46 protein-coding genes, 4 tRNA genes and 4 pseudogenes (2 of these 54 running past the window's edge) are annotated in these 57,671 nt (G+C 68.7%); 26 read left to right on the plus strand and 28 right to left on the minus strand.

The features are described 5' to 3' along the window. Positions 1 to 936, minus strand: the 5' portion of a protein-coding gene (locus ACIRRA_RS01395; RefSeq protein ID WP_402761547.1) for a cellulase family glycosylhydrolase. It extends 690 nt beyond the left edge of the window; the window shows 936 of its 1,626 coding nt (coding positions 1-936); its start codon is at positions 934 to 936; the stop codon falls past the left edge of the window. Positions 937 to 1,161: 225 nt separating this feature from the next. Between ACIRRA_RS01395 and ACIRRA_RS01400 the strand changes: the two genes are divergently transcribed. The 4 genes from ACIRRA_RS01400 (at position 1,162) to ACIRRA_RS01415 (ending at position 5,694) form a co-directional block, all read left to right on the plus strand. Continuing rightward, positions 1,162 to 2,820, plus strand: coding sequence for a DNA repair helicase XPB (locus tag ACIRRA_RS01400; protein WP_402761550.1), 1,659 nt, complete (start codon positions 1,162 to 1,164; stop codon positions 2,818 to 2,820). Positions 2,821 to 2,857: 37 nt separating this feature from the next. After that, a complete protein-coding gene (locus tag ACIRRA_RS01405) occupies positions 2,858 to 3,526 on the plus strand; it encodes a DUF3239 domain-containing protein (protein WP_402761553.1) in 669 nt (222 codons plus the stop codon). Between the two features lie 63 nt (positions 3,527 to 3,589). Next, the gene (locus ACIRRA_RS01410) at positions 3,590 to 4,228 is read left to right on the plus strand and encodes a LysE family translocator (protein WP_402761556.1); all 639 of its coding nucleotides are present in this window, start codon (positions 3,590 to 3,592) and stop codon (positions 4,226 to 4,228) included. 62 nt (positions 4,229 to 4,290) lie between these two features. Beyond that, the gene (locus ACIRRA_RS01415; RefSeq protein WP_402761558.1) at positions 4,291 to 5,694 is read left to right on the plus strand and encodes a M1 family metallopeptidase; all 1,404 of its coding nucleotides are present in this window, start codon (positions 4,291 to 4,293) and stop codon (positions 5,692 to 5,694) included. Between the two features lie 55 nt (positions 5,695 to 5,749). On the opposite strand, the gene ACIRRA_RS01420 is transcribed toward ACIRRA_RS01415, so the two are convergent. The 3 genes from ACIRRA_RS01420 to sigJ form a co-directional block, all read right to left on the minus strand. Next, a complete protein-coding gene (locus ACIRRA_RS01420; protein WP_379382962.1) occupies positions 5,750 to 6,394 on the minus strand; it encodes a LysE family translocator in 645 nt (214 codons plus the stop codon). A 91-nt stretch (positions 6,395 to 6,485) separates the two neighbouring features. Further along, the gene (locus ACIRRA_RS01425) at positions 6,486 to 7,688 is read right to left on the minus strand and encodes a pyridoxal phosphate-dependent aminotransferase (RefSeq protein WP_402761561.1); all 1,203 of its coding nucleotides are present in this window, start codon (positions 7,686 to 7,688) and stop codon (positions 6,486 to 6,488) included. Positions 7,689 to 7,756: 68 nt separating this feature from the next. Continuing rightward, positions 7,757 to 8,686, minus strand: coding sequence for an RNA polymerase sigma factor SigJ (sigJ, locus tag ACIRRA_RS01430; RefSeq protein WP_402761564.1), 930 nt, complete (start codon positions 8,684 to 8,686; stop codon positions 7,757 to 7,759). 96 nt (positions 8,687 to 8,782) lie between these two features. Between sigJ and ACIRRA_RS01435 the strand changes: the two genes are divergently transcribed. Further along, positions 8,783 to 9,364: a GNAT family N-acetyltransferase gene (locus tag ACIRRA_RS01435; RefSeq protein WP_356998975.1), complete on the plus strand. Its 582-nt coding sequence runs from the start codon at positions 8,783 to 8,785 to the stop codon at positions 9,362 to 9,364. 128 nt (positions 9,365 to 9,492) lie between these two features. On the opposite strand, the gene ACIRRA_RS01440 is transcribed toward ACIRRA_RS01435, so the two are convergent. The 3 genes from ACIRRA_RS01440 to ACIRRA_RS01450 form a co-directional block, all read right to left on the minus strand. Further along, complete coding sequence (locus tag ACIRRA_RS01440) at positions 9,493 to 10,587, minus strand: 3-deoxy-7-phosphoheptulonate synthase (RefSeq protein WP_402761567.1); 1,095 nt, start codon at positions 10,585 to 10,587, stop codon at positions 9,493 to 9,495. A gap of 250 nt (positions 10,588 to 10,837) precedes the next feature. Then, a complete protein-coding gene (locus ACIRRA_RS01445; RefSeq protein ID WP_356998970.1) occupies positions 10,838 to 11,200 on the minus strand; it encodes a PH domain-containing protein in 363 nt (120 codons plus the stop codon). Positions 11,201 to 11,216: 16 nt separating this feature from the next. Then, positions 11,217 to 12,098 (minus strand): oxidoreductase, encoded by an 882-nt coding sequence (locus ACIRRA_RS01450; protein WP_402761571.1) that lies wholly within the window; start codon positions 12,096 to 12,098, stop codon positions 11,217 to 11,219. A gap of 181 nt (positions 12,099 to 12,279) precedes the next feature. Here ACIRRA_RS01450 and ACIRRA_RS01455 point away from each other — a divergent pair, with 181 nt between their 5' ends. After that, on the plus strand, positions 12,280 to 12,420 hold the full coding sequence (locus ACIRRA_RS01455; RefSeq protein ID WP_402761574.1) for a DUF5993 family protein: 141 nt from the start codon (positions 12,280 to 12,282) through the stop codon (positions 12,418 to 12,420). A gap of 61 nt (positions 12,421 to 12,481) precedes the next feature. Here ACIRRA_RS01455 and ACIRRA_RS01460 read toward each other — a convergent pair. The 3 pseudogenes from ACIRRA_RS01460 to ACIRRA_RS01470 form a co-directional block, all read right to left on the minus strand. Continuing rightward, a pseudogene (locus tag ACIRRA_RS01460) lies at positions 12,482 to 14,416 on the minus strand (amino acid adenylation domain-containing protein); the annotation flags it as partial. Positions 14,417 to 14,596: 180 nt separating this feature from the next. Then, positions 14,597 to 16,093 (minus strand): annotated as a pseudogene (locus tag ACIRRA_RS01465) (condensation domain-containing protein); the annotation flags it as partial. Positions 16,094 to 16,360: 267 nt separating this feature from the next. Continuing rightward, positions 16,361 to 16,642: pseudogene (locus tag ACIRRA_RS01470) on the minus strand (phosphopantetheine-binding protein); the annotation flags it as partial. 24 nt (positions 16,643 to 16,666) lie between these two features. Between ACIRRA_RS01470 and ACIRRA_RS01475 the strand changes: the two are divergent. Beyond that, positions 16,667 to 18,325, plus strand: a complete 1,659-nt coding sequence (locus ACIRRA_RS01475; RefSeq protein ID WP_402761577.1) for a (2,3-dihydroxybenzoyl)adenylate synthase — start codon at positions 16,667 to 16,669, stop codon at positions 18,323 to 18,325. Positions 18,326 to 18,348: 23 nt separating this feature from the next. Next, positions 18,349 to 19,218 (plus strand): oxidoreductase, encoded by an 870-nt coding sequence (locus ACIRRA_RS01480; protein ID WP_402761579.1) that lies wholly within the window; start codon positions 18,349 to 18,351, stop codon positions 19,216 to 19,218. Positions 19,219 to 19,221: 3 nt separating this feature from the next. Here ACIRRA_RS01480 and ACIRRA_RS01485 read toward each other — a convergent pair whose 3' ends face one another. Further along, on the minus strand, positions 19,222 to 20,604 hold the full coding sequence (locus tag ACIRRA_RS01485) for a salicylate synthase (protein WP_402761581.1): 1,383 nt from the start codon (positions 20,602 to 20,604) through the stop codon (positions 19,222 to 19,224). Between the two features lie 161 nt (positions 20,605 to 20,765). Here ACIRRA_RS01485 and ACIRRA_RS01490 point away from each other — a divergent pair, with 161 nt between their 5' ends. Both ACIRRA_RS01490 and ACIRRA_RS01495 read left to right on the plus strand, forming a co-directional pair. Next, positions 20,766 to 23,135, plus strand: a complete 2,370-nt coding sequence (locus tag ACIRRA_RS01490; RefSeq protein WP_402761584.1) for a glycerol-3-phosphate 1-O-acyltransferase — start codon at positions 20,766 to 20,768, stop codon at positions 23,133 to 23,135. Beyond that, a complete protein-coding gene (locus tag ACIRRA_RS01495) occupies positions 23,132 to 24,661 on the plus strand; it encodes an HAD-IB family hydrolase (protein ID WP_402761587.1) in 1,530 nt (509 codons plus the stop codon). Before ACIRRA_RS01490 ends, ACIRRA_RS01495 begins: the two co-directional genes overlap by 4 nt. On the opposite strand, the gene ACIRRA_RS01500 is transcribed toward ACIRRA_RS01495, so the two are convergent. From ACIRRA_RS01500 to ACIRRA_RS01520, 5 genes are all read right to left on the minus strand, one after another. Then, positions 24,662 to 25,363 carry a polyprenol monophosphomannose synthase gene (locus ACIRRA_RS01500; protein ID WP_040855099.1) on the minus strand — a complete coding sequence of 234 codons (702 nt, stop codon included), beginning with the start codon at positions 25,361 to 25,363 and terminating at the stop codon, positions 24,662 to 24,664. 396 nt (positions 25,364 to 25,759) lie between these two features. Beyond that, positions 25,760 to 25,836, minus strand: a tRNA-Phe gene (locus ACIRRA_RS01505). A 57-nt stretch (positions 25,837 to 25,893) separates the two neighbouring features. Further along, positions 25,894 to 25,967, minus strand: a tRNA-Asp gene (locus ACIRRA_RS01510). A gap of 35 nt (positions 25,968 to 26,002) precedes the next feature. Beyond that, positions 26,003 to 26,075: transfer RNA gene (locus ACIRRA_RS01515), tRNA-Glu, on the minus strand. A 92-nt stretch (positions 26,076 to 26,167) separates the two neighbouring features. Beyond that, the gene (locus tag ACIRRA_RS01520) at positions 26,168 to 26,833 is read right to left on the minus strand and encodes a TetR/AcrR family transcriptional regulator (RefSeq protein WP_356998950.1); all 666 of its coding nucleotides are present in this window, start codon (positions 26,831 to 26,833) and stop codon (positions 26,168 to 26,170) included. Positions 26,834 to 27,969: 1,136 nt separating this feature from the next. Here ACIRRA_RS01520 and ACIRRA_RS01525 point away from each other — a divergent pair. From ACIRRA_RS01525 to phoU, 8 genes are all read left to right on the plus strand, one after another. Continuing rightward, positions 27,970 to 28,042 (plus strand) — tRNA-Lys (locus tag ACIRRA_RS01525). 135 nt (positions 28,043 to 28,177) lie between these two features. Continuing rightward, positions 28,178 to 28,762, plus strand: a complete 585-nt coding sequence (locus ACIRRA_RS01530) for a DUF937 domain-containing protein (RefSeq protein WP_402761590.1) — start codon at positions 28,178 to 28,180, stop codon at positions 28,760 to 28,762. A gap of 210 nt (positions 28,763 to 28,972) precedes the next feature. Beyond that, the gene (locus ACIRRA_RS01535; RefSeq protein ID WP_402761592.1) at positions 28,973 to 29,959 is read left to right on the plus strand and encodes an acyl-ACP desaturase; all 987 of its coding nucleotides are present in this window, start codon (positions 28,973 to 28,975) and stop codon (positions 29,957 to 29,959) included. Between the two features lie 154 nt (positions 29,960 to 30,113). After that, positions 30,114 to 30,887, plus strand: a complete 774-nt coding sequence (locus tag ACIRRA_RS01540) for an alpha/beta fold hydrolase (RefSeq protein ID WP_402761595.1) — start codon at positions 30,114 to 30,116, stop codon at positions 30,885 to 30,887. Between the two features lie 4 nt (positions 30,888 to 30,891). After that, on the plus strand, positions 30,892 to 31,713 hold the full coding sequence (locus ACIRRA_RS01545) for a hypothetical protein (RefSeq protein ID WP_402761598.1): 822 nt from the start codon (positions 30,892 to 30,894) through the stop codon (positions 31,711 to 31,713). Positions 31,714 to 31,785: 72 nt separating this feature from the next. After that, positions 31,786 to 32,934 (plus strand): tRNA dihydrouridine synthase DusB, encoded by a 1,149-nt coding sequence (gene dusB, locus ACIRRA_RS01550; protein WP_402761601.1) that lies wholly within the window; start codon positions 31,786 to 31,788, stop codon positions 32,932 to 32,934. Between the two features lie 241 nt (positions 32,935 to 33,175). Then, positions 33,176 to 35,332, plus strand: coding sequence for an LCP family protein (locus ACIRRA_RS01555; protein ID WP_402761603.1), 2,157 nt, complete (start codon positions 33,176 to 33,178; stop codon positions 35,330 to 35,332). Positions 35,333 to 35,442: 110 nt separating this feature from the next. Further along, entirely contained in the window at positions 35,443 to 36,114 is a 672-nt protein-coding gene (gene phoU / locus ACIRRA_RS01560; protein ID WP_356998930.1) for a phosphate signaling complex protein PhoU, read from the plus strand. Positions 36,115 to 36,171: 57 nt separating this feature from the next. Here the strand turns inward: phoU and ACIRRA_RS01565 are convergent, their stop codons facing one another. The 7 genes from ACIRRA_RS01565 to ACIRRA_RS01595 all read right to left on the minus strand — a co-directional run bounded on the left by ACIRRA_RS01565 (position 36,172) and on the right by ACIRRA_RS01595 (position 43,748). Continuing rightward, complete coding sequence (locus ACIRRA_RS01565) at positions 36,172 to 37,788, minus strand: MFS transporter (RefSeq protein ID WP_402761606.1); 1,617 nt, start codon at positions 37,786 to 37,788, stop codon at positions 36,172 to 36,174. 188 nt (positions 37,789 to 37,976) lie between these two features. Next, positions 37,977 to 38,753, minus strand: a complete 777-nt coding sequence (gene pstB / locus ACIRRA_RS01570; RefSeq protein ID WP_040854892.1) for a phosphate ABC transporter ATP-binding protein PstB — start codon at positions 38,751 to 38,753, stop codon at positions 37,977 to 37,979. 12 nt (positions 38,754 to 38,765) lie between these two features. Continuing rightward, positions 38,766 to 39,665, minus strand: a complete 900-nt coding sequence (gene pstA / locus ACIRRA_RS01575) for a phosphate ABC transporter permease PstA (RefSeq protein ID WP_402761608.1) — start codon at positions 39,663 to 39,665, stop codon at positions 38,766 to 38,768. Then, positions 39,662 to 40,633, minus strand: coding sequence for a phosphate ABC transporter permease subunit PstC (pstC, locus tag ACIRRA_RS01580; RefSeq protein WP_354830965.1), 972 nt, complete (start codon positions 40,631 to 40,633; stop codon positions 39,662 to 39,664). Before pstC ends, pstA begins: the two co-directional genes overlap by 4 nt. A 114-nt stretch (positions 40,634 to 40,747) precedes the next feature. After that, positions 40,748 to 41,866, minus strand: coding sequence for a phosphate ABC transporter substrate-binding protein PstS (gene pstS / locus ACIRRA_RS01585; protein ID WP_402761611.1), 1,119 nt, complete (start codon positions 41,864 to 41,866; stop codon positions 40,748 to 40,750). A gap of 230 nt (positions 41,867 to 42,096) precedes the next feature. Further along, the gene (gene mshD, locus ACIRRA_RS01590) at positions 42,097 to 42,993 is read right to left on the minus strand and encodes a mycothiol synthase (RefSeq protein ID WP_402761614.1); all 897 of its coding nucleotides are present in this window, start codon (positions 42,991 to 42,993) and stop codon (positions 42,097 to 42,099) included. After that, positions 42,993 to 43,748 (minus strand): response regulator transcription factor, encoded by a 756-nt coding sequence (locus ACIRRA_RS01595; RefSeq protein ID WP_040854884.1) that lies wholly within the window; start codon positions 43,746 to 43,748, stop codon positions 42,993 to 42,995. Before ACIRRA_RS01595 ends, mshD begins: the two co-directional genes overlap by 1 nt. Before the next feature lie 246 nt (positions 43,749 to 43,994). Between ACIRRA_RS01595 and ACIRRA_RS01600 the strand changes: the two genes are divergently transcribed. The 6 genes from ACIRRA_RS01600 to ACIRRA_RS01625 all read left to right on the plus strand — a co-directional run bounded on the left by ACIRRA_RS01600 (position 43,995) and on the right by ACIRRA_RS01625 (position 48,256). After that, positions 43,995 to 44,882 (plus strand): LmeA family phospholipid-binding protein, encoded by an 888-nt coding sequence (locus tag ACIRRA_RS01600; protein ID WP_402761617.1) that lies wholly within the window; start codon positions 43,995 to 43,997, stop codon positions 44,880 to 44,882. After that, on the plus strand, positions 44,879 to 45,337 hold the full coding sequence (locus ACIRRA_RS01605; protein WP_402761619.1) for a thioredoxin family protein: 459 nt from the start codon (positions 44,879 to 44,881) through the stop codon (positions 45,335 to 45,337). The genes ACIRRA_RS01600 and ACIRRA_RS01605 overlap by 4 nt, the downstream gene beginning before the upstream one ends. Before the next feature lie 255 nt (positions 45,338 to 45,592). After that, complete coding sequence (locus ACIRRA_RS01610; RefSeq protein WP_402761622.1) at positions 45,593 to 46,102, plus strand: DUF4395 domain-containing protein; 510 nt, start codon at positions 45,593 to 45,595, stop codon at positions 46,100 to 46,102. A 65-nt stretch (positions 46,103 to 46,167) separates the two neighbouring features. Then, a complete protein-coding gene (locus ACIRRA_RS01615) occupies positions 46,168 to 47,001 on the plus strand; it encodes a sulfurtransferase (RefSeq protein ID WP_402761625.1) in 834 nt (277 codons plus the stop codon). A 6-nt stretch (positions 47,002 to 47,007) separates the two neighbouring features. Next, a complete protein-coding gene (locus tag ACIRRA_RS01620) occupies positions 47,008 to 47,313 on the plus strand; it encodes a DUF1416 domain-containing protein (protein ID WP_040854871.1) in 306 nt (101 codons plus the stop codon). A gap of 295 nt (positions 47,314 to 47,608) precedes the next feature. Continuing rightward, a complete protein-coding gene (locus ACIRRA_RS01625) occupies positions 47,609 to 48,256 on the plus strand; it encodes an FABP family protein (protein ID WP_402762236.1) in 648 nt (215 codons plus the stop codon). A 402-nt stretch (positions 48,257 to 48,658) separates the two neighbouring features. Here the strand turns inward: ACIRRA_RS01625 and ACIRRA_RS01630 are convergent, their stop codons facing one another. The 5 genes and pseudogenes from ACIRRA_RS01630 to ACIRRA_RS01650 all read right to left on the minus strand — a co-directional run bounded on the left by ACIRRA_RS01630 (position 48,659) and on the right by ACIRRA_RS01650 (position 56,127). Beyond that, a complete protein-coding gene (locus ACIRRA_RS01630) occupies positions 48,659 to 50,335 on the minus strand; it encodes an ATP-binding cassette domain-containing protein (RefSeq protein ID WP_402761628.1) in 1,677 nt (558 codons plus the stop codon). A 332-nt stretch (positions 50,336 to 50,667) separates the two neighbouring features. Further along, a pseudogene (cydD, locus tag ACIRRA_RS01635) lies at positions 50,668 to 52,395 on the minus strand (thiol reductant ABC exporter subunit CydD); the annotation flags it as partial. A 66-nt stretch (positions 52,396 to 52,461) separates the two neighbouring features. Further along, on the minus strand, positions 52,462 to 53,511 hold the full coding sequence (gene cydB / locus ACIRRA_RS01640) for a cytochrome d ubiquinol oxidase subunit II (RefSeq protein ID WP_402761630.1): 1,050 nt from the start codon (positions 53,509 to 53,511) through the stop codon (positions 52,462 to 52,464). Between the two features lie 9 nt (positions 53,512 to 53,520). Further along, positions 53,521 to 54,996, minus strand: coding sequence for a cytochrome ubiquinol oxidase subunit I (locus ACIRRA_RS01645; RefSeq protein ID WP_402761632.1), 1,476 nt, complete (start codon positions 54,994 to 54,996; stop codon positions 53,521 to 53,523). A gap of 204 nt (positions 54,997 to 55,200) precedes the next feature. After that, positions 55,201 to 56,127, minus strand: coding sequence for an aminodeoxychorismate lyase (locus ACIRRA_RS01650; protein WP_402761634.1), 927 nt, complete (start codon positions 56,125 to 56,127; stop codon positions 55,201 to 55,203). Positions 56,128 to 56,447: 320 nt separating this feature from the next. Here ACIRRA_RS01650 and ACIRRA_RS01655 point away from each other — a divergent pair, with 320 nt between their 5' ends. Continuing rightward, positions 56,448 to 57,563: a YgfZ/GcvT domain-containing protein gene (locus ACIRRA_RS01655; protein ID WP_402761637.1), complete on the plus strand. Its 1,116-nt coding sequence runs from the start codon at positions 56,448 to 56,450 to the stop codon at positions 57,561 to 57,563. Then, positions 57,560 to 57,671: the 5' end (the start) of an MOSC domain-containing protein gene (locus tag ACIRRA_RS01660; RefSeq protein ID WP_402761640.1), read on the plus strand. It continues 560 nt past the right edge of the window; the window shows 112 of its 672 coding nt (coding positions 1-112); it begins with the start codon at positions 57,560 to 57,562; its stop codon lies off the right edge, out of view. Before ACIRRA_RS01655 ends, ACIRRA_RS01660 begins: the two co-directional genes overlap by 4 nt.

Here is a 57,671-nt window from a genome sequence, read left to right on the forward strand (position 1 = left end):
GAGCTGACTCGGGATGCAGTAGTCGTGTGGCGCGAAGGCGATGTTGGGCGCGCTGATCGGCGGATTCTTGCCCAGGTTGGTGGGCATGGTCTCGTTCCAGGTGACATTGGGTTCCCACATCACCATGAGGTCGCCGTTGCGGCCGCGCACGGCATCGGTCAGCTTCTGCATGGCCGCCTGGTATTTGACGTCGAAGCCCGGGCAGCCGTTCGGGAAACAGGATAGGAAGGCCGTGCCCGGCCACGGCTCGTTCAGCAGTTCGATGCCGAGCGCGCCCGGGTGTCCGCTCACCCGCGCCGCGAGCGCCCCGAGCGCGTCGCCCAGGTAGTCGAGCACTCCGTAGGTGTTGTTCCAGACCTCGTCCCAGCCGAGGTTCATGCTGGGCATCAGGTAGTAGAACGGGAAGCCGACATTGGGCTCCAGGCCGCTCGGCCGCGAGTGGATGGCCCATTCGGGAAAGCCGTTGCCGCCCCAGATCGTCGAGAGTCCGTCCTGGTGGTTGTCGAGCAGAGTGTGAATCCCGTACTGCGCCAAGGTGTCCACCACGCCGGCGACGCGGTCGAGATAGGCGGTGTCGACCACGCCCCTGGTCGGCATGAGCGCATCGAAGGAGACGCCGAGGCGCACGGTGTTGAACCCGTGGCGCGCGAGCAGCGCCGCATCGTCGGCGGTGACGGTGATGCCGTCGCCGGGTTCGATGAAGGGTGGCACCTTGTCGACATTGTTGACGCCATGCAGCAGGACGACCCGCCCGCTGTCGTCGACGAACCGCGCGCCGTCGGTGTGGAGCCGCGCGAGCGTGGAGCCCTCGGGCGCGGCCTGGGCGACGGCGGGCGCGATCAGCGCACCCGCCAGTGCCGCGGTGAGCAGTCCGCGGATCCAGCGTCCGGCGCGCCCGCGCCCGATCCGGGCCGTGATGGTCCTGTGTATCGGCATCCTGTTTCGGTTCTTTCAGGTCAATCGTCCAAATGGACATCCGTCCAAGTTTTGTGATCGTAGCCACTGAAACTCGGGTCTTGACCGTTTTCGCGAGATCGACCGGCCGTATCGCGGCCGGTCACGTGCGCCCTGAGCGAAAAGGGCGCAGGTCAGGTGGCATTGTCGGTGGCTTCCTGGAGAATGGACGAGGCCCATTCGGGCCCGGACAAGCCAGGAGGTGTCGTGACCGACGGTCCACTCATCGTGCAGAGCGACAAAACGCTGCTGCTGGAGGTCGACCACGAGTCGGCCGATGCGGCGCGTCAGGCCATCGCGCCGTTCGCGGAACTGGAGCGCGCGCCCGAGCATGTGCACACCTATCGGGTGACGCCGCTCGCGCTGTGGAACGCCCGCGCGGCCGGGCACGACGCGGAGCAGGTGGTGGACGCGCTGGTCAGCTTCAGCCGGTACGCGGTGCCGCAGCCGCTGCTGGTGGACATTGTCGACACCATGGCCCGCTACGGGCGGTTGCAGCTGGTCAAGCATCCCGCACACGGACTGGTGCTGGTCAGCCTGGATCGCGCGGTGCTGGAAGAAGTACTGCGGCACAAGAAGATTCAGCCCATGCTGGGCGCGCGCCTCGACGACGACACGGTGGTCGTGCATCCGTCCGAACGCGGGCGCATCAAGCAGATGCTGCTCAAGATCGGCTGGCCCGCCGAGGATCTCGCCGGATACGTGGACGGCGAGGCCCACGAGATCGACCTGGACTACGAATCCAGCGACTGGCACCTGCGCGACTACCAGGAAATGGCCGCGGAATCCTTCTGGGCGGGCGGGTCCGGCGTGGTCGTGCTGCCCTGTGGCGCGGGCAAGACCATGGTGGGCGCGGCGGCCATGGCCAAGGCCAAGGCCACCACGCTGATCCTGGTCACCAATACCGTGGCCGGGCGGCAGTGGCGGCGCGAGCTGCTGGCCCGCACCTCGCTGACCGAGGACGAGATCGGCGAATACTCCGGTGAGCGCAAGGAGATCCGCCCGGTCACCATTGCCACGTACCAGGTCGTCACCCGCAAGACCAAGGGCGAGTACCGGCATCTCGAGCTCTTCGACAGCCGGGACTGGGGCCTGGTCATCTACGACGAGGTGCATCTGCTGCCCGCCCCCGTCTTCCGTATGACCGCAGACCTGCAGTCGCGCCGCCGGCTCGGGCTGACCGCCACCCTGGTTCGCGAGGACGGCCGCGAGGGCGATGTGTTCTCGCTGATCGGCCCCAAGCGCTACGACGCGCCGTGGAAGGACATCGAGTCGCAGGGCTGGATCGCGCCCGCGGACTGCATCGAGGTGCGGGTCACCCTGACCGACACCGAGCGCATGACCTACGCGACCGCCGAGCCGGAGGAGCGCTACCGGCTGTGCTCCACCGCGCGCACGAAACTGCCGGTGGTGGAATCGATTCTGGCCCGGCACCAGGACGCGCCGAGCCTGGTGATCGGGGCCTACCTGGATCAGCTGGACGAGCTGGGCGAGCATCTGAACGCCCCGGTCATCCAGGGTTCCACCCGCACCAGGGAGCGCGAGGAGCTCTTCGACGCCTTCCGCCGCGGCGAGATCCCGGTGCTGGTGGTGTCGAAGGTGGCCAATTTCTCCATCGACCTACCGGAAGCCTCGGTGGCGGTGCAGGTTTCGGGCACGTTCGGGTCACGGCAGGAGGAGGCGCAGCGGCTCGGGCGGCTGCTGCGCCCCAAACACGATGGCGGCCAAGCTCACTTCTATTCCGTGGTCGCACGTGACACGCTGGACGCCGAGTATGCCGCGCACCGGCAGCGTTTCCTGGCGGAGCAGGGGTATGCCTATCGCATCACCGATGCGGACGACCTGCTGGGGCCGACGATAGGATAAGTGGAGGAAGAGCCTCCATAAGGCGGGAGGGACGCACGTGCGGCGCTTCGAATTCGCGGTGGATCGCGACCATGCCCGGGCGGTCAACGAGGTCGTCGCGTACCTGCGGCGGCTTCGCATCTGGGCGTACAGCGCGGCCATCTGGCTGGGACTGGGCACCGCATTCCTGATCTGGGTGAACCACCCCTGGTCCTGGCTGCTGGCGGTGGCGTTCCTGCTCGCCGCGGTGACCGCGCTGTTCATCGGGTACTGGACGCCGCATCGCGGCCGGGTGGACAAGCTGTACGCCGCCGGCGATCTGGTGCCCGCGGTGGTGTCGGAGACCCACGGGAACGGGGCCACCCTGCTGGCCCTGGTCGATCTGGCCAAGCCGAATACCGCGGGGCCGCGCTACGCACTGGTGACCCGCACGGTCCGCTCACTACCCGGGCATCGGACCCGGGCCGGGGAGCGCGTGCCCGCGGTGACCGTGCGGGTGGACCGCGCGCCCGGCCCGGTCGGGGATCTGTGGCAGTCGGTGAGCGCCATGCCCATTGCCTGGGGCACCCGGGATCTGAACATCATCGAGCGCGCCCGCGGGGCCATCCACGAGGTGGAGTGGAAGCTGCTCACCGACAATCTGGACCTGGCCACCAAGGTGCGCGGCGCGGACGCCAAGCGCCTGCTGCTGGACCCGCAGCAGCTGCCGGAAGAGCTGCGCGGCTGAACAATCCGGGCGACAGGCAACAAACCGGGCGACATTCGCGGCCGTCGAAAATAGAATGATCCGATGATTCCCGCCGCGAATATGCTGGCGTTTCTCGTCGCATCCATTGTCATTGTCATAATCCCCGGTCCCGGTGTGCTTTTCGTGATCGGCCGGGCGCTGACCTACGGGCGGCGCGCGGCACTGCTGTCGGTACTGGGCCATTCGGCCGGCGTCATGGTGGTCCTGGGGCTGGTGGCCGCCGGGCTGGGCGCCATTCTCGCCGCCTCGGCCATCGCGCTCTCGATCGTGAAGCTGGCCGGCGCGCTGTACCTGATCTACCTGGGCATCCAGGCCGTCCGGCAACGGCGTTCGCTGCGCGAGGCCTTCGAGTCGAAGGTCGAACCCATGGAGAACGGCCGGGTGCTGCGCCAGGCGGTGCTGGTCGGGCTGACCAATCCGAAGGCCATCATCTTCTTCTCCGCGGTGCTGCCGCAGTTCGTGGCACCGAAGGCGGGTGCGGTCCCGGTGCAGATGCTGATCCTGGGCGGGCTGTTCCTGGTGGTCGCGTTGATCTCGGACTCGGTCTACGCCCTGCTTGCGGGTACCGCGCGGAACTGGTTCGCCCGGTCGCCCAAGCGGCTGGAGGTGGTCGGCGGCGCGGGTGGAGTGATGATCATCGGACTGGGCGCGAGCGTCGCCGTGTCGGGCAGCGGTAACTGAGGAATGCGCCGATTAGCATCGGGCTGGTCGGCAGTCGGCACGGAAAGGGGTCGGTGCAGCGCATGAGGCGGAACTGGCGGTACCTGGCGTTGGGGGCGGTACTGCTGGCGGGAGCGAATATGGCTCCCGCGCAGGCGGATTCGGGTGACCCGCTGGCCGGCTCGCCCGGGCTGGGCGATCCCTACTATCCGATGGACGGCAATGGCGGCTATCACGCCGACCATTACGACGTCACCATCTCCTACGATCCGCCGTTCCATCAGCTGACCGGGTCGACCCGGATCGACGCGGTGGCCACGCAGGCGCTGCGGACCTTCAACCTGGACTACAGCGGGCCGCAGATCTCCAAGGTGACGGTCAACAACCTGCCGGCCTGGTTCGACCGCACCGATGAGCACGAACTGGTCGTCACGCCGCTGATCCCGCTGCTGCCCGGCCTGCCGTTCAGCGTGCAGGTGCAGTACGCGGGCGCGGTGACCGGCACCGACGGCGAGGGGTGGGTGTTCTCGCCCAGTGGCGGAGCTTTCGTTGCGGGCGAACCGCATTCGGCGAGCGCCTGGTATCCGCTCAACGACACGCCCTTGGACAAGGCGACTTTCACACTGCACGCCACCGTGCCGCAGGAGTGGGAGGTGATGTCCAACGGCGACAAGGTGTCCGACACCGTGCAGGGCGCGGACCGCACCGTCTCCTGGGAAATGCGCCAGCCGGTGGCGGGTTACCTCACCACCGTCGCCATCGACCGGTTCCAGTTCCTGGAACAGCGGCGTGCCAATGGAACTCCGTTGCTGAGCGCGTTCGCGCCGGACGCGTTGAAGGCCAGGGAGGTGGAGTCGCGGTTGCCGGAGATCCTGGACTTCCAGGAGCAGCTGTACGGCCCCTACCCGTTCGACACCGCGGGCGGCATCTACGTCGACACCGATCTGCAGTTCTCGCTGGAGACCCAGACGCGGCCCATCTACGCGCCCTGGACCGATCTGGACACCGTGGTGCACGAGATCACCCATCAGTGGTGGGGCGACTCCATGTCGGTGAAGCAGTGGTCGGACGTCTGCCTGAACGAGTGCTTCGCCAGCTACACCGCCGACTACCTGTGGCCGGAACGCAAGGACGGCAAGGACGTCGACGCCAAGTACCGAGAGACGGTCGCGAAATACCATGACGATCCGAAGTTCTGGGAGATAGCGCTCCAGAACCCCGGCAAGGGCAGCGAATTCACCTCGGTCTACTACCGCGGTCCGCTGTTCCTGCACGCCCTGCGCCGCACCATGGGTGATGACGCCTTCTTCCCGGCGATGCGCGACTTCGTCATGGGACACCAGTACGGCAATGCGTCCATGCCCGAGTTCCGCGCGTTCGTGCAGAGCCGCACACCCCACGACCTGACGGGCTTCTTCACCGCCTGGCTCGACCGCACCGACCGCCCCGCCGACGAGTTCCTCTACCCGGGCACGCTGCGCGCGTGAGGCGTTGCCCGCCGCGGGAATTCGCGGCGGGCCACCGCGTCGGTGACCGATTCGGTCAGGCCGGAAGCGGGCGGGTGCGGTCCGACAGCACCAGCGCGGCCATGGCGCCGAGCACCGAGCCGGTGACGAACCGCTGCGCCCGCAGCCAGAGCGGCCGCCGCGCCAGGAACGTCGAGATGGCGCCCGCGCTGAGCACGATCAACCCGTTCACCGTGATGGCGATGCTGATCTGGACCGCGCCCAGGCACAGACTCTGGAGCCACACCCGCCCGTGCGCGGGCACCACGAACTGCGGAATGAGCGCCATGTACAGGATGGCGATCTTCGGATTCAGCAGATTGGTGACGAGACCCATGGTGAACAGCCGCCGCGTCGGATCCGCGGGCAACTCCGTCGGTGTGAACAGCGAAACCCCGCCGGGCCGGAACGTCTTCCACGCCAGATGGAGCAGATACACCGCCCCCGCCACCTTGAGCGTCAGATACAGCGCCGGCACCATGGCGAACACCGCGGTGATCCCTGCGGTCGCGGCCGCCAGATACACCCCGAACCCGACCGCCACCCCCGCCAGCGACACCAGCCCGGCCCGCCGCCCCTGCGACACGGTCCGCGACACCAGATACATCATGTTCGGCCCCGGCGTGAGCACCAGCCCCAGCGCCGCCGCAGCCACCCCCAGCACCGCACTCGTCTCGATCACCCGGCCAATTCTCCGGGCCCCACCCACCCGCTGTCACGGTCCACTCACAACCATCTGGACCCCGAACCCGGAGCCATCCGGCAGTCCGGCGCTAGCGGACGACGTCGGCGGTGTGGCCCGCGCGCAGGCGGCGGACACCCTCGGCGATGGTCTCCTCCTTCTTGCAGAAGGTGAAGCGCACCAGGTGATTCCAGGCGGCCTTGTCGTCGGCGAAGACGCTCACCGGCACCGCGGCCACCCCGAGGCGTTCGGGCAGCTCCTTGCAGAAGGCGTAGGCCTCGGTCCGCTCCGCCTCCCCGCGCTTGCCCAGCGGCGTGATGTCGGCGCACACGAAATAGGTGCCGTCACTGCGCTTCACCCCGAACCCGGCGTCGGCGAGCGCCGCCGAGAGCCGAAGTCGCTTCTCCGACAGTGTGTCCCGCAGCGCGGCCACCCACTGCTGCTCGGTGTTCAGCGCGTGCGCGACCGCGGGCTGGAACGGCCCGCCGCCGACGAAGGTGAGGAACTGCTTGGCCGCGAGCACCGCGTCCAGCAGCGGCGCGGGCGCGCAGGCCCAGCCGATCTTCCAGCCGGTGACGCTGAATGTCTTGGCGGCGCTGGAGATCACGATGGTGCGCTCGAACATGCCGGGCAGGGTGGACAGGCTGATGTGCTCGTGCCCGTCGTAGTAGAGGTGCTCGTACGCCTCGTCCGACATGACGTACAGGTCGTGTTCGATGGCGATGTCCGCGATGGCGGTGAGGTCGGCGCGCGAGAGCACGGTCCCGGTCGGATTGTGCGGCGAATTCACCAGCAGCAGCCGGGTTTTCGGAGTGATGGCGGCGCGCAGGCTGTCCAGGTCGAGGGCGAAGCCGTCGCCGTCGGCCACCAGGCGCGCGGTGCGGCGCCGCGCCCCGGCCAGCGCGATGGCGGCGGCGTAGGAGTCGTAGTAGGGCTCGATGAGCACCACGTCCTCACCGGGTTCGACCAGTCCGAGCACGGTGGCCGCGATGGCCTCGGTGGCGCCGACGGTGACCAGCACCTGGGTGTCCGGATCGTAGTGGGTGCCGTAGCGGCGGGCGCGGTCGGCGGCGATGGCCTGCCGCAGGGCTGGCACGCCCCGGCCGGGCGGGTACTGGTTGAACCCGTCGGCGATGGCCTGCCGCGCCACCTCGAGCATGCTCGCGGGGCCGTCGCTGTCCGGAAAACCCTGACCGAGGTTGACCGCGCCGTGGCGCACGGCGAGCTCGGTCATCTCGGCGAAGATCGTCGACGCGAAGGGCTGCAGTCGGGCGACGGTGGGAATGCGCGGCATGTCCGGAGCCTAATCCATGGGCGAAAACGGCCTTCGACGGTGAGATACCTCACAGCCACGGCCGTGGTTCACTGCGGCAGCCGGATGCCCGTCAGCTTGGCAGGGTTCACCACGTCGTAGACGCCCCACACCCGGCCCTCGCGCACGGTGAAGGCGTATACGCGCTGTGGGTTCCCGGTGGACCCGTTCTGGGCCGGGATCGCGTGCGCGAGAATTCCCCACTGCCCGTTGACCAGGACCGGTTCGAGCTGCCGGGCGGGTCCGATGTGGTCGGCGTCGAAGAGCCCGAATCGGCGCCACAGACCCAGCCAGAGGCGGACGTTCTTGTCCACGCCCGCAACCACATTGATGGCGGTGGACACGACGCCGCCACCGTCGCCCACGGTACGCACGTCCGGGTGCAGCGCCGCCACGATGGCGTCGACGTCGCCGCTGCCCAGCGCGGCGAGCAGCCGCTGCACCGCGGCATTGTGCTCGTCGTCGGTGACCGGTGCGGGCGCGGCCGCCACCGCCTTGCGGGCCCGGGTGGCCAGCTGCCGTGCGGAGTCCACGGAAATGCCCAGGATGTCGGCGATTTCGCTGAACGGCAGCGAGAAGCCATCGTGCAGAACGAATGCCACACGTTGCGGCGGGGTCAGCGTATCCAGCACCACGAGGGCGGCGAATCGGAATTCCTGTTTGCGCACCACGGCCGCCAGCGGGTCCGGGGCGCTGGAGGGCGTCACCGCGGTGACCACGGGCTCCGGGAGCCATTGCCCCACATACTTTTCCCGCCGGACCGCGGCGCTGCGCAGCCGGTCCAGGCAGATGCGGCTGACCACCGTGGTGAGCCAGGCGCGCAGATCCTCGATCTCGGATTGGCGGGCCACCGCGAGCCGCAACCAGCTCTCCTGCACCGCGTCCTCGGCATCGCTGACACTGCCGGTGAGCCGGTAGGCCACCGACAGCAGATGCGGCCGATGCGTTTCGAACAAGTCGGCAAGGAGAGCGGCAACCATCGGATCGATCCTACGGCCGGGCTCCGACAGCCTCCCCACCGCCCCGGTGGCCAGAACCCGCTGTGCCCGCACACGTTTCCGTGACAGCATGACCGCATGGACGCGGAATTTCTCTCCGACGGCGTGGTCCGGCTGTCACCGCCCGCAGTTTCCGACATCGACGCCATCACGGCCCTGTGTCAGGAACCGTCCATCGGCGCCTGGACCACCATGCCGGTCCCGTATCACCGCGCCGACGCCGAGAAGTTCATCTACGACATCGTCGGCCCCGGCTGGGCCACCCGCAGCCCCACCTGGGCGCTGCGCCGTGCCGCGGACGGGCCCGTGATCGGCATGATCGGCCTGACCCTGCCCAATCGCCGGCGGGACGAGGATACCGCCGAGATCGGTTTCTGGCTCGCCCCGGCCGCCCGCGGCGAGGGCCTGATGACGCGGGCCGCGCTCTTGGTCACCGCGGCGGGTCTGGATCCCGCCGGGCTGGCCTTCGAGCGACTGGAGTGGCGTGCCTTCGCCGGCAATCACGCCTCCGCAGCAGTGGCCCGCCGCGCCGGTTACCACTACGAGGGCCTGCTGCGCGGCGGCTCGCTCCAGCGCGGCGTCCGCCGCGACACCTGGGTGGCGGGTCGCCTGCGCGACGACCCCGCGACGCCCAGCCCGCACTGGCCCGAGGGTGTCTGACACACCCGGAAGGGTGTTCGGCGCACACCCGCCGGACTGGGTGTGCGCCGAACACAGTGTGCACGCCGGACTCGTTCCGCGCGAGGCGAACTCGCGACGAGCGGGTGCTGGTCAGGTGGCCGGGCCGCCTAGCCGCGGGCCTCGCGGCGGCGGGTGACGGCGTCGGCGAGCCGGTCGAGCTGGGCCGCGGTGGTGTCCCAGTCGATGCAGGCGTCGGTGATGGACTGCCCGTAGGTGAGCTCCTCCGGGTGGCCGAGGGTGAGGTCCTGGCGGCCCGCCACGATGAAGGACTCCATCATGAGACCGACCACGGTGTCCTCACCCGCCGCGATGCGCTCGGCGAGATCGGTGACGACGTCGACCTGCTTGTTGTGGTCCTTGTTGGAGTTGCCGTGCGAGGCGTCCACGACCAGCCGCTGCGGCAGCGAGGACTTCTCCAGGCGCAGCAGGGCTTCCGCGCAGGAGGCGGCGTCGAAGTTGGGGCCGTTGCTGCCGCCGCGCAGGATGACGTGGCAGTCCGGGTTGCCGGCGGTGCGGATGAGCGCGGAACGCCCGTCCAGGTCGGTGCCGGGGAAGACGTGCGAGGCGGCCGCGGCGCGCACGCCGTCCACCGCGACCTGCACATCGCCGTCGGTGCCGTTCTTGATGCCGACCGGCATGGACAGCGCCGAGGACAGCTGCCGGTGCACCTGGCTGGCCGCGGTCCGCGCACCGATCGCACCGTAGGCGACCAGGTCGGCGATGTACTGCGGGGTGATCGGGTCCAGGAACTCGCACGCGACCGGCAGCCCGAGCGCGGTGATGTCGACCAGCAGGCGACGGCCCAGGTCCAGGCCGGTGTTGATGTCGAAGCTGCCGTCCAGGTGCGGGTCGTTGATGAGACCCTTCCAGCCCAGCGTGGTGCGCGGCTTCTCGAAGTAGACGCGCATCACCACGTGCAGCCGGTCGTCCAGCTCGGCGGCCTTGGCGGCGAGCCGGCGCGCGTAGTCCATGGCGGCGTCGGGATCGTGCACCGAACACGGGCCGACGATCACCATCAGGCGGTCGTCGGAGCCGTTGAGCACGTCGACGGTGGCCTTGCGGCCGGCGCGCACGGTGTCGGCGAGGGTGTCGTCGATCGGGTGGGCGGCACGGATCTCGCGGGGCGACCGCAGCGGGCTCACGCTGAGCGTGCGCTGATCGTCCAGATCGGCATGCCGTTCGAGATCGGCGGTGGTTGTCATGGGTGGGTTTCCTGTCCCAGGCCGACCCACGGAGAGTTGTTCGAAACCCCTTCGAGCCGGTCTGTTTTCGTCCGGCTCGGGGTGGAGGATGTCAGCGCAGGTTCACGCCGCGCGACCCACCCGGGGCCGGCTGGCTAAACCAGAAATACGTACGCTGCATGTTCCGGACTGTACCAGAGATCTCGAATCGTGCATGTGGCGTGGGACACCATCGATGAGATGGGCATCTCACACGCTGGGACGGACCAGGTCAGCGGAGGATGTAGTGCAGGATCACATCGTGCACGTGGCGGGTCTTGTCGTCGCCCCGGAACTCCACCTCGTAGATGTGGTGCCCGGTGCTGATGGCGATATGCCCGGAGGAGAAGAACTGTCCCGCGAACGACTTGTTGGTCAGTATGCTGACGCTCGAGATCCGCGCGTACGGGATGCTCGTGATGGCGATCTTCTTCCCGACGAACGAGTTGTCCTGGATGACGACCCGCCGGTCGGTGAGCCCCAGGAATCCGGTGCCCACCCCGATGGCGTCGTACACGGCCAGGATCTGTTCACCCGGCAGCAGTCCCTGCTGGATCTTGTCGAGCTGATCCCGCCGGTCGAATGGAATGCTCATTTCCCCGGCCTCCGGGTCAGCGGCGAACGAACGGATAGGTGACCTTGGTCAGTTGCTCGGACAGCTCCCACAACCGCCGCGCGGTCACCTCGTCCTTGGAGGCGGCGGTGGAGGTGCTGGGCCCGGGGTAACCGCGCATGCCGCGCAGCCCGGTCGGGCCGTAGAAGCCACCCGGCTCGACCTCCGAGGTGGCGGCGAACAGCGTTGGCAGCGCGCCCATTTCGGCGCTCTGCGCGAACAGCCGGTTGCCGATGGACATGAGCGCGTCGTACAGGGACTCGGTGTGCCCCTGCAGCTCGGTCGCGGCGTAGCCGGGATGCGCGGCCACCGAGACCTTGGCGGATCCGGCGGCGGTCAGGCGGCGCTGCAGTTCCCGCGCGAACATGAGATTGGCCAGCTTGGACTGCCCGTAGGCGGCCCAGCGCTGATAGGATCGCCCTTCCCAGTTGAGATCCTCGAGATCGATACGGCCGATGGCGTGCATGCCGCTCGAGAGCGTGACCACCCGGTCGCGAATCTTGTCCAGCAACAACCCGGTCAGCGCGAAATGACCGAGATGGTTTGTGCCGATCTGCATTTCGAAGCCGTCGGCGGTGCGCTTGAGCGGCACCGCCATCACGCCCGCATTGTTGATCAGCACGTCGGCGCCGTCGACGGAGTCGGCGAATTCGTGGATCGAGGTCAGGTCGGCCAGATCCAGCCGGCGCACCTGGGCATTGGGGCCGATCTCGTCGGCGACGGCCCGCGCCTTGACCTCATTTCGGCACGCCATGATCACGCGCGCCCCGGCACCGGCGAGCGCACGCGCGGTGACGGCGCCCAGCCCGCTGTTGGCGCCGGTCACGATGACCGTCCGGCCCGCCTGATCGGGGATGTCGGAGATGTCCCAACCACTCACGGGGTCGAGTCTAGGGGCGCGGCGGCGTACTCGTCTGATGTCGGCGCGAACCGCTCCGGGATTCGGAATTTGCCCACGCCTCCCGAGGGTTCTCCGGCGCGGCGTGTCCGCGTCGCGTGCGAACCCTGTGACCTGCTCGAGCGGAAGCGTCCGCGACCATGGCACGCTGCTACCCACGGGTTTGCCGGGCGTTCTGACGCTGATCTGGAAACAGGGTTCCCGCCAGACTGTCCCGGTGGTCTGGTGGATCGTGGCCCTGGTCTGCGCCGGATTGCTGAAGTACCACAGCACCAGCGGCCTCGGCCTGAATCCGGCATGGTGACCGCCGCGAACACCGTCACCGAGAACGGCGGTGACAGAGTCGTGGGAGGAGACCGGGCTTTTCAGGACAGGGCGAGGACCTCGTCGTCGGACATGGCGGCCACCTCCAGGTAGAGGCGGGCCACCTCGTCCAACCGGCCGGCCGCGCCGGCGCGCTCCTCACGATCCAGCAGGCGGCGGGCCAGTCCCGCGACCGTGCGGGCCGCGAAGAAGTCGGCGACCACGGTGTCCGGGGAATCCAGCCAATCCCGCACGCGCGCGACGACCGCGGTCGCCAGCACCGAATCGCCGCCGAGGGCGAAGAAGTCGTCGGTCACGCCGACCCGCTCGCGGCCCAGCACCGTGGCGACGATATCGGCCACCGCGCGCTCGGTATCGGTTCGGGGAGCGATGAATTCGCCGTCCCGTTCACCCGCGGCCAGCAGGGTCGCGATGGCCTTGCGGTCCGGCTTGCCGTTCGAGGTGAAGGGCAGCTCGCCCAGCAGCTCGACCCGGGACGGAATCATGTAGGCGGGCAGCAGGTCCGCGGCCGCCGACAGCAGGGCCGGGACCTCGAGGGTGACGCCCTCGCCCGCCACCACGACCGCCGCGAGTTTCGGTGCGGACGCGCCGATCACCGCCGCGATGGCGTGCCGCACGCCCGGCAGGGCGCGTAGGGCGCTCTCCACCTCGCCGAGTTCCACGCGATACCCGCGGATCTTGACCTGATGGTCGGCGCGGCCCAGGAACTCCAGGCAGCCGTCCGGCAGGTACCGCGCGAGATCGCCGGTGCGATACCAGTTCAGGCCCTCGTGGGTGACGAACCGGTCGGTGGCGCGCGCGGCGTCGCCGCGGTATCCGGCGGCCACGCCCGCGCCGCCGATCCACAGCTCGCCGGTGACCCAGTCCGGGCAGTCCTGCCCCGACGGCCCGACCACGCGGCAGCGCACATTGCGGAGCGGAGTGCCGTACGGGACGGCCGACCACTGCTGCGGCACTCCGGCATTCACCACTTCACAGATGGTGGAGTGGATGGCCGCCTCGGTGGCCCCGCCCAGTCCGGCGAACCGGCAGTCCGGGGCCACCGCGGCGAGCCGTCCGGGCAGCGCCACGTCCACCCAGTCGCCGCCGAGAACGACCATGCGCAAACTATCCACAGGCTTCCCGGCCGCCGCCTCCAGCAGCATGTCCAGCAGGCTGGGGACACAGTTGACCACCGAAACCCGGTGCCGCCGAATCATTTCGGCCCACCGGCCCGGCTCGCCGCGCTGTCCCTCATCCAGCGCGACGACCGCACCCCTGGCACTCAGCAGGCCGAAGATGTCGTAGACGGACAGGTCGAACTCCAACGCCGACAGGGCGAGCGCCCGATCGTCAGCGCCGATCCCGAACCGCTCGTTGAGGTCGTCGATGGTGTTCATCGCCGCCCGATGCGGCACCTCCACGCCCTTCGGCTGCCCCGTCGACCCCGACGTGAACAGCACATACGCGATGGCCTCCGGATCCGGAATCACCGCCTCGGCCAACGGTGCCGGATACCGCCGCGCCTCGTTCAGCGCCAGCGTCGGCACCCCGGTGACCTCCGCCCCGGCCGTCACCGCCGCCACCACGGCACCGATCCGCACGATCTCGTCCCGGCGCGCCGCGGGCTGATCGAACCCGATCGGCACATACACGCCGCCGGCCGCGAGCACACCCGCCGTAGCCAGGATCTGATCGGGCCCCTTCGGTAACTGCACGGCGACCGCATCCCCGGGCCGCACCCCCGCCGCACGCAACGCGCCCGCCACCGCGAGCGCCTGCCCGGCCAGCTCGCCATAGGTCAGCACCCGTGCCCCGGATACGTCCGCGCGGTCGTCGTCCCAGATGACCGCGGACGCACCGGGATTCGCAGCGGCGAACTCGAACAGCCCACTGTGCAGCGCCCGCCCGCTCACCGGACCATCGGTGCCGTTCACCCGAGCGCGAACCACCGCCTGCTCCACCGGAATTCGCACCGCCGCCTCGGCATCCCACCCCGCGTCGCGGACATCCGCCCGGACCGAATCGCCGCCCTGCGACGCGGCATGGCGTGCTGCGGCTGTCGGATCGCCCGGTGTGGCGGCCGGCGTGGTCGTCGGCCCGGCCGCGCCGGAATCCGGCGATGGGTCACCGACCGCCTCGGCCTCCGCCCCCACGCCGCGCCGGAATCCGGCGGTGTCGCCGGTGCCCGCCAGACGCAGGACGGCGTCGATATAGCGGGTGAACATGGCATCGACCATGGCGGGTGGGAAGGCGTCGGCACGGACGTCCCAGTTCAACAGGAGGCCGCCGCGGACCTCGGTGACCTGGGCATCGAGCAGCACCTGCGGGCCCTGGGAGATGATCCAGACCGGGTCGCCGAAGGTGGCGGTGACCTGGTCGGCGAACAGTTCGCCGAGATTGATGGCGCTGGTGTAGACGATGGGGGCCAGCACCGGTTCGCCGCGCAGACGGCCCAGGTCGCGCAGCACCCCGAGGCCCGTGTAGCCGGAATGCGCTCCGGCGGCGTGCAATTCGCGTTGCAGGGCGCGGGCCCGGTCGGTGACGGTGGCCGGCTCGGTTACATCGACCTCCAGCAACACCGAGGAGGTGAAGTCACCCACCACCCCGTCCACCTGCGGATGCACCGGTTCCCGATGGAACAGCGGCAAATTCAGCAGGAACCGCCGCTGCGCCGACCACCCGCCGACGGTCTCGGCGAACACCGACGCCAACGCCATCGCGGGGGTGATCCCCCGCGCGTGCGCCGCGGCGAACATGCGTGCCTTGGCCTCCGGCGACAGCCAGCGATGCAGCCGCACCGTCCGCGCGGCCCGCTCCCCCACACCCGGTGCCGGGCCAGGACCCGACCGTACACCGGCCTCGGCAGCCGCGCTGGTGCTCACCTGCGCGGCAGTCTCGGGTGCCGTACCGGAGCTGGTTTGCACCGCCACCTCGGGGCTCGGGTGTGCGCCCGATGTCGCTCCGCGGCTCGGTTGCACGGTGGGAGCCGAGGCACGCGGAAGTTCCGGTGCGCCCGGCAGTTCCGGCAACCGCCGCTGCCACCACTCGCGAGCGGCGGTGTGTTCCGGTGCGGGACCGGCATGTTCGGCCAGGTACTGCCGGAATGTGTAGTGCTGCGGCGGCAATTGCTCGCCGTGATAGAGCCGCGCCAGGTCGGCCACCAGGATCCGGTAGCTCATGGCGTCGGCCGCGAGCATGTCCACATCCAGGTGCAGCCGGGTGCGCCCGTCCGGCAGCAGGGTCAGTGCGATATCGACGACCTGACCGTCTTCCACCGCCAGCAGTTGATGAGTCCGGCGCTCCCGCAACGCCTCCAGCGTCCGCTCCACCGATTCGGCGGCCGCCGCGCGAAGATCGGTGACACTCCAGACGTCCCGCCCCGGTCGCTCCAGCGTCTGCTGGGTCCCGTCGGGCAGGAACCGCGTCCGCAACATCGGATGCCGCCGCACCAGCCCCTCAACCGCCACCCCCAGCTTCTCTGGATCGACACCGGCCCCATCGAATTCGACATAGAGATGAGCCGCGACCGCCCCGAGCTCCTGCCCCTCGCCCCGCCCGACCCAGTACGCGTGCTGCATCGGTGCCAGCCCGAACGGACTCCCGTCATCCGCCCAGGCGACCGCCTCCTCGCTATCCGTTCTCGCAGCTCCGGTCGCAGTGCCCGCGGCCACAACCTGATTCGCGCCGGCCGGTACCGCATCGCGGGTCGCGCCGAGCACCACCGCGTCGCCGATCACATCGCTCGGGGCCGGGCGGCCACTCTGTACGCGCTCCGGGCTCAATACACCCGAATCATCGTGGGCGGCGTCCGGATTCACCGTCGCTGCGGCACCGTCGCCTGCGGGGGCATTCGATCCCGCCCCGCCGAGGAGGCGGTGCCAGGCGGCGACGGTGGGTTCGGCGGCGAGTTGGGCGAAGTTGACGGACAGGCCGCGTTTGCGCCAGGAACCCGCGAGTTTCATGGTGCGGATGGAGTCGAGGCCGAGCTCGATGAGGTCGGCGTGGTCGAGGATGGTGGCGGGGTCGAGGCCGAGGTGACCGGCGATGGCAGTGCGGATCTCGTCCCGGGCGATGCTCGCCACTGACCGCTGGGGTGACTCCATTTCCGCTGGTACTCCTTGTTCGAGGGAGGGGATGGCCGCTGCCGATCCGGAATTCGGATGTCGTTCGACAGCAGAGTAACCCACTGAGATAGGGTTGCCTAACCTATGCAAGGCCATCCTTACTAATCGGAGGTCAGAGCTGTGACATCGAGTGCATCCGCCGAGACATCGACCGCCTTCGCGGGGACATCGACCGCATCAACCGCCACGGACCACCGCGACGGCTTCGTCCCGATTCCCGACGACCTGGCCGAGCAGTACCGGCAGGCCGGATATTGGGCGGGCCGGCCGCTGGGCGAACTCCTGCGCGACGCGGCCCGGCAGTGGCCCGACCGACCGGCGCTGCTGGGCGACACCGAGACCTCCTACGCGGCGCTCGATCCAGCGGCCGACCGGATGGCGCACGGCCTCCTCGCCCTGGGCATCCGGCCGGGCGATCGAGTCGTGCTGCAGCTGCCCAATGTCCCCGAGTTCGTTCCGGTACTGTTCGGCCTGCTGCGCGCCGGGATCATCCCCGTGCTCACTCTGCCCGCCCACCGGCGCGCCGAGATCGAGCATCTGACAAGGCTTTCCGGCGCGGTCGCCTATGTGACGGCGGACCGGATCGCCGACTTCGACTACCGCACCCTCGCCGCCGAGGTGAGCACGCACGTCCCGGCCCTGCGGCACGTCCTGGTGCTCGGCGACCCCGGCCCGTTCACCGACCTGAATTCGATTCCCGCCGACGGCGATTCGCTGCCCGAGGTCGACGCGTCCGATATCGCGCTCATACTGGTCTCCGGCGGCACCACCGGCCTGCCCAAGCTCATCGCCCGCACTCACGACGACTATGCCTACAACGCGAAGGCCAGCGCCGAGGTCTGCGAGCTCGGCCCGGACGACGTCTATCTCGCGACCCTCCCGGTCGCCCACAACTTCCCGCTGGCCTGCCCCGGCGTGCTGGGCACGGTGGCCACCGGCGGCGCCATCGCCTTCGTGACCGATCCCAGCCCGGAGAGCGCCTTCGCCGCCATCGAACGCCACCGTGTGACCGTCACCGCCGTGGTGCCGCCGCTGGCCCAGCTGTGGTGCGCGGCCGCGGAGTGGGAGGACGCCGACATTTCCTCGCTGCGCCTGCTCCAGGTCGGCGGCGCGAAGCTGGCCGAGGTGAACGCCCGCGATGTCGTTCCCGCCCTGGGCGTGCGACTGCAACAGGTGTTCGGCATGGCGGAGGGCCTGCTCAACTACACCCGCGCCGGGGACCCCGACGAACTGGTCTGCGCCACCCAGGGCCGCCCCCTCTCCCCCGCCGACGAGGTCCGGGTGGTGGACGAGCAGGGCGACGACGTCGCCGACGGCGAGGAGGGCGAGCTGCTCACCCGCGGCCCCTACACCCTGCGCGGCTACTACCGTGCCCCCGAACACAATTCGCGCGCCTTCACCCCGGACGGCTACTACCGCAGCGGCGATCTCGTGCGCCGCCTGCCCAGCGGCCACCTGATCGTGTCGGGCCGCATCAAGGACGTCATCAACCGCGGCGGCGAGAACATCTCCTGCGACGAGCTCGAGGAGCACCTGCTCGCCTATCCGGGCGTCCGGCACGCGGCCGCCGTGGGCCTGCCCGATCCGGCGCTCGGTGAGAAGGTCTGCGTGGTCCTGGTGACCGCGGGCGACCTGCCGTCACCGGCCGCCATCAAGGCTTTCCTGACCGAGCGCGGCCTGGCCACCTACAAGCTCCCGGATGTGTTGCGGCAGGCCGACGTCCTGCCCGTCACCGCGGTCGGCAAGATCGACAAGAAGGCCCTCGCCGCGCGCTACTGAGCCACACGCCCTAGGGTTCAGCCATGGGCGGGTGGAACACATCGGACATTCCTGACCAGACCGGCCGGATCGTGATCGTCACCGGCGCGACCAGCGGTCTGGGCGAGGCCACCGCGCGCGCCCTGGCCGCCGCCGGCGCCCAGGTGATCATGGCCTGCCGCAACGAGATCAAGGCGCAGGCCGTGGCCCGGACCATGCCGGGGAGCGTGCAGATCCGCCAGCTCGACCTGGCCGACCTGGCCTCGGTGCGCGCCTTCGCCGCGGGTGTCGAGCGCGCCGATGTCCTCATCAACAACGCCGGGGTGATGGCGGTGCCGAAACAGCGCACCGCCGACGGCTTCGAATTGCAGATCGGCACCAACTATCTGGGCCACTTCGCCCTGACCGGCTTACTGCTGGACCGGATTTCGGAGCGGGTGGTGAACACCTCCAGCATCACCCACTTCATCGGCCGCATCGATCTCGAGGACCTGAACTGGGAGCGGCGCGCCTACTCCCGTTTCGGCGCGTACGCGCAGTCCAAGCTGGCGCTGCTGCTGTTCAGCTATGAACTGCAGCGACGGCTGACGCTCACCGGCTCACCCACACTGTCGGTGGCCGCGCACCCGGGCTATGCCGCCACCGAGATCAGCTCGGAAACCCAGAACCTGCTGGAGCAGATCGTCGGCCTCGGCAATCGGCTGGTGGCGCAGAGCGCCGAGATGGGCGCTCTCCCAACGCTGTACGCCGCCACCGCCGAGGTCGAACCGGGCGGCTACTACGGGCCGGACCGGTTCAACTGGCGCGGTCACCCGGCCCGGGTCGGCTCCAATGCCGCCTCCCACGACGAGAAGACCGCCCGGCAGCTCTGGGAGCTGTCCGAGCGATTGACCGGGGTCGAGTTCGGCGTCTGACGCTCAGGCGCGCACCACGTACGGCGCGATGCTGCCGAGTTTCTCGCAGGTCTCCTCGAATTCGCGTTCGGGCCGGGACTGCCCGACCACGCCCGCGCCCGCGCGCAGCCACGCGCCCGCGCCGGTCTGATAGACCGCGCGCAGCACCAGCGTCGCCTCCAGCGCGCCGTCGGGCGAAACCGTCACCACCGCACCGGAATACAGGCCGCGCGGATCGTGGTCGAGGCGGAACACCGCATCGACGCCCGCGGCCTTGGGAATCCCGGAGGCGGTGACCGACGGGAACAGCGTCTCCAGCGCGTCCCACGGGCTGCGGTCGGCCGCCAGCCGCCCGCGCACCGTGGAGGCCAGGTGCTGCACGCTGCCGCGCTCACGCACGGCCATGAAGTCCGAGACCGCGGTGGTGTCCGGCTCCGCCACGGCCGCGATCTCGGCGAACGAGGTCTGCACCGAAATGGCGTGCTCGACAATCTCCTTCGGATCCCGCACCAGGTCGGCCCGGGCGGCCAGATCGACCTCGTCGCCACGCCCGAAGGCCCGGGTCCCGGCCAGCGGCTCGGTGGTGACCACCCGATCCCCGTCCACGGCCGCGACGAGTTCCGGGCTGAAGCCCGCGGCCTCCAGTCCGCCCAGGCGCAGCAGGAACGAGCGCGCCGGGGTGTTGTGCACGCGGCCCAGCCGGTAGGTGGCCGGAATGTTCACCGCGAAGGGCAGTTCCACCTTCCGCGACAGAATCACCTTCTGGTACCTGCCGTCCCGGATCTCGGCGACGCCGGTGGCCACCCGGTCCCGGTAGCCCGTGGGATCCACGGTGACGTCGACGGGGTGCGCGACCGGCAGCCTCGTGTCCTGCGCGGCCGCGATCAGCGCGTGGATGTCGCCGGTTTCGGACGGCGTCGCACCCGACACCCGCACCCCGGCGGCGTCGATGCGCACCTCGATGCGCGGAATCATCAGGTGCGCCAGTGTCGCTCGCGGATGCACGTGCGCGGTCGCGCCCAGCGACCAGGCGCAGAACTCGAATCCGATCCACCCGAACGCATTCCGGCCGTCCAGCGGCAATGCGGCCAGCGCGCCGTCGACGGCCTGTGCCGGATTCCCCGTCCACGGCCCGGCGGTGGTGCGCCCGTCCCAGCTCACCCGCAGTTCGTTCGCGTCCAGCTCGACGCCGCCCAGCGGGTCGGCCGCGAACACCCATTCGCCGGGCCGCTCGTACACCACGTATTCGCCGAAGCGATCCGCCGCCGCCAGCGCGGTGACCGCCGCGACCGGATCGGTGACGTGTTCGCCCCACCGCTGCTCCCCCTCGAGCCGTACCCGTTCGCCAGCGACCGACACCAGACCTCCAAGGTTATGCTTACCTAACTTGATGAGCGAGGTTAGCATTACCTTTCCCAGCGTGGGGAGGGGTCGATCGCGACCTGCGTCACGACGCCCCCGCGCCGCCGCGAAACCCACGCTCCGACCGGGGAATTGCCCGACCTACCGCCCGACGCCGCACGTTTGGGCTTCAATGGATCGCAGCGGCTCATGCGGAGGTAACCAGAATGCTCGATCATGACAGCCGGCTCCCCGAAGCCGCGCTCACCGCTCCGCAGTCCGTGGTCGCCCTGGTCGACGCCGCCTCCCCGGTGGAGCGCGCCCTCGTCGGACACTGGCTGGCCGAGGGCGGCATCACCCAGGAATTCGGCACCGCGGCCCCCGTCACCCAGCTCGACCTCGACCCCGCGGCCGTCACCGCCCGGCTGGTCGGGCGCAGCGACGACCCGCTGGTGGTGCCGGTCCGGGTGCTGTGGCTGCCGCCGGAGCGAGACGGCGTGCGCCGCACCACCTTCAGCGACCTGCTCACCCTCACCAACCCCCGCAAACCCAACCGGCTCATGCAGCGGCGGCTGCTCAGCAAGGCCCCCGACCGGCACCTGGTGCTGACCGGGCAACCCGCCCGGCTCAGCGAGCTGCGCGCCAACAATCCCGGATCCGCCGGTGCGCCCGACGCTTTCGGGCGGGCCATCGTGCGCGCCGGCATCGTCGCCCTGGAACGCGCCGAACGCGCCGTCATCGGCGACCGGTACAAGGTGCCGCGGCTGGTGGTCGAGGAGATCCTGGACTCGCCCGAATTCCTGCGGCGGCTCGACGCCATCGCAGAGGAGTCCGGCGTGCCCGCGCGCGAGGTGTACCGGCGGGCCGAGAGGGGCCTGCGCGAACTCGTCGCGGCGCAGAGCCGGCTGGTGTCGGACCTGTTCACCCAGGCCATGCGGCCCGTGCACGCCTCCACCTGGAAGGTCGACGCCGACGAGTCCGGGCTGGACCGGCTGCGCTCGCTCAACCGGCGCTACCCGCTGGTCTTCCTGCCCTCGCACCGGTCCTACGTGGACGCCTTCGTGCTCGGGGACATCCTGGCGCGCAACGACTTTCCGCCCAACCACGTGGTCGGCGGGGCCAACCTCAAGTTCTGGCCGATCGGGCCCATCGCGCGGCGCACCGGAACCGTGTTCATCCGCCGCAGTTTCGGCGACGACGAGGTGTACAAGGCGGTCGTCGAGGAGTACTTCGCCTACCTGCTCAGCAAGCGCTTCAACCTGGAGTGGTACTTCGAGGGCGGGCGCACCCGCACCGGCAAACTCCGGCCGCCCCGCTACGGGCTGCTGAATTACCTTGCGGCCGCGCTGCGTTCGAAACGCATCGACGACGTCATGCTGGTGCCGGTATCCATCACCTACGAGCGGCTCAACGAGATCGGGGCCATCGCCGACGAACAGACCGGCGGCCGCAAACAACCCGAGGGCCTGACCTGGCTGGCCCGCTACGTGCGCAACCAGCAGCACTCGGCCGGGCGCGTGTACGTGCGCTTCGGGACCCCGCTCTCGGCCCGCGACCGGCTGGCCATGAACGGCGATCCGCTGACGGTCTACCCGAATCCGGCGCCCGAGCGGACTCTCGAACTCGAGCACCTGGCCGTGCAGCGGCTGGCCTTCGAGGTCGCCGTCGGCATCAACGACGTCACCCCGATCACCGTCAACGCCCTCACCACCCTGGTGCTGCTGGGCGTGCACGAGCGCGCCCTCACCCGCGGCGAACTGCGCACCGCCATCGCACCCGTCCTCGGTTACATCGAGCGCCGGAACCTGCCCAGCGGCGAACTCGACGCACTGCGTGACGATCACGGGCTGGCCGTGGTGCTCGAACAGCTGACCGTCGCCACCGTCGTCACCGTGTACCGCGGCGGGCTGGAACCGGTGTACGCCATCAATGCCGGGGCACACCTGGAGGCCGCGTTCTATCGCAACAGTGCCGTGCACTGGTTCGTCAACCGCGCCATCCTCGAACTGGCCATCCTCACCGCCGTCGAGGCGCCCGAGGGCGATCAGCTCCGGGTCGGCTGGGAGGCCGCCTTCCGGCTGCGCGACCTGCTCAAGTTCGAGTTCTTCTTCCCGGAGCGGGCCGAATTCACCAGCCAGCTCACCGCGGAAATGCTGCTGGTGGACCCCGACTGGCATCAACGCACCGCCGCGGGCACCGTCGGCTCCGACATCCTGGCCCGGCTGGCCGAATCCGGGTTCATGATGGCGCACCGGGTGCTGCGCTCGTTCTTCGACGCGCAACTGGTGGTGGCCGAACGGTTGGCCGCCCGCGACCCGGTCGCCGAGATCGACAAGAAGGCCCTGGTCGACGAATGCCTGCAGGTCGGCAAACAGATGCTGCTGCAGCAGCGGCTACACAGCCCCGAATCGGTGTCCTCCGAATTGTTCGGCAGCGCGGTCAAACTCGCCGACAACCACGGCCTGCTCATCCCCTCCGACGATCCCGCCGATCTGGCCGCCCGCCGCAGCCGCTTCGCCGCGGAACTGCGCGCCATCGGCCAGCGCCTCTCCCGGGCCGCCACCCTCGACCCCTCCAACCGCCTGGAAGCGCTATGACGCACCGGGTCCGGGTAATCGGCGCGGGCCGGCCCGCACTGCCGCTCCGGCCCGGCGTCGGCGTCACCCAGCGCCCGATCGGCGCACAGGATCTCGGCGCGGCCCTCGAAGCCGTGCGCACCGGACCGCAAGGACCGCGCGTCGCAGCGATTTTCGACTTCGGCGGCACCGTCGTGCACGGATTCAACCCGCCGCCGCTGCCCCGGCGACTGCTGCGGCGCAGCAGCACCCAGGGCGCGCTCACCGCCACCCTGCTCGGCAGTATTCGCGGGGCGCGCAGTGAGGGCGAGTACGAGCGCTTCCTGCAATCGGTGATGTACAGCTGGGCCGGGACAGCCGAGGACGAGCTGGCTCGACTCGGGCGACAGGCGTTCGCGCGCAGCGTGTACGGGCACATCTACCCGGAGGCCTGGCGGCTGGTGCGCGAACACGAGGCGGCCGGGCACACGCTGGTGCTGATCAGCTCGGTCACCTGCTACCAGGTGCGGCCGGTAGCCGAGGAACTCGGCGTTCCGCACGTCCTGTGCACCGCCATGGCCGTGCAGGACGGCGTGCTCACCGGGCACGTGGAGGGAAAGCCGCTGTGGCGCAACGGCAAAGCCGACGCCGTGCGCCGCTTCGCCATCACCCACGACATCGACCTCACCCAGAGCTGGGCCTACGCCGACAGCGCCGCCGACCTGCCGCTGCTGCAGACTGCCGGGCACCCGGTCGCGGTGAACCCGGATCCGCGCGTCGTGCTGGAGGCGGCCGAAAAGGATTGGCCGGTGCTGCACTTCCGGCCCCGGCAAGCACCCGGAGCCACCGACTACGCCCGCACCCTGGCCGGATTCACCGGCCTGCTGGGCGGGGCCCTGTTCGGCGTGGCCGCCAAGGCGCACACGAAACAGCGCCGCCAGATGGCGGATTCGATGATGACCTACGCCGCGGACACCACCCTGCGCGGCACCGGTGTGAAGGTCCGGGTGGTGGGCGCCGAGAACGCCCGCGCCCCACGCCCGGCCGTGTTCATCTTCAACCACCAGAGCCAGTTCGACATCGTGGTGCTGGCCGAGGTGCTGGGCACCGGATTCACCGGCATCGCCAAGCGGGAGATCACCAAGAACCCGATCTTCGGTCCCCTCATGCGCTTCGTCGAGGTGACCTTCATCGACCGCGCCGACACCGCGGCCGCCAAGGCCGCGCTGGAACCCGTCGTCGACACCCTGCGCGGCGGACTGTCGGTGGTGATCGCGCCCGAGGGAACCCGATCCCTGACCCCGCGCATCGGGCCGTTCAAGAAGGGCGCGTTCCATACTGCCCGGCAGGCAGGGGTGCCGGTGATTCCGGTGGTGATCCGGAACGCGGGCGAAATCACGTGGCGCAATTCTGCCGTGGTGCGCAAAGGCGTCGTGGACGTGGCCGTCCTACCGCCGATCGATGTCAGCGGCTGGGATCCGGCCCGGATGGACGCCGAGGTGGAACAGGTCCGGCAGCTGTTCGTGGACACGCTGCTCCACTGGCCCGAAAGTGAGCCCGGCAGTTAGTCAGACAGCGCGACCGAAGAGCAGCTTCCACGGCATGGCCGCGGACTCCAGCTGCACCTTCAGGCTCATCTTGGACGCGCCCTTGGTGCGCTCCTCGAAACGGATCGGTACCTCGGCGATCGAAATGCCCTTCTTGACCGTCCGGTAGTTCATCTCGACCTGGAACGAATAGCCGTTGGACTTGATCGAGGCGACGTCGATGGCGCGCAGCGTGTCCGCCTTCCACGCCTTGAAACCGGCGGTCGCGTCCTTCACGCCCAGGCGCAGAATCATATTCACGTAGAAGTTGGCCCAGGCCGACAGCGCCTTGCGGTACCACTTCCACTCCGCCGCGGTGGAACCCCCGGGAACATAACGGGATCCGAGCACCACGCCGGCATCGGTGGACTCCAGTTTGTCCAGCATGGCCGGGATCACCTCGGCCGGATGCGACAGGTCGGCGTCCATCTGAATGACCACGTCGGCGCCCTCGTCCAGCGCCTTGGTGATGCCGGCGATGTAGGCCCGGCCCAGACCGTCCTTCTCGGTGCGGTGCAGCACGCTCACCACGTTCGGCAGGTCGGCGGCCAGCTTGTCGGCCACCTCACCCGTGCCGTCGGGCGAATTGTCGTCCACCACCAGCACATGCAGGTCGGCCACCGGTAGCGCGGTCAGCCGCTCCACCGCGACCGGCAGGTTCTCCCGCTCGTTGTAGGTCGGCACCACCACCGTGACCTTCAAGGTTTACCCTCCCGCTTGGTCGTTTTCTGGCTACGAAACCGTACCTGGTCCACCTGAGTGCCTCGTGAGCGCACCGAGCAGCGCGTCACCCCCGTCACTCCGGCGTCAGTCGTCCTCTTGGTCCGCGCGCCGATTTCGTTCCCGCACAATATCCAACGCCCGCTCCGCTGTCGCCTTATCCGGATAAGGCCCGATCCGATCGCCGACCCAACAGGTCTTCCCCTGCTCCGCCTTCTGATGGGAGATGCAGTAATACCACTGATTGTCCTCAGCCATGAGGTCCAGCATTCCACCAAGATCAGACCCACAGGTCGAAAAACGCGCGGATAACCCCGGAACGCCGAAAGACCCCGTCCGAGGGACGAGGTCTTCCAGATCTGGTGGCCAAGGCCGGGATCGAACCGGCGACCTTCCGCTTTTCAGGCGGACGCTCGTACCAACTGAGCTACCTGGCCGTGGGCACCCGATTCGAATGCCACGCTGTACCACTTCTTGCCATGCAAGGAGTCTTGCGACCCTGACGGGACTCGAACCCGCGACCTCCGCCGTGACAGGGCGGCGCGCTAACCAACTGCGCCACAGGGCCTTGCTCTTGCTCCGACAACGATGTTGCCATCGTTGTACCCCCTACGGGATTCGAACCCGCGCTACCGCCTTGAAAGGGCGGCGTCCTAGGCCGCTAGACGAAGGGGGCCCGCCGGATTTCTCCGGACCGTTTGCTCAACGGCTTCCGTTGGGAGCGGAGATAGCTTATGACAGGCTCCGCGTGATTCCCAAATCAGCTGGTCAGAGTCCCAAGTTGAGATCTTCGAGCCGGGCGGACACCCGCCAGCCGGTGCGGCGGAACTCCTCGCTCCACTCCGGTGTCGCGGTGGCGTCCACTATCACCTCGAGCGCCTCGGCGAACCGGGCCCGCAGATCCACCGGTCCCGCCAGCACATCGGAGATATAGCGCTGGCCCGCCAGCGCCGCCGCCAAGGTGCGGGTGAACCGGTCCGGATCCGAATCCGGGCGGAGCTGTTTGTGCTCGGCCGCTTTCACCGCGAGCTGCCGGATGGCGCGCCCGAGGATGCGGCCGCCGCCGGCCTGGATGTCGCGGTAGAACTCCGGCTCGATGATGAGCCGGAACTCGGCCTGGATGATGATGTCGTTCTCCAGCCGCAGCGCGATCTCGTCGATCATGCCGTGTAGCACGTCCAGTGGACCGAGATCGGTTCTGGCGAGCCACCTTTCGGTCGATGCCCGATAGCGGTCGACCGCCGCCTCCAGCACCGCGCGAGCCAGGTCCTCCTTGGAGTCGAAGTGAAAGTACATGGCCCCCTTGGTCGCCCGGGAACCTTCCAATATGCGGTTGAGCGAAGCAGCGGCATAGCCGCTCTTCCCGAACTCAACGGCGGCGGATCTGATGATCGCCGCGCGTGTCCGGCGGGCCCGCTCTTGCTGCCGTGCCATGCTCGAAACGCCTCCGAAGCTAGCTAACCGTCGCCGACCGCCGCGCGGCCTCGACGCAAAGTTACGTGTCTTTCAAATACTTCAAAACGGGCTTCGCCCGGAATTACCAAACTCTTGGTACGAAAAAGCGCGAAAAACTTGAAACACACCAACTGGTATAGTTTTTCCCGCCCGGGTGCACCGCAGGGGGTGCGCACCCGGGCGTTCACGTCGTCCTGGTCCGCCTCCCCGCAGCTTCATCGTATTGGCGCCGCGATCGGCCAGACCGGTCGCGACACGTTCGGGCACATCAACGATAAGCCGAATCCCGTGCCGCCGGGGCAATCCCGGTTCCTTGGGAATTCACCAGTCGGTCACCGTACCCGGAAAGCGCACCCAGCGTGGGGTGTACCGGAAAGTCAGTTAGCCAGCACACCCCCTATCGAAAACCGCAATTCCCCAGCAATCGTAGGGATGATTGGTTCGAATCGACGAATTCGCCCATATCCCACTGATGTTCGGCCGATCGATCGCCGCCGCGCGCGCTGTCCACACCGACACCGCAGTGCCACCGAGCCGCCGCCCCCACGCCCGCGCCGGCTCCGACCGGTTTCCACCCCCAGCACCAAATAGCTTGCCACACATCACCATTGGATGATATTCACACTTCGGCGCAGCGAAACAAACTGAGTGGCAAGGCGATTGCCGGACCCCTCGGAACCGGCAATCAGCGCCCGCTTACCGGGCTGCCCGGAACCCATCGGGCAGTGGACACGGCGAGACCACACCGCCACCCCACCCCGCCCACACTCCGCGCCGACCCCTGCCCGCCCCGGGGTCCACCTTCTCGCGGTGCCGCACCGACCGGTCCGCACCCTCACAGCGCCACATCGTCCCCCCAACCGACCTCCGCGACTCCCCGAGCCCCGCCGATCGGCACGGCCCGTCACCCGATCGGCACGGCCCGTCACCCAACGGCACACCGCGTCATCCCACGCGAACGCCACCGGGCTCCGCGGTTCCCCGTCGCGCGCCCGCGCCGCACCCGCCCGGACCCCGACGGCACATCGTGACCTGCGCAAACACCGTCCGCCAGAGCACAATCGGATACTCGTTTAACACTTGCGGGGTCGGCGCACTAAACTGACGTCCCGCACGCCCCTATAGCTCAGTTGGTAGAGCTACGGACTTTTAATCCGCAGGTCCCAGGTTCGAGCCCTGGTGGGGGCACACCCACGCGAGGGGCCCGGAGTCATACTTCCGGGCCCCTCGCCACATCCGCGAATCTGTAGCAATCCGCCCGGACTTCACCTACCGTGACCGGAGCAGAGCTTTTCCCGGGAACCATCACCACAGGCGGAGTTCATGACTTCCTTCGATGACCTGCTCTCCAATGTCCCGGTCGCCCAGATCGCCGAGAAGCTCGGCGTCGACGAGGCGACCGCGAAGACGGCGATCGATGCGGCCGTCCCCGTCCTACTCGGCGGCTTCCAGACACAGGTCGGCAACCCCGAGGTCGGACTGAACCTGGAAAGCGAAGTCGCCAGCCAGCCGCACGGCCTGCTCGACCGCGGTGTCGACATGAGTCAGGTGGACGTCTCCAACGGCAGCCAGATCGTCGATCAGACCTTCGGCGCCGAGAAGAACACGGTGATCAGCGCTCTCGGCAATGTCGGCGGTAACAACATCAGCCAGGACCTGATGGGCAACCTGCTCCCCATGCTCGCGCCGATCGTGCTGGCCTACCTCGGTAAGAAGGCCCTGGGTGGAGGCGGCGGCGCGGTCGCGCAGCCCGGCGGCGGGATCGGTGATCTGCTCGGCAGTCTGCTCGGCGGCGCCACCGGTGGAAACAGTGGCGGCGGTCCGGGCGACATTCCGGGCAGGGCGGTCGGCCAGAACGCGGGCAGTGTGCTCGGCAACGTACTGGGCGGGCTATTGGGTAAGAAGTAATCGGGCATCTCGCGCGGATGCGCGGCTAACGAACTACGGCCCACGGCGATACACCCGTCGCTGTGGGCCGCCTGTCATATGACATCTCTCACCTACGCCGCAATGGCGCACATGTGAGTTTCACATCACCCTACGGTCACGTAAGGTATGGGCGCGGCGGCAGGCCGGCGAGGGTACGACAGCACGACGCACGACACGAAGGGCACACGTATGGCAAAGGATCTGACTCAACTCGAGCTGCTGACGGAGTTGGAGCCGGTTGCCGAGGAGAACGTCAATCGCCACCTCTCCCTGGCCAAGGAATGGCACCCGCACGACTACGTGCCGTGGGACGAAGGCCGCAACTTCGCCGCCATGGGTGGTGTCGACTGGGATCCGGAACAGTCGAAACTGAACGAGGTCGCCAAGGCGGCCATGATCACCAACCTGCTCACCGAGGACAATCTGCCCTCCTACCACCGCGAGATCGCCGAGAACTTCTCCCAGGACGGCGCCTGGGGCACCTGGGTCGGCCGCTGGACCGCCGAGGAGAACCGGCACGGCATCGTCATGCGCGACTACCTGGTCGTGACCCGCGGCGTCGATCCGGTCGCCCTCGAGCAGGCCCGCATGATCCACATGACGAACGGGTTCGCCTCGCCCACCGAGGAGCTCGAACAACTGTCGAACAATGCCGGATTCCTCTATTCGGTCGCGTACGTGACCTTCCAGGAACTGGCCACCCGCGTCTCGCACCGCAACACCGGCCGCGTCTGCGACGATCCGATCGCCGACCGCATGCTGCAGCGCATCGCCGCCGACGAGAACCTCCACATGATCTTCTACCGCAACATGTGCGGTGCGGCCCTCGACCTGTCGCCCGACCAGACCCTCGAGGCCATCACCCTCATCCTGGAGAACTTCCAGATGCCCGGCGCCGGCATGCCCAACTTCCGCCGCAATGGCGTGCTGATGGCCAAGCACGGCATCTACGACCTGCGCCAGCACCTCGAAGAGGTGGTGAACCCGGTGCTCAAGAAGTGGCGGATCTTCGAGCGCGACGACTTCACCGCGCGCGGTGAGGAGACCCGGGAGCGCCTGGGCACCTTCCTCGAGAAGCTCAGCAAGGACGTCGTGAAGTTCGAGGAGCAGCGCGACCGCATGCTGGCCCGCGAGGCCGCCAAGCGCGAGAAGGAGCTGGCCGCCACCGGCAGCTAGCCGGCTGCGGGCTTTCCCGGACCCTCGAGCGAATAGCCACGGCCCCTCCGGATTTCGATCCGGAGGGGCCGTTTTCGCGCCCTGAGCGCGACTCACAGCAAGCTCACCGGGATTTCCCCGGCCGGTTCGGGCCCGCGGGCCCGATCATGACTGCATGAGCCTCGACACCCGGGTCCGCACCGCGAATGTGGTGCTGCTGCACGGACAACCGGGCGATCGATCCGACTGGGACGCGGTGACCGCCCGACTGCCCGGATCGCTCACCGCGCTGGCCCTCGACCGCCCCGGATACGGCGACAATCCGGAACCGGCGGGATCCATCGAAGACAATGCCCGCTGGCTGCTCGACCGGCTGGACCACGAGGGCATCGACAGTGCCGTCCTGGCCGGACATTCGTACGGCGGGGCGGTCGCACTGGCGGCCGCGACGCTGGCGCCGCACCGGGTGCGCGGACTGGTGCTGGTCTCCAGCGTGGGACCGGGCTGCCTGACCGCCTGGGACGAGCTGCTCGCCGCACCGTTCGCCGGCGCCGCACTGGCGTTGACCGCGTGGTCGGTGCTGCCGTGGCTGGCGCGCAAGGGCCTCGACCACAGCCCGGCCGGGACGGCCGCCGGGACCGCGCTCGCACTGCTCGCCGGCGTGCATTACCGGCACGGTCCGGTGTGGCGCAGTTTCCTGACCGAACAGCGGGAAATGTTCGACACGCTGGACCGGTGGACGGCGAGGCTCGCGGACATCCGGGTGCCGGCCTTGATCATCGCCGACCCGGCCGATAGGGTCGTGCCGATCTCCACCTCCCACGCACTGTGCGAGCAGTTGCCCTGTGCCCGAATCGATCTGATCAGCGGGGGTGGCCACCATCTGCCACGACGGCTGCCCGGCGCCGTGGCCGCGCGGATAGGCGACTTTGTCGACTCGTTGGACTGAACCGATGCGCGGCACCCTGCTGGCCGTACGAGAACGCGCGCTCACCCAGTTCCACACCGAGCGCCGCCATCCCACCCCCAGCCCGATCGATCCCGGGCGGCCGCTGTGGCGGCAGGTCGCGGGCGAGGTGCGCTGGTCGTTCACCCCGCCCGCGCTGTGGCTGGAGGGAATCGGCGCGAATGTGGTGCTGTCGGGGCTCTTTCTGCTGATCTCGCCGCTCACCCTGCACAAGCACGGCTGGGTGGTGCTGGTCGGCGTCTACTTCGCGACCTTCGTGCTCGCCGACGTCACCACCACGAATGTGCTCGGCGTGGACGCCGACCGGACCCGGCTGAGCCTGGCCGCCGGGGTACCGGTGCAGCGCGTCCTGGTGGTCAAGAACCTCGCGCTGCTGATCATCGTGGGACTGCCGACGCTGCTGGCCACGGCCGTGCTCACCGCGAAGACCAGCGCGCACCCGATGCAGCGCGCCGGGGTTTCGGTCGCCGATGTGGCGCTGCCGATCCTGGCCTGGCTCGGGGTGGGCAATGTCGTGTCGGCGCTGCTCGCGGTCCCGCCACGCGCGCTCGGGCAACGCTGGGCCGCGCGCCGGGACTGGCGCAGCACGCTGCCCTGGCTTACCCACCTGGTCCTGCCGTACGGGCTCTACTATTTCGTCGCGCCGATCGACGGCGAGCAGCGCGCCATCCTCGGCTACCACCTGGGCCGCTCGATGCCGGGCGATCTGCGCGGTGCGATCCACCTCGGGGTCGGGCTCGCGGTCTGGCTTGTCGGCACGGTGCTCGCGGTCGCCGTGGTGCGCCGCCGCGGCTTGCGAATGTGGTGACCGCTGTGACCGGGGGCACTGCGGGCGGTACGCGGCTCTGGCCGCGAGCGCGCGGATGAGAGACTGGACGATGTGACTGTCTCGCTCGAAGCCCCGAAGACCGAGCTGCGGATCGGGCCCTACCCGCTCGATCCGCCGGTCGTGCTGGCCCCGATGGCGGGCATCACCAATATCGCCTTCCGCACCCTGTGCCGCGAATTCGGCAGCGCCACTTCGCTGTACGTGTGCGAGATGATCACCGCGCGGGCCATCGTGGAGCGCAACGAGAAGACGCTGAACATGATGGCCTTCGGGCCGGACGAGTCGCCGCGGTCCATGCAGCTCTACGGCGTCGACCCCAAGACCCTGGGCGAGGCGGTGCGGATCGTCGTCGGTGAGGGCTGGGCCGACCACATCGACATGAACCTGGGTTGCCCGGTGCGCAAGGTCACCCGCCTCGGCGGCGGGTCGGCGCTGCCCTACAAGCGGCGGCTGTTCCGGGAGATCGTGCGCGAAATGGTCGCGGCCGCAGGCGATGTGCCGGTCACCTTCAAGTTCCGCATCGGCATCGACGACGAACACCACACCTACCTGGACACCGGCCGCATCGCCGAAGCCGAAGGCGCCGCGGCGGTTTCGCTGCACGCCCGCACGGCCGCGCAGCTGTACTCCGGGCAGGCGGACTGGTCCGCCATCGCCCGGCTCAAGGAGACCGTGACCGGCATTCCGGTGCTGGGCAACGGCGATATCTTCACCGCCGATGACGCCCTGCGCATGATGGCCGAGACCGGCTGCGACGGTGTGGTCGTGGGCCGCGGCTGCCTCGGCCGGCCCTGGCTGTTCGGGGAGCTGAGCGCCGCCCTGCGCGGCGAGCCGATTCCGGAGGGCCCCACCCTCGGCAAGGTCGGCCAGATCCTCTACCGGCACGCCGCGCTGCTCGTCGAGCACGATGGCGAGGACAAGGCCATGCGCGATATCCGCAAGCACATGGCCTGGTACCTGATGGGTTTCCCGGTGGGCTCGGCGCTGCGCCGGCAGTTCGCCACGGTGACCAGCCTGGCGCAGATCGCGGATCTGGTCGGGCAGCTGGAGCCGGATGTACCGTTCCCGGCCGATGCGCTCGGCCCGCGCGGACGCCAGGGTTCCCCGCAGACCAAGGTGGCCCTCCCCGACGGCTGGCTCGACGATCCCGAGGACGCGACCGTGCCCACCGCGGCCGACGTCATGCACAGCGGCGGCTGAGTCATTCACGGCGGCAGCTGATCGCTCCCGTTTCGAGCTCGATCCGATCACCACCCGGCGCAGCTGCCGGGCGATGCGGCGACGCCCTGGCACACTTTGCGAAGCGTGCCCACCCGGGCGTGCCGCATACCCGACAACGCGAAAAACCGGCCCCACCTGCGGTGGACATACGTTCGAGTGGTTCGCCGTGGCGAAATCGTTATCATGGCCCTCGGCATCAAGAGCGAAGTGAGGTTCGTTGGTGGGTGACGATCGGTACGGGCGTACGCCACGGCCCGGAGGTCGCGCCCCCTGGGAGCGCTACCCCGCGGACGAGGACGATCCGGCGCTCGCCGGCCGCCGCTCCCGGCACACCGACGACGCCGAACCCACTGCCGCAGCACCTATTTCGGTCCAGGACCTGGTCGACCGCGTGGACAGCGAACGGCAGACCCGGCGACGCCGCCGGGACGAACCGGAGACTCCGAAAGAACCCGCGGCCGAGACGAGCCGCGAAATCCCCTGGCCGGACGGCTCGGCACCCGTGCCACCGCAACCGGCAGCCCCGCAGGCTCCCGTGCCGGCCACCAGATCACAGCCGGCGGCCTCGACCGGCGCGCAGCCCGCGGCGAACACCGGGTCCCAGCGCGCTGTGCGCGATACCAGCCACCTACGCCGGGTCGCGAACGCACCCGGCAATCGCGGCGCGCGCCCGGCCGACCCGACCGCGGAACCGGTCACCGTGGAACTACCCCCGGTTACCGACACCGTGCCGCCCCCGCCGGCCGCCCCGACCGCGAACGCCCGCACCCGGGCGCTGATCGCGCGAAAGGTCAAGTCGCCCGCGGACTATCCGACCACCGCGCTCCCGGCGGCCGTGGGACCCGCACCGGCCAAATGGGTTTCGAGCACGCGTCGCCGCCGCAACCGGCGGCTGCAGTTGGCCGGCCGCGCCACGCTCGCCGTCGTCGCCGTCATCGCGCTCATCGTGACCGGCAGCGGCTGGAGCTACCTGCGCGCCAAAGACAACAATTTCCAGCAGGTTTCCGCACTCGACGACAACTCACCCGACGTCGTCGACGCCGACGGACAGACCGGCGACGAGAACTTCCTCATCGTCGGCACCGACACCCGCGCGGGCGCCAACGGCACCCTCGGCGCGGGCACCGTGGACGACGCCGAGGGCGCGCGCTCCGACACCGTCATGCTGGTCAACATCCCCGCCAGCCGGGCCCGCGTGGTCGCCGTGTCCTTCCCCCGTGACCTGGACGTCACCCGCCCGGTCTGCGAGGGCTGGGACAACGACAAGGCCGCCTACACCGGCGAGAAGTTCCCCGCCGCCGACGGTGACAAGCTCAACGCCACCTACGCCCTCGGCGGACCCAAGTGCCTGACCAAGGTGATCACCAAACTGTCCGGCCTGAAGATCAACCACTTCGTCGGCATCGACTTCTCGGGCTTCGAATCCATGGTCGACGTGGTCGGCGGCGTCGAGGTGTGCACCACCAAACCGCTGGTCGACGAGATCCTCGGCACCGTGCTCACCACGCCCGGCAAGCAGGTCGTGAACGGCTCCACCGCACTGGACTACGTGCGCGCCCGGCACGTGTACGGCGAGGAGCGCAGCGACTACGACCGCATCAACCGGCAGCAGCGGTTCCTGTCCTCACTGCTGCGCAGTGCGCTGTCGAGCAAGGTGCTCTTCGATCCGGGCAAGCTCAACGGCTTCATCGATGCCTTCGCCAAGCACTCGTTCATGGACAACGTCACCACCAAAGACCTTCTGACACTTGGCCGTTCGATGCAGAAGATGCAGGCCGGGGCCATCACCTTCCTGACCGTCCCCACCGCGGGCACCACCTCCTACGGCAACGAGATCCCGCGCGAATCGGATATCAAGGCCATCTTCCGCGCCATCATCGACGACCAGCCGCTGCCCGGCGAGAAGCAGACCGACACCCCGCCCAGTACCGGTGCCGCGCCCGTGGCCAAGCCCAATGCGGCGGCCGTGGATCCGAGCACCGTCTCGGTGCAGGTGTCCAACGGCTCCGGCCAGGTGGGCATCGCGGGCGCCACGGCGACCAAGCTGGCCGCACAGGGCTTCCAGATCTACAGCACCGGCAACTATGCCGACGGCACCTCGCCCAAGACCAAGGTCCGCTACTCCAGCGGCCACGAGGCCGAGGCCGGGACGGTGGCCAGCGCCATTCCGGGTGCCATCCTGGAACCGGCGAGCGGGCTGGGCAGCATTGTCGAAGTGGTCGCCGGTTCCGATTTCACCGGCACCGTGAAGGCGCCCACCGCCTTCGGTCAGCCGCTGCCCGACACACCGAGCGACTCGGGTGGGCCCAGTGCGGCTCCGGTCACACTTCCGTCCGATCTCGAGCACGTCAACGCCGCCGACGACCTGTGTAAGTGACCGCGCGTCCCGCTGGCCGGAACTGCGGCATCGGCGCTGGAACCGACCAGCACCGACGGTTAACCCGCAGTTGGTGACTTGGTCAGCGGTGCGCACTAATGTCTTGAGTCATGCGTGTCATCTACAACGAACAAATGGCCGAGCTCGCCGATCTGCTCGGCGGCATGGCCGGGCTCGCCGGATCGGCGATGGAGCGGGCCACCCAGTCCCTGCTCAGCGCCGATCTCGAGCTCGCGGAGCAGGTGATCACCGAATACGACCGCATCGCCGAGATGATCCAGCTGGCGGAGGAGAAGGCCTTCGCACTGCTGGCCCTGCAGGCCCCCGTCGCCGGTGATCTGCGGCAGGTGGTCAGCGCGATTCAGATCGTCGCCGATGTGAACCGGATGGGCGTGCTGTCGCTGCACGTGGCCAAGATGACCCGTCGGCGCTTCCCGGCGCACGCCGTGCCGGAGGCCGTCAACAGCTACTTCGCCGAGATGGGCCGGGTCGCGGTCAAGATGGGCGCCACCGCCAAGGAGGTGCTGGAGTCTCGCGATCCCGAGCGGGCCGCCAAGCTCACCGACGACGACGAGGCGATGGACGACCTGCGCAAGCACCTGTTCACGCTGATCATGGATCGCGACTGGCAGTTCGGCGTGGCGGCGGCCGTGGACGTGGCGCTGCTGGGCCGCTACTACGAGCGCTTCGCCGACCACGCCGTCGAGATCGGGCGGCGTGTGGTGTTCCTGGTCACCGGCGTGCTGCCGCCCGACCCGGATTCCGAGAAGGAAAGCATCTAGGACGACGATCGAGGGAGTTCGGGGGCGCACCCCGGAACTCCCTCGATTCGGTGCGGGTCAGTCCCCGTCGGACTCGCGCCAGCCCATCAGGATCGACCGACCCCGTTCGGGGCGCCACGGGAGCGTCGCGGCCACGATGACCGCGCACACCACCAGGGTGCCGACCGCGACATACGACGCGGCCTCGGCGCCCTGCATGGCCGCGACCTTCATGGCGTGGATCAGATCCGCCTTCGCCTGCGCCAGCAGCGGATTCACCGGCGCCTTCACGATCCCGATGATGCTGATGGGCGTATTGCCCGCCAGTTCCTTCTGCTGCACGTTCATGATCTGCGCGGGAATCGCGTCGATCCGGCCGCTGATCTTCCCGGCGTAGACCGAGGTCATGATGGAGCCCAGCAGGGCCACCCCGAGCGCGCCGCCCACCTCACGCGTGGTGTCGTTGACCGCCGAGCCCGCCCCCGCCTCCTCCAGCGGCACCGCGCCCATGATGGATTCGGTCGCCGGTCCCTGCACCACCGCGAAGCCCAGGCCCATCAGGATCATGGACACCACAACCGGTCCCAGATACGGGGTTTCGACGGTGGTCCGGCCCGCGATGTACATGGCCGCCGCCAGGATCAGCAGCCCGGACACCAGCATGGCCGTGGTGCCCACCCGCTGCGCCAGCATGGTCGCGATGGGTGCGCCGAAGCCCACCGCCACCGCGAAAGGCAGTGAGTGGATGCCGAATTCGAGCGGCGAGAGCTCCTTCACGCCCTGGAAGTACTGGGTGATCAGGAACAGGAAGCCGAACGCCGAGAAGTAGGACACCGTGATGGCCAGTGACGGCAGCGCGAAGCGGCGATTGCGGAACAGCCGCATGTTCAGCACCGGCGCGGGCACCCGCAGCTCCCAGGCCACGAACGCGGCCAGCAGGGCGATCGAAAGCAGGTAGCCCGCAAGGCTTTCGGTCGCGAACCAGCCGTGCTTGGGGGCCTCGATGATGGACCACACCAGCGCGGTCACGCCGGCCAGGGAAAGCAGGATGCCGATGCGGTCGAGCCGATCCACATGGTCGGCACGGGATTCCGGCACGGTGGCCAGCACCGCCCCGATGCCCACCAGCGCCACCGGGACATTGATCCAGAACACCGAGTGCCAGGAGAAGTACTCGAGCAGCCAGCCGCCCACGGTCGGGCCGATGGCGACGGCGATGCCGGCCATGGCCGTCCACAGCGCGATGGCGGCGGCGCGTTCGCGGGCCGTGGTGAAGATATTGGTGATGAGCGCCAGCGTGGCCGGGAAGACCACGGCCGCGAACACGCCCATGCCGGCGCGGGCCGCGATGACCTGTCCGAGGCCGGAGGAGAGCGCGCCGGCGGCTGACATGACCGCGACGCCGCTGAGTCCGATGATCATGAACAGCCGTCGTCCGAACCGATCGCCGAGGTGTCCCATGGCGAGCAGCAGGCCGGAGAAGGCCAGGGTGAACGCGTCGACGATCCATTGCAGGCCGCTCATGTCGGCCTGCAGCTGTACGGCCATGGATGGCAGGGCCACATTGACCAGTGTGTTGTCCAGGACCACGAGCAGTTCCGCGAGACAGATGGCGATCAGGGCCGCCACCTTGGCCCGCTGCGGCAGTTCCGCCGCGGTCTGTCCGGATCCCGGGCTCGCCGTTGAGACGGTCATCCGACACCTCCTTACTAAACCGATCGGTTTACCAATAGGGTCAGACTAACTGTTACGAACGGTTGCACACAATCACCGGCAGGCCATATGACCGACGCCACACAGCGGCCGCTCACACGGCCCCACCTGCACAAACGGAACGACCCCTGCCTGATGGCAGGGGCCGTAAACGCCGGAGGGTCTATTTTTTAGCCGAAGCGACCCGAGATGTAGTCCTCGGTCTGCTTCTGCGACGGGTTGGAGAAGATCTTCTCCGTCTCGTCGATCTCGATGAGCTTGCCCGGCTTGCCCTGCGCCTCCAGATTGAAGAACGCGGTCTGGTCACTCACACGCGCGGCCTGCTGCATGTTGTGGGTGACGATGACGATGGTGAACTCCTTCTTCAGCTCGGTGATCAGATCCTCGATCGCGAGCGTGGAGATGGGGTCCAGCGCCGAACACGGCTCGTCCATGAGCAGCACGTCCGGCGACACCGCGATGGCGCGGGCGATGCACAGACGCTGCTGCTGACCACCGGACAGGCCGCCACCCGGCTTGTCGAGGCGGTCCTTGACCTCGTTCCAGAGGTTGGCGCCGCGCAGCGACTGCTCGGCCACCTCGTCCAGCTGGGACTTGTTGCGAATGCCCTGCAGCTTCAGCCCGGCCACCACATTGTCGCGAATCGACATGGTGGGGAACGGGTTCGGCCGCTGGAACACCATGCCGATGGTGCGGCGCACGCCGACCGGATCGACCTGGGCGCCGTAGATGTCCTCGCCGTCGAGCAGCACCGCGCCCTCGACGCGGGCCTCCGGGGTCACCTCGTGCATGCGGTTGAGCGCGCGCAGCACGGTCGACTTGCCACAACCGGACGGACCGATGAACGCGGTCACGCTGCGCGGCAGCACCGTCAGCCCGACATTGGCGACCGCATGGAACTTGCCGTAGTAGATATTGAGGTCTTTGACGTCAATTCGCTTGGCCATCAGTCTTTCCTTCTATCGGTTCCGCGTCAGCAGCTTGTTGACCGCCGCGGCGGCGAGGTACAGCAGCGCGATGATCAGGATCAGGGTCAGCGCCGCACCCCAGATGCGCTCGCGGCCGGCGGGCTCCGGATTCGACAGCTCCTGGTACATCAGCAGCGGAAGCGAGGCCATATTGCCGTTGAAGACATCGAAGTTGATGGCCTTCGAGTAACCCACCAGCACCAGTACCGGCGCGGTCTCACCCATGACGCGGGCGATGGCCAGCAGCATGCCCGAGATCATGCCCGGCGCGGCGGTCGGAATCACGATCCGCACAATGGTTTTCCACTTCGGAATACCGAGAGCGTATGAGGCTTCCCGCAATTCGTCCGGAACCAGCTTGAGCATCTCCTCGGTGCTGCGCACCACCACCGGCAGCATGAGCAGCACCAGGGCCAGCGACACCGCGAAGGCGCTCTGCGGGTTGCCGAAGGTGGCGATCCACAGCGCGAAGATGAACAGCGCGGCCACGATCGAGGGCACACCGGCCAGGATGTCCACCATGAAGGTGGTGGTCTTGGCCAGCCAGCCCCGGCCGTACTCGACCAGGAAGACGGCGGCCATGATGCCGAGCGGCACCGCGATGATCGCGGCGATGCCCGACTGCACGATGGTGCCGTAGATGGCGTGGTAGACACCGCCGGCGTGCTGATCGGGCAGCACACCGTTCTGCGACTTGGTCCACCAGTCGATGTTGGCGACGGCCTTCGCGCCCTTCTGGATCACCACGTACAGCACCCAGAGCAGCGGCACCAGGGCCAGGCCGAAGCACAGCCAGACCAGGCCGGTGGCGATATTGTTCTTGAGCCGGCGGGCGACGCTGACATGCCGGAAGGTCGGGGCCTTGATCGGCTTGTCGAGTGTGGTGGTCATCCGTTGACCTTCCCGCCGGCCGCCAGCCGAGCCAGTGCGTTGACGACGAACGTCAGAGCGAACAACACGAAACCGGCGGCGATGTAGGCGCCGGTCGGCAGCTTCGAGCTGAATTCCGAAGCGGCCGAGGCGATCTTGGAGGCGAAGGTGTAGCCGCCGTCGAACAGCGACCAGTGGCCGGCCTTGGTCGAGGTGCGCAGCACGATCAGGACCGCGATGGTCTCACCGAGCGCGCGACCCAGGCCGAGCATGGAACCGGCGATGACGCCCGAGCGGCCAAACGGCAGCACGGTCAGGCGCACCACTTCCCACTTGGTGGCGCCCAGCGCCTGCGCCGCCTCGATCTGCGAGCGCGGGGTGAGGCCGAAGACCTCACGGCTGACGGAGGTGATGATCGGCAGGATCATCACCGCCAGCACCACACCGGCGGTGAAGATGGTGCCGCCACCGGCGATGCTGACATTGCCGTCGGAGAACAGGAACAGCCAGCTCAGATTCTTGTTCAGGAAGTCCTGGAAGGGCCCCAACTTGGGGGCCACGACCAGGAGACCCCAGAGACCGAACACGATCGACGGCACGGCCGCCAGCAGATCCACGATGATCGAGAACGGCCGCGCGAGCGCCTTCGGCGAATACTGCGTCAGGAACAGCGCGATGCCCACACCGATCGGCACGGCGATCGCCAGCGCGAACACCGAGCTCAGCACTGTGACCATGAACAGGTCCTTGATGCCGAAGCGCAGGTTGTTCTCGTCCTTGACGTTGAACTCGGTGGTGGTGAAGAAGTTCGCCTTGTTCGCCATGATCGAGGGCCACGCCCGGATCAGCAGGAACAGTGCGATCAGGGCGATGGCGGCGACGATGATCCCACCGGCGGCCGTGGCCGCCGAGCGGAAAGCGAACTCCGCGCCGAACTTCGTGGGTGCGCCGCGCCCCGCGGCCGGTTTGGTGCTGGGTTCGGTCGGCATCAGCGCAGTATCCCCCGGCAGTTGGGCACGCTGCTCCCTCGGGTCGGTCGAAACGGACAGACCCGAGGATGCAGCTTCGTCGTGCACGGTCATCGTGGTTTTTCGATCAGGCGATCACTGGATGGCGTTGATCGCGGTCGTCAGCTTGGTCTTGAACGCGTCCGGCAGCGGCACGTAGCCGGCGTCGGCGAGACCGGTCTGGCCGTTGCCGACCGCCGAGGTCAGGAACGCCTTGACGGCCTTGGCGGTGTCGGCGTCGCTGTACTTCGAGCAGACGATCTCGTAGGTGGCCAGCATGATCGGGTACGCGCCCGCGGTGGTGGGCTTGTAGATCGAGCTGTTGTCCAGCACCAGGTCGTTGCCCTGACCGGCGACCTTCGCGGCGTCGACGGCCTTGCCCGCGGACTCGGCGCTCAGCTCGACCGGCTTCGGGTCGTTGGAGGTGGCGGTGGTCAGCACGCGCACGGTGGACAGCTTCTGCGCCTTGGCGAAGGACCACTCGGTGTAGGTGATGGTGAACTTGGTGTTCGCGACCGCGCCCGAGGTGCCGTCAGAACCCTTGGCGCCCTCGCCGACGCCGCCGTTGAAGGCCTTGCCCGCGCCCTTGGTGTAGCCACCGGCGGCGGTCAGGTACTTCTGGAAGTTGTCGGTGGTGCCCGACTCGTCAGAGCGGAAGATCACGCCGATCTTGTCCGACGGCAGCTTGTCGGCCTTGTTGGTGTTCAGGGCCTTGATCTGCGGGTCGTTCCAGGTGGTGATGTCACCGGAGAAGATCTTGGCGAGGGTCGGCGGGTCCAGGACCAGGTCGTCCATGCCGGGGATGTTGTACGCGACGGCGATCGGGCCGAAGACGGCCGGCAGGTTCCAGGCCGGGCTGCCGCAGCGGGCGGCGGCCTTGTCGGTCTCACCCTTGGCGCTGTCCAGCGGCGAGTCCGAACCGGCGAAATCGGTCTGGTTGCCGATGAATTCGTTCACGCCGGCGCCCGAGCCGGAGCCGGTGTAGTCCAGCTTGGCGCCGCTGCAGTTCGCCTGGTAGGCGGCGACGAAGCGGTCCATCGCGTTCTTCTGGGCGGTCGAGCCGCTGGACTTCAGCGAGGTCTTGCCGCCGCACGCGACGTCGATCTTGGCCGCGCCGTTGGTGGTGCTGTTGTTGTCACTGCCACACGCGGACAGGGTCAGGGCACCGGCCGCGGCCAACACACCGAGCAGGGCGCTGCTGCGCTTGAGATTCACCTATTCCTCCGGGAATCACGATTGCACGTCCAACCCCTCAACGGTCGGACGGGCGCGATCTGGCGGCTGTTCGCTGCGAACTAGCGCACCGGGCAGCGGTCTGCGGCCCACTTGCAACGTAAGGGCACCTGGTTGACAGTTGGACCAGCGTGGGTGAACGAGAGATGAACAACCCACCCTGATTGCGGCACACCGGATGTGACATTAGCCGCACTGTTGCCGAGGGGATTTCAGGAGCCGCTCGAGTAGGCGACGTCGATGTGAAATCGGGTGAAACCGAGCCGGGTGTAGGTGTGCACGGCCGCTGTGTTGTCGCCCTCGGTGTAGAGCAGCACCGTGCCGAGACCGCGGTCCCGCAGATAGTGCAGACCCGCCAGGGTCAGCAGCCGGCCGAGGCCGCGCCCCTGCGCATCGGGGTCGATGCCGACCACGTAGACCTCACCGATCGGCGGGGTCTCGTCGGAATGCACCTTGGTCCAGTGGAATCCGAGGACATGGTCCGGCCGCGCCGGATCCACGGCGATGAACAGGCCCTTGGGATCGAACCAGGATTCGGCGCGGCGGGCGTCGATATCGCGCTCGGTCCAGCCGCCCTGTTCGGGATGCCACGAGAAGGCTGCACCGTTCACGCGCAGCAGTTCGGCATCGTCGGAAGGCCCTGTGTAGGTACGCAGTTCGAGTCCCTCGGGCACCGTCAATTCTGGTATCTCAGAGTTAGCCAACTCTCGACGCATTTGCCACAATTCACGCGAAACGGAGAGACCTAAGCGGGCCGCCACAGCCTGCGCGGGTGGCAGGTCACCGTGCGCCCAGACCCGCGCCCCCGGCCCGCCCGCGGCCAGTGCGGCGGCCACCAGACCTGCGCCGATACCCTGCCCGCGGGCCGCCGGATCGACGGCGATCTCCGCCATGGCCGGATGCTCGTCATGGGCCGGAACCAGATTCGCGTACCCGGCGACCGCGCCATCGCGGATGTCCACCAGATGTCGTGCGGGCGAATCGTTTCCGAGCGAAAGCACCGCCTGTTCCGATATCGGTGCCACCCCGTCGGCGGTGGTGGCCCGCTCCAGGACCGCCCGCACCTGCGCGGCGGTCTCGGAGGGCAGGCGGTCGGTCCAGGAGGTCATCAGAGAGCGCCGTTCGCCGTGGTCAATTCGGAGTCGTCGGTGCCGTCGGAGTCGGGGAAGGTGACCGCGTCGCCCTTGCCGGCCGTGCGCGCCGGGCGCACCGCCTTGTAGCCGACATTGCGGACCGTCCCGATCAGCGACTCGTATTCACTGCCCAGCTTGGCGCGCAGGCGGCGCACGTGCACGTCCACGGTGCGGGTACCGCCGAAGAAGTCGTAGCCCCAGACCTCCTGCAGCAGCTGGGCGCGGGTGAACACCCGGCCGGCGTGCTGCGCCAGGTACTTGAGGAGTTCGAACTCCTTGTAGGTCAGGTCGAGCGGGCGACCGCGCAGCCGGGCGGTGTAGGTGCCCTCGTCGATCACCAGCTCGCCGAGGGTGATCTTGCCGGTGTTCTCCGGGCTGGCGACCCCGCCGTTGCGGGCCACCAGCAGGCGCAGCCGGGCGTCGAGTTCGGCGGGCCCGGTGCCGGGAAGCAGGATGTCGTCGAGTCCCCAGTCCGCGTTCACCGCGACCAGACCGCCCTCGGTCAGCACGGCCACCACCGGTACCGACGATCCGGTGCTGCCCAGCAAACGGCACAGTCCGCGCGCGGCGGCCAGATCGGTGCGGGCATCGACCAGCGCCACATCGGCAGAACCCGCCTCGAGCAGCGATGCCACCTCGGTCGGCGCGGGTCGCACGTGGTGCGGCAGCAACGCCAGCGACGGCAACACCGACTCGGGGTTGGGGTCGGAGGTCAGCAGGAGCAGCTCCATGGGGGCCCTCCATCCCATCTGGCATGTGTGTGGCTACCGCACTGTCCGCCACTACCTCATGCAGGTCATCACAGGTAATCGCTGCCTACATTAGCGTGTCTCGGCCGACACCCTCGTATTCCGGGCAGCCGTCGCAACCGTTCGGGCCGGTCCGGTTCCCGTTCACCTGTCATTCACCGGGCCGCGACCGGCCCGAGTCGGACGTCGGCGGGTGGTAACGACACGCCTCCCTATTAGGGTGCAGCTATGCGTTTCCGGAGGCTGCTCATCGGACTGCTCTGCCTGGCAGGGCTGGCCGTCCTACTCGATTTCGGGGTAGCGGCGTATTCCGAGTACCGGGTCTCGCGACTCCTGCGGACCGGTTCGGACCTGAGCGCCGATCCGGAGATCACCATCCACGAGTCGCTGCGGCACCCGTTCGTCGCCCAGGCGCTGGACAGCCAGTACGGAAACATCGACGTCCGCGCCCGCGCCATGCGCCCGGACATTCCCGGCCGGATCACGGTCGAGGCCGATCTGGCGGGCGTGCACCTGTCGATGCGCAATCTCATCGACGGCAATGTGGGCCAGGTCCCGGTGGACGAGGTGCAGGCCCGCATGCGCATCGAGCCGACCGAGCTCGGCCGGCTGTTCAAGATTCCGGACCTGCAGGTCTTCGGCCCGCCCACCGACAAGTCCGACGGCGCCGGCGGTTCCGGCAGTGTCCCCACGACCAACGGGGGCATCATCATCCTGGAGGGCACCGTGCCGATCGGCCCGGACGCCGACACCGCGGCGGTCACCGAGGCGGTCACCGACTCGCGCGGCGACGGCGGCGAGAAGGTGACGAAGAAGAAGGTGCACGTGCTGGCCGATCTGCGGCTGGAGGGCGACGAGGTGCGGATCACCGCCACCGCCATCTCCGGCCGGGATCTGCAGGCCGACACCGATTCGGTGCTCCCCGACCAGGACCGGATCGTCATCCCCGAGCAGGACCGGCCCGCGGTGCTGGCCCGCTTCACCCACACCATCGACACCAAGAACATGCCGTTCGGCATCATCCCGACCCGGGTCCAGGCCAGTGGCGGGCAGATCGTGGTGGAGGGCTCCGGCCGCAATGCGACCGTCGACCTGGACAGGTTGCAGAAGCAGTGATCGCGATCGAGATCCTGGTGGTCATGCTGGTCCTGGCGACCGGCGTGGGAATCCTGGTGCGCCGCAACGAGGGTCGCGTGCGCGCCGCCGCCACGGCGAATCCGCCTGAGCCCGAATCGAATCGGGCCGCGCTGCTGGCCGCGGCCGGCGTGGTCCCGGGACGGCCCACCGTGCTGCACTTCTCGGCCGACTGGTGCGGCCCGTGCGCGGCGGTGCGCCGGGTGGTCGCGTCCGTGGTCGGCGAGCTGGAGTCGGCCGAGCTGCCGCCGCTGGATCTCGAGGTCGACATCGACGCGTATCCGGAGCTGGCGCGCGAGCTGAACGTGCTCTCGCTGCCCACCACTTTCGGATTGGATTCTCGAGGATTGGAACGCTTCCGCATCTCCGGCGTTCCGAAGGCGGCGGATTTGCGCACGTCATTGACCCCTTTAACGGTCGCCGACTCCGCTGAGTGATCAGCATTACGGACCCCGGGTCCAATTTCCCCCGAAAATTGGGTAAACTCCCTCTCGTGCAATCCAACCGCGAGCTGATGCTCACCCGACGCCGCACGGTAGACCTGTGCCGCCTCGGTGGTTGTTGCTGCCTGTGCCGCTAGCCGGTCGGCCTTTCGTATTCCTCTGTCGCCGACCGGATTTGTCCCGCTGTCGAGAGATCGTTTCGATCCTCCGGCGATCTGGCCAATACACCTTCAGCGCAGGAGTACTCCCATGTCGAACCCTCATCCGAGCACACCGCCCGCCGGGCAGGTGGATGTCCGCGGCCCCCGCTTCGCCGCCTGGATCACCACCGCGGTGCTCGCCCTCGTTCTGATCCTCGCCGCCGTCTCGGTTCCCGCCGCCACCGTGCTACTGACGCTGCAGGCCATCGTGTTCGGCCTGGGCGCGGCCCACGGTCCGCGCCGGAGCCCGTACGGCCGGCTCTACGCCGCCGCCGTCGCCCCGCGCATCGGCGCGCCGACCGAGCTGGAACCCGTTGCGCCGCTGCGGTTCGCGCAACTGGTGGGCCTGGCGTTCGCAGTGCTGGGCGTGCTGGGCTTCGCGGCCGGCAGCCCCGTGGCCGGCGCGATCTTCACCGGATTCGCGCTGTTCGCGGCCTTCCTCAACGCGGCCTTCGGAATCTGCCTGGGCTGCAAGATCTATCCGCTGGTCGCGCGGTTCCGTACCGCCCAGGGCAGCAACGTCCCGGCCTCGGCCAGCTCCGTGAACACCTCCGTCTAGTCCCTGCCCATCCCTCAACCACACGAACGCAACGCCTGAACCGGCACCGCATCGAAAGGAACAACATGGCTCGCTCCGATGTCCTGGTCTCCGCAGACTGGGTCGAAGAGAACCTCAACACCCCGGGCGTCGTCCTCGTCGAGGTCGACGAAGACACCTCGGCCTACGACCTGGGACACATCGAGGGCGCCGTGCGTCTCGACTGGAAGAAGGACCTGCAGGACCAGGTTCGCCGCGACTTCGTGAGCCAGGAGCAGTTCTCTGCCCTGCTGTCCGAGCGTGGCATCGCCAACGACGACACCGTGGTGCTGTACGGCGGCAACAACAACTGGTTCGCGGCCTACGCCTACTGGTACTTCAAGCTGTACGGCCACCAGGACGTCAAGCTGCTCGACGGCGGCCGCAAGAAGTGGGAGCTGGACGGCCGTGAGCTGACCAAGGAGGTCAAGGACCGCGCTGCCACCGAGTACAAGGCCTCCGCGCAGGACCTGTCCATCCGCGCCTTCCGCGACGAGGTCATCGACGCCATCGGCGCCAAGAACCTGGTCGACGTGCGCTCCCCCGACGAGTTCTCGGGCAAGATCCTGGCTCCCGCGCACCTGCCGCAGGAGCAGTCGCAGCGTCCGGGCCACATCCCGACCGCCATCAACGTGCCGTGGTCCAAGGCCGCGAACGAGGACGGCACCTTCAAGAGCGACGCCGAGCTGGCGGAGATCTACAAGGAGGCCGGGCTGGACGGCGACAAGCTGACCATCGCCTACTGCCGCATCGGTGAGCGTTCCTCGCACACCTGGTTCGTGCTGCAGGAGCTGCTGGGCCATCAGAACGTCAAGAACTACGACGGGTCCTGGACCGAGTACGGGTCCCTCGTCGGTGCACCGATCGAGTTGGGAGCGTAATTACCTATGTGTGCAGCACCTACCCAGGGCCAGGCCCTGCCCGCCAATGTCGACGTCGAGAAGGAGACGGTCATCACCGGCCGCGTCCTGACCGCTGACGGCCAGACCGTCGGCGGCGCGTTCGTCCGCCTGCTGGACGGCAACGGCGACTTCACCGCCGAGGTCGTGGCCTCGGGCACCGGCGACTTCCGCTTCTTCGCGGCGCCGGGCACGTGGACCCTGCGCGCGCTGTCCGCGTCCGGCAACGGCACCGTCGAGGTGTCGCCGGAGGGCGCCGGCATCCACAACGTGGACGTCACCGTCGCCAAGTAAGCGAAACATCAAGAACGGCCCCGGGATTCGTGATCCCGGGGCCGTTCTCGTGCGTGCCGGAGTTTTTCCCGGGGTCGTTTTCACGTGCTCCCGGCGATGCGATTAGACTCCGGGACGTGGTGCTTACCTTCGAGATTCTGCTGGTTCTCGTCTCCGTGCTGATCGCTTGGTTCGGTCTGTACGTCCTCTACCGGCTGTTCACCGAGTCGTGACAGATCCGGCCCACGAGAACATCGAAAACGGAGTGGCCAACGGTTCGTCGTCGTCGACGCCGACCGTTCGCCACGACGAGGGCGTGAAGCCCGCTGATGCTGTCGCCGCCCGGCGCAGCGGCGACCAGGCGGTCGCGGATGCGGCCGAGCGTGCCAAGTCGACCGGGGCGCTGAATGTTCCGACGCTCCCCGATCTGCCGTTGCCCGTCGATACCGCGAATCTGCGGCTGGGCCCGGATCTGAGTTCCTCCATGCTCGCGCTGCTGCCGCTGATCGGCGTGTGGCGCGGTGAGGGCGAGGGCAATGATTTCGAGACCGGCGACTACCGCTTCGGTCAGCAGATCATCGTCTCGCACGACGGCGGCGACTACCTGACCTGGGAGGCGCGCTCCTGGAAGCTGGACGCCCAGGGTAAGTACGCGGGCCCGGATCTGCGAGAGAGCGGGTTCTGGCGGGTAGGCATCGACGGTGACGACGAAGTGCTGGAGTTGCTGCTCACCCACTCCACCGGCATTGTCGAGCTGTTCTACGGCCAGGCGCTCACCCAGTCCTCCTGGGAGCTGGCCACCGACGTGGTGATCCGCAGCCAGTCCGGCATCGTGGTGGGCGGCGCGAAGCGGCTCTACGGCATTGTCGAGGGCGGCGACCTGGGCTACGTCGAGGAGCGCATCGCCGCCGACGGCGCACTGGAGCCGCGGCTCTCGGCGCGTTTGCAGCGCTACATCGGGTAACGGTCGATTCTCGACGCGACAACTGATTTCGCAGCGACGGGGGTACCTCCTGGGGTACCCCCAAGACGCAGGCACGGAATGCCAACGGGGGCGGCTCTCGGCTGACCGCTGAAGTCTCGGAGAGGCGGTACAGAACAGGTACGGCCCCCGAGTCATACCAGCGGAGATGCAACATTTTCACGCTGATCCGGTCGGACAGACCGTAACTCGGGGGCCGGGTGACTGCCTTGGATTCGCGAGGGCTCGCGCGATCGGAATCCGATTGCAGCGGTAGCGCCTAGCTGGCAGCCACCTCACGCGTCCTAGAAATCATTCTCGAACCACCTCCTTCCTGTGTACCGACGAAATTAGTCGGATGAGACAGTGGCGGCAACATATTTTCTCGGATTGCGAAATCGCAGGTCAGGTCGTCGTTGTGGGAATAAATCGATCGATGGCGACGGTGCCGCCCGGCTCGACGCGAACGATGGTGTCCGCCTTCGTGTCCGGCGGCAGCTGGTGTGTGACGACGACCACGGTGCGGTCCGGCTCCACCAGGCCGCTTAATTCGTCGAGCAGGCGACGCAGCAGCTCGGCCCCGGCTTCGGCCTCCAGGTGCTCGGTGGGTTCGTCGAGCAGCAGTACGCGGGCCGGGGCGAGCAGGGCGCGGGCCAGCAGGATGCGACGGCGCTGACCACCCGAGACCGCGGCCGCGCCGCCGACCAGATCGGTCTCGACGCCGTCGGGGAGGGAGTCCAGCCAGTCGCCGGCTCCGACTGCGCGCAGGGCCGATTCGGCCTCGCCCGGGGTGATGTCGCCGCGGGCCACGCGCAGGTTCTCCAGCACGGTGGTGCCGAACAGGTGCGCGTCCTCGGCGAAGAAGGTGACGCCCGGGCGCGGCGTCTCGAAGAGCCCGGCCCAGGACATCAGCAGCGTGGTCTTGCCCGCACCACTGGCGCCGACCACGGCGATCCGGCGGCCCGGCGGCAACGCGGGAAGATTCGGTGCGGGAGGCTCGGATTCGCCGTGCTCGAGCCGATCCAGGCGGCGCAGAGCGGCGCGGCCGGTGGTGAGGGCCTGCGCGGCGGCCGGGAGCACCGCCACGGCCTCGAAAGCGGACAGCGGCACCAGGACCAGCACCGTGAACGCCATCGGCGTGATACCACCCGGCGGGACGGTCTGGAAGCCCGCGGTCGGGATGGGAGAACCGCTGCCGTACAGCACGATTCCGATGAGCAGCGCGCCCAGCACGCTCGCCCCGATGGACAGCGGCAGCACCGCCGCGGCCCACGCGCTGCGCGCCGCCGCCCGGTCCTCCGCCGCGACCGCCCGCTGCCCCGCCGTGGCGGCCGCGCCGACCGCCTCGGAAAGCCGGCCCGCCACCCGCAATTCGGGCGCGTGATCCAGCACGGTCAGCGCCTCGGCGGTGAACTCGGTGCGATCAGTTCGCACCGCGAGCTCCGCCTCCCGGGCCGCGCGCGCCGACAGCCACGGCGCGATAATGCCCGAAACGGCCAGCGCCACCGCCAGAATCACCGCCGCGAGCACCGAGATACTCGCCAGCAGTCCGACAGCCAGTAGCGACAGGATCAGCGCCACCGCGATCGGGACGAACGCGCGCACCACCACGGCCCCGAGATCGTCGATATCGCTCATGACCCGGCCGAGCAGCTCACCGCGCCGCAGATTCGTCGGATCTCCCTGCCGGGCTTCGTCTTCCGTGCCCGCCGGTCCGGCCGCATCGCCGTCCGCGGGCCCGCTCCGCCGCAACCGCCAGATGTCCGCACCCGCCAGCGTCCGATAGGTCGTGGTCCGCGCGGTGCTCATGGACCGCAGCGCCACATCGTGAGTGGCCAGCCTCTCCAGATACCGGCACAGCCCGCGCGAAATGCCCAGCGCCCGTACGGTCACCACGGCAATGCTCAGATCCAGCACCGGCGGCATCTGCCACGCCCGCGCAATCAGCCACGCCGCCAACGCCGCCAGCCCGAGCCCACTCCCGATCGCCAGCACCCCCCACCCCACCGACAGCGCCATCCGCACCCGCGACAGCTCGAGCAGCTCCCGAATCCGCCGGAAATCGGCCAGTACCGCCCTCATCGCACCGACACCTCCATCGAGCTCACCACACCCGTGCTCCCCGTCGCGCCGCTCCCGGCCCGGCCGAGTGCGCCCCCGTCCGCCCGACGGGGACTCGGATCCGTTCCGGGACCCGATACCGTCTCGGCGCCGGTGGTTTCGGGCGCGGGTCCCAAGGCGCCCGAGTCCGGAGCGGCCGCTGACCCGTCGATACCGACTCCGACGCAGGCATCGCCGGACCCCGGCGCGTTGCTCGCGCCGGGCTCGGCGGACGAGTCCGTCGCGGCCTGTGATGGCGAGGTCGCCGCCGTATCCGACTGTGCGGGTTCGTGCTCGGACTGCGCAGTGGTCGTGGCACGGACCTCGACCACGTGGTCGGCGATGGCGAGAACCGAGGGGCGGTGGGCGACCAGGACGACGGTGGCTCCGGCGCGGGCGCGGGCGGTCAGGGCCGCGAGAACCGTTGTCTCGGAGGCGTCGTCGAGGTGGGCGGTGGGTTCGTCCAGGAGCAGGATAGAGCGTGGGGCGGCGAGGGTGCGGGTGAGGGCGAGACGCTGGCGCTGGCCCAGGGAAAGGCCGATGCCGCCGGTACCGAGCACGGTGTCCCAGCGGGACGGGAGGGTGGCCAGGACGGCATCGAAACCGGTTGCAACGCAGGCGGCGTCGACCTGGTCGGGGCCGGATGGGGGGCCCAGGAGTTCGAGGTTGGCGCGGAGGGTGCCGGGGACGAGGACAGGGCGCTGGGGCAGCCAGGCGATATGGGACCACCAGTGGTCGGGGTCCAGGTCGGAGACGGGGACGTCGTCGACGAGAACGCTTCCGGAGTCCGGGGTGAGCAATCCCAGGATGGCTTGCAGCGCTGTCGATTTGCCGCACCCGTTCGGGCCGGTGAGGACGGTGACCGTGCCCGGCCGGAGGGCGGCGGACAGCCCTTCGGGTGCGTATCCGTCGCGTGCCCGCACGGTGAGTTCGCGGATGTCGATGTGGCCGTGCAGGTTCGGGTGCTCGGGTCCGGTCGGCACGGGCATCGGCGCGGCGGATGCCGCATCGGTGTTCGCGTCCGAGTCGGCGGGCGCGGTGTCCGGCTCGAGGATGGCGAAAGCCTTGTCGGCGGCGGCCATTCCGTCCTGGGCGGCGTGGAAGCGTTCACCGACGGCGCGCAGCGGGAGGTAGACCTCGGGGGCGAGAATGAGGGCCAGCAGACCCGCGTACAGGCCCATGTGGCCGAACACCAGGCGCATGCCGATGGAGACCGCGACCAGGGCCACGCACAGGGTGGCGAGCATTTCCAGGACCATCGAGGACAGGAAGGCCAGCCGCAGCGCCGACATGGTCCGGCGGTGCAGCACATCACCGAGCTCACGAACCCGGCCCGCCATGCTGCGCGGCGAATCGCCCTCTCCCCCACCGCTGTCCGCGCGTCCCGTCTCGCGGCCGAGCGCGCGCAGGGTCGGCATGCCCGCGAAGAGGTCGAGGAGCTGGTCGGAGAGCCGGGTGGTGGCGGCCAGGGTGCCGGCGGATTTCCCCTGGGTGAGCAGGCCGATGAGGATCATGAAGATCGGGATCAGCGGCAGGGTGACGAAAATGATCAGGCCGGAGACCCAGTCGTGCACCGCGATCACGGCCAGCACCACCGGTGGCACGAGCATTGCCAGCAACAGGGCGGGCAGGTAGCCCGCGAGGTAGGCGCGCAGTCCGCTCAATCCGGAGCCGACCACGACCGCGAGTTCGGTACGGCGGCTCTCCAATTCCCGTGGCGGGAGCTGGGCCCCCGCTGCCAGGGCGGCGGTCTCGAGTTCGGCGACCACCTGCGCCCCGGCCCGGTGCGCGAGCCGCGACTGCCACCAGGTGGCGGCCGCCCGGCACCCGACAGCGACCGCGAAGATCACCAGTTCGGCTGTCCAGGAACCGATGCGGCGCTGGTCCGGTTCGGTGATGACCCCCGCGAGCACCCGAGCCAGCGCGAGCGCCGCGACGACGATGCAACCCGTGGTGACCAGCGACAGCCCCACGCTCACCCCGAGATACCTGCGTGCGGAGCGGGCGTGCCGCCACAGTCGCGGGTCCACCGGTCGTGCCATGGTCGATCTCCTCTGCGAACGGGCGCGCCGGGCCCGTGGACATCACGTTCGGCGCGCCCGCTCCGTTCAGCTCTTCGCGGATTCCATGGGCAGCCCGATCGGGGCCGGGATCTGCTCCATGGTGAGCCGCTTGCGGAACACCCAGTACGTCCAGGCCTGATAGATCAGCACGACCGGCACCAGGGCCACCGCGACCCAGCTCATCACCACCAGCGTGTAGTGGGTCGAGGACGCCGCCACCGTGCCGCCGCGGCCGTCGACGGTGAGGCTGTACGCGTCATTGATGGTGGACGGCAGCACATTCGGGAACAGCGACCCGAACAGCAGCACGGTGGCCGCCGCGATGGTGACCGCGGTGCCGGTGAAGGCCCAGCCGTCCCGGCCCTGGGTGGCGGCGAGACCCGCCACCACCAGTCCGACCACGGCCAGCACCAGCGGAATCCAGGTCCAGCCCTTGCCGTGGGCGAGCTGGGTCCAGATGCCGAAGGCCGCCACCACCACCGCGGTGGGCGCGAAGATCAGCCGGATGATGCGCTGTGCGTCGTCGCGCACCTCGTTGCCGGTCTTCAGGGCGATGAACACCGCACCGTGCAGCAGGAACAGCAGCAGCGTGGCCAGCCCGCCGAGAATCCCGTACGGGTTGAGCAGGTCGAGCAGCGTGCCCGCGATGTGCTTGTGCTCGTTCAGCTTCACGCCGCGCACGATGTTCGCGAAGGCCAGACCCCAGGCCAGCGCCGGAATCCACGACCCGAGCGCGATGCCCACGTCACAGCCGGTGCGCCAGCGCGGATCGTTGATCTTGCCGCGCCATTCGATGGCGCAGGCCCGCGCGATCAGCCCGACCAGGATGAGCAGCAGCGCCAGGTAGAACCCGGAGAACAGGCTGGCGTACCACTCCGGGAAGGCGGCGAACATGGCGCCGCCGCCGGTGAGCAGCCACACCTCGTTGCCGTCCCACACCGGGCCGATGGTGTTGAGCACGGTCCGCTTCTTCTGCTCGTCGCCGCGGCCGATGACGGGCATCAGCATGCCGACGCCGAAGTCGAAGCCCTCCAGCACGAAGTAGCCGGTGAACAACACCGCGATCAGGAGAAACCAGAATTCTGGGAGACTCATCCTCGACTCCTAGTAGGCGAAGGAAAGCTTCTCGACGGGCTCCCCGGTCATCTTCGGGGTGCCCGCGTCGGTGGACGCCTTCTCGGGTCCGGCGATCACGTAGCGGCGCATCAGGTAGAACCACCCGATGGCCAGCAGTCCGTAGAGCGCCGTGAAGACGATCAGCGAGGTGAGCACCGTGCCCGCCGATATCCCGGAGACGCCCTGCTGCACCGTCATCCGGATGTGCTGGTCGCCGGTGGGGTTGGGCGCGACCACCCAGGGCTGACGGCCCATCTCGGTGAACACCCAGCCGGAGATGTTGCCCAGGTACGGGGTGGCGATGGCGAGCAGCGAAAGCCACTTGTACCAGGCCTGATCCGGTACCCGGCCGCGGCGGGTGACCCAGAATCCGGCCAGCGCCAACAGGATCGGGCCGGCCATGAAACCGATCATGGCGCGGAAGGACCAGTACGTCACGAACAGGTTGGGCCGGTAGTCGCCGATGCCGTACTTCTGGTTGTACTCGACCTGCAGGTCCTTGACGCCCTTCAGGGTGACGCCGGTGAAATCGCCGGTGGCCAGCCACGGCAGCACGTAGGGCACCTCGATGAGGTGGTCGACGCTGTCGCAGTTGTTGTGGGTGCCGACCGTCAGGACCGAGAAGTCGGGGTCGGTCTGGGTGTGGCACAGCGATTCCGCCGAGGCCATCTTCATGGGCTGCTGCTTGAACATGAGCTTGCCCTGAATATCACCGGTGAAGATGAGGGCGACCGAGGCGACCAGGATCACGTACAGGCCCAGGCGCGCACTCGGCCGCCACATGGTGCGGGCCTCCTCGATCGGCGCCTCGCTGCTCTCGGCCTTGCCCTTGCGCGCATTGCGCACCATCCACCATCCGGCGATGCCCGCGACGAAAGTGCCTGCGGTGAGGAAGGATCCGGCCAGCACGTGTGGGAAGGCGGCGAGGGTGGTGTTGTTGGTCAGCACCTCCCAGATGCTGTGCAGTTCGGCGCGGCCGGTCTCCGGGTTGTACTTCGCGCCGACCGGGTGCTGCATGAACGAGTTGGCCGCGATGATGAAGTACGCGGAGGCGTTGGTGCCGATGGCAACCAGCCAGATGCAGGCCAGGTGCACTTTCTGTGGCAGCCGGGTCCAGCCGAAGATCCACAGGCCCAGGAAGGTCGATTCCATGAAGAAGGCGACCAGCGCCTCCATGGCCAGCGGAGCGCCGAACACGTCGCCGACGAAGCGGGAGTATTCGCTCCAGCCCATGCCGAACTGGAATTCCTGCACGATGCCGGTGGCGACGCCGAGGGCGAAGTTGATCAGGAACAGCTTGCCGAAAAACTTTGTGAGCCTGAGCCAATGCTCCTTACCGGTGATCACCCAGGCGGTCTGCATACCCGCGACGAGCGGAGCGAGGCCGATGGTGAGGGGCACCAGGATGAAGTGATAGACGGTGGTAATTCCGAATTGCCAGCGCGCCAGATCTACGACACTCATCCGACCTCCCTGCCGATCTACGACATAACGTAGTAAAAGACACTACGCCGACTGGTCTTCAGATCAACATGCGCCGCGCCACAGTGTGCGGAAAAGTTGCCCCAAGGTGACAAATCGACCGCCAAGGTCCCCGCCCCGCCGGGCGAATCAGGGACCGAATCAGGCGAAAGTCCCTTGATCCCCGGACCGGCCGCCCGGCCGGAATCACCAGTCCGACAGGCTCCCCGGCAGCGCGATACCGCGATTCACCATGTCGACGATCTCGTTCGCATTGTCGGGCGCCGACATGCGCAGACCGTCCAGCGAATTGACCCGCGCGGCCAGGGTGATCGAGGACAGCATCCAGACCGCGTCGGCGGTGATCAGGTCGGCGGTGAACAGCGGCTCGTACAGGCACTCCCAGCCCGCCTTCTCCGCCTGCGCGAACAACGCGCGCTGGGTGGTGCCGGGCAGCACGCCATTGCGCGCGGGCGGGGTGATGAGCTTGTTGTCGCGCTGCACGACGACTGTCGAGCGCGGCCCCTCCAGTACCCGGTGCTCGGTGCTGGTGAAGATGACGTCGTCGGCGCCCATCCGCTGGGCGAACCGCAGCGCGGACATATTGGTGGCATAGGACAGGCTCTTCGCGCCCAGCAGCAGCCACGGCGCGTTCTGCGCCAGGTCGATGGAGATGCCCTTCGAGAGCGTGATCACCGAAACACCTTCGGTGCGCGCCTTTTCCACGCGGTCCGGGACCGGCACCACGAAAACGTAACCGGTGGTTGCCGGTTCGGCGCCGGCCAATTCCCCACTTTCGTTTGCCATTCGTTCGCCACCGGCTCCGTGATCGCTGTCACGTCCCCGGGTGAGCACCATGCGCAGCGTCCCCTCGCGCTCGCTCCCCCACTGTTCGGCGGCCAGCTCCACCGCGAACCGCCACGCCTCCAGATCCGGCACGGGCAACTCGAGCGCCTCCGCCGAGCGACGCAACCGGGCCAGATGCAGCTCCAGCGCACCGGGCACGCCCCCGCGCACCAGCACCGTCTCGAAGATGCCGTCCCCCCGCAGCACCCCGATATCGTCCGCATACAACAACGGCGCGTCCGGATCCCGGATCGCGCCGTCGAGTGTCACCAAAACCCGTTCCACCATGGACTCGACCCTATGACAGATGGCGGACCCAGGCGGCCATACCGCGCCACCCATCCGGTCGACCCGCCTGCCACCATGCCGTAAACCCCTGCCCGCGGCCCATTGGCGACATCGTTCCGGGCACGACAAACCCACCCGTGACCCGATCACGCCACCCGGTTCCGTCTCCCAACGCGACAGCTGATCTCGCACCGATCCGGGGTAACTCACCGGGCACGTCCGAAATCGGTTCGGCTCCCGACCGCCGGCACGCGTGCCCAACGGGCAACGGCTCCCAAGCCGTGCGCTGAAGGCGCGGAGAGGCGGGTTAGTGTGGGAGTGTGTCCTCATCGGTTGCACCCAGTCCGATTCTGCAGGTTCCAGGGGCTGTCGCGAGGCTGCCGGAGTCACCGGATGCCCCGGTCGCGTGGCATTACGGCGATCCTTTCGGCGAGCAGCGCGCGGCGGCACAGGGGGTCGCGGTGGTCGATCGCTCCCATCGATTCGTGCTGTCGATCACCGGCAAGGAACGGCTGAGCTGGCTGCACACCATCTCCAGTCAGGCGGTCGCCGATCTGGGTGACGGCGAATCGGCCGAGAATCTGGACCTGGATCTGAACGGCCGGGTGCTCAACCACTTCGTGCTCACCGACCTGGACGGCACGGTGTGGATCGACACCGAGGGCGTGCGCGGCCCCGAGCTGCTGAGCTTCCTGCAGAAGATGGTGTTCTGGGCCGACGCCAAACCCGTCGACGCGAACGACCATGCGGTGCTGAGCCTGCTGGGCCCGGGTGTGGCCGAGCTCACCGAAACCCTCGGCGTCCCAGCCCTTCCCGGCACGTATCGCGCGGTCCCCCTGCCCGGCGGCGGTTTTCTGCGCCGCATGCCCTGGCCCACCGCGGACTCCTTCGACCTGATCGTCCCCCGCGAACAGCTGGCCACCTGGTGGGCGCGGCTGCGCGACGCGGGCGCGGCGGCCGCGGGACTGTGGGCGTTCGAGGCGCTGCGGGTGGCCGCGCTGCGCCCGCGCCTGGGCGTCGACACCGACGACCGCACCATCCCGCACGAGGTGAACTGGATCGGCGGCCCCGCCGAACATGGTGCGGTGCACCTGAACAAGGGCTGCTACCGCGGCCAGGAGACGGTGGCCCGGGTGCACAACCTCGGCAAGCCGCCTCGGCACCTGGTGCTGCTGCACCTGGACGGTTCCGCGGACTCCCGCCCCGAGACCGGCGACCCGGTGACCGCGGGCGGCCGGGCCGTCGGCGTCCTGGGCACCGTGATCGACCATTACGAACTCGGCCCGATCGCCCTCGCCCTGATCAAACGCACCATCCCGGCGGACACCGCACTGGTGGCGGGCCCGTGTGCGGCGGCCATCGACCCGGATTCGGTACCCGCCCACGACGAGCCGCAGGCCGGCCGGCTCGCCGTCGAGAAGCTGCGCGGCCGGTGAACGCCGCCGTTCCGGTCGGCCGGGTGCTGGCCGTCTGCGTGGTGTACGCCGAGCTGGAGCTGCCCACCCGGTCCTCCAAGGTGGGCCGCACCGCCATCGACAAACGTC

This window comes from Nocardia sp. NPDC101769 (assembly GCF_044766925.1).
In the GTDB taxonomy this organism is placed as follows: Bacteria; Actinomycetota; Actinomycetes; order Mycobacteriales; family Mycobacteriaceae; genus Nocardia.

Excerpts from the sequence above, each read along its gene's own strand:
- ACIRRA_RS01610 (WP_402761622.1), top strand. The coding sequence starts at position 45,593 with ATGTCGAACCCTCATCCGAGCACACCGCCCGCCGGGCAGGTGGATGTC.
- ACIRRA_RS01615 (WP_402761625.1), top strand. The coding sequence starts at position 46,168 with ATGGCTCGCTCCGATGTCCTGGTCTCCGCAGACTGGGTCGAAGAGAAC.
- ACIRRA_RS01600 (WP_402761617.1), top strand. The coding sequence starts at position 43,995 with ATGCGTTTCCGGAGGCTGCTCATCGGACTGCTCTGCCTGGCAGGGCTG.
- ACIRRA_RS01535 (WP_402761592.1), top strand. The coding sequence starts at position 28,973 with ATGGCAAAGGATCTGACTCAACTCGAGCTGCTGACGGAGTTGGAGCCG.
- ACIRRA_RS01520 (WP_356998950.1), bottom strand. The coding sequence starts at position 26,833 with ATGGCACGGCAGCAAGAGCGGGCCCGCCGGACACGCGCGGCGATCATC.
- phoU (WP_356998930.1), top strand. The coding sequence starts at position 35,443 with ATGCGTGTCATCTACAACGAACAAATGGCCGAGCTCGCCGATCTGCTC.
- ACIRRA_RS01530 (WP_402761590.1), top strand. The coding sequence starts at position 28,178 with ATGACTTCCTTCGATGACCTGCTCTCCAATGTCCCGGTCGCCCAGATC.
- ACIRRA_RS01440 (WP_402761567.1), bottom strand. The coding sequence starts at position 10,587 with ATGACAACCACCGCCGATCTCGAACGGCATGCCGATCTGGACGATCAG.
- ACIRRA_RS01545 (WP_402761598.1), top strand. The coding sequence starts at position 30,892 with ATGCGCGGCACCCTGCTGGCCGTACGAGAACGCGCGCTCACCCAGTTC.
- ACIRRA_RS01445 (WP_356998970.1), bottom strand. The coding sequence starts at position 11,200 with ATGAGCATTCCATTCGACCGGCGGGATCAGCTCGACAAGATCCAGCAG.
- mshD (WP_402761614.1), bottom strand. The coding sequence starts at position 42,993 with ATGACCTCCTGGACCGACCGCCTGCCCTCCGAGACCGCCGCGCAGGTG.
- ACIRRA_RS01645 (WP_402761632.1), bottom strand. The coding sequence starts at position 54,996 with ATGAGTGTCGTAGATCTGGCGCGCTGGCAATTCGGAATTACCACCGTC.
- ACIRRA_RS01425 (WP_402761561.1), bottom strand. The coding sequence starts at position 7,688 with ATGCCGCGCATTCCCACCGTCGCCCGACTGCAGCCCTTCGCGTCGACG.
- sigJ (WP_402761564.1), bottom strand. The coding sequence starts at position 8,686 with ATGGTTGCCGCTCTCCTTGCCGACTTGTTCGAAACGCATCGGCCGCAT.
- ACIRRA_RS01490 (WP_402761584.1), top strand. The coding sequence starts at position 20,766 with ATGCTCGATCATGACAGCCGGCTCCCCGAAGCCGCGCTCACCGCTCCG.
- pstC (WP_354830965.1), bottom strand. The coding sequence starts at position 40,633 with ATGCCGACCGAACCCAGCACCAAACCGGCCGCGGGGCGCGGCGCACCC.
- ACIRRA_RS01565 (WP_402761606.1), bottom strand. The coding sequence starts at position 37,788 with ATGACCGTCTCAACGGCGAGCCCGGGATCCGGACAGACCGCGGCGGAA.
- ACIRRA_RS01595 (WP_040854884.1), bottom strand. The coding sequence starts at position 43,748 with ATGGAGCTGCTCCTGCTGACCTCCGACCCCAACCCCGAGTCGGTGTTG.
- ACIRRA_RS01435 (WP_356998975.1), top strand. The coding sequence starts at position 8,783 with ATGGACGCGGAATTTCTCTCCGACGGCGTGGTCCGGCTGTCACCGCCC.
- ACIRRA_RS01410 (WP_402761556.1), top strand. The coding sequence starts at position 3,590 with ATGATTCCCGCCGCGAATATGCTGGCGTTTCTCGTCGCATCCATTGTC.
- ACIRRA_RS01495 (WP_402761587.1), top strand. The coding sequence starts at position 23,132 with ATGACGCACCGGGTCCGGGTAATCGGCGCGGGCCGGCCCGCACTGCCG.
- ACIRRA_RS01630 (WP_402761628.1), bottom strand. The coding sequence starts at position 50,335 with ATGAGGGCGGTACTGGCCGATTTCCGGCGGATTCGGGAGCTGCTCGAG.
- ACIRRA_RS01540 (WP_402761595.1), top strand. The coding sequence starts at position 30,114 with ATGAGCCTCGACACCCGGGTCCGCACCGCGAATGTGGTGCTGCTGCAC.
- ACIRRA_RS01485 (WP_402761581.1), bottom strand. The coding sequence starts at position 20,604 with ATGCTAACCTCGCTCATCAAGTTAGGTAAGCATAACCTTGGAGGTCTG.
- pstA (WP_402761608.1), bottom strand. The coding sequence starts at position 39,665 with ATGACCACCACACTCGACAAGCCGATCAAGGCCCCGACCTTCCGGCAT.
- ACIRRA_RS01415 (WP_402761558.1), top strand. The coding sequence starts at position 4,291 with ATGAGGCGGAACTGGCGGTACCTGGCGTTGGGGGCGGTACTGCTGGCG.
- ACIRRA_RS01620 (WP_040854871.1), top strand. The coding sequence starts at position 47,008 with ATGTGTGCAGCACCTACCCAGGGCCAGGCCCTGCCCGCCAATGTCGAC.
- cydB (WP_402761630.1), bottom strand. The coding sequence starts at position 53,511 with ATGAGTCTCCCAGAATTCTGGTTTCTCCTGATCGCGGTGTTGTTCACC.
- pstB (WP_040854892.1), bottom strand. The coding sequence starts at position 38,753 with ATGGCCAAGCGAATTGACGTCAAAGACCTCAATATCTACTACGGCAAG.
- ACIRRA_RS01480 (WP_402761579.1), top strand. The coding sequence starts at position 18,349 with ATGGGCGGGTGGAACACATCGGACATTCCTGACCAGACCGGCCGGATC.
- ACIRRA_RS01650 (WP_402761634.1), bottom strand. The coding sequence starts at position 56,127 with ATGGTGGAACGGGTTTTGGTGACACTCGACGGCGCGATCCGGGATCCG.